Raw genomic sequence first — 57,671 nt, 5'->3', positions numbered from 1 at the left:
GGTGCCGCTTTCCCCTGCAGCGGCACAACTCAGCGCCGCTCTCCAAGCCCGCGCAGAACGAGTCACGGTCAGCCGGGCCACCGTCATGGAGGCATTCCGCGAAGCACTGCCGGGCGCCGCCAGCGGCGACAACGCGCGCTGCACCCTCGCCACGCTGCTGTACGAAATCGCCGAACACAGCATCATCGGCCTACCCACCTCCCGCATCAAATGGGACGTCGGCCACCCAGCCCTTCCGGAACAGGTCCGGGTCCCCACCGCGCCGCCGGCGAAACACGCCACCCCACGCCCACATGTGTCGTGGCGGCCCGAGCTCAACTGGGCCTACGACGCCCGGCTGACCGCGTCCCAGACCGAAGATCTCCTCGCCTGTAACCGCTGGTTCCGCGACACCCACAACCAGCCCGCCCGGCGGGTCGCCGTACCCCTGCGCGAACGCTCGTACGAGATCTTCCGCCACGAAAAGCGCCTCGACACACTGATCACCGGAGCCCTCTTCGCCCCGGGCAGGCTGACCCTCGAACAGCTCGCCACCTTCCGCGAGCCACCCCCGCTGGCCCACCACAGGCTCGGCGACGGCGACACCCTGCTCGTTGTGGAAAACAGCGACACCTACGCCACCCTGCGCTACCTGCTTCAGCCCGCCCCCGGCCGCGTCGGATACATCGCCTTCGGCTCCGGAAGAGCCTTCGAAGCATCCGTAGAAAACGTCACCGAATTACCTGGCATCAGCCGCATCGTCTACTACGGCGACTTGGATGCCGAAGGTATCGCCATCCCGGCCAGAGCCTCCATCAACGGCGCACAGCACAGACTGCCGCCCGTCGAACCGGCGGCTGGCCTGTATCACCTGTTGCTCGCGCACGAGCCCACCGTCGGCGACATCATCGACAGCGAGAAGGCGCACAGCCTGACGGCCTGGCTCCCCGAGGGGCTCCAGCAGACAGCTCACACCGTGCTGACCAACGGGCAACGCCACGCCCAGGAGGCAACCAACCGTAGGGACCTCAGCGCCGAACCAGCTTGGAGATGGTGAGCCACCACGGAAGTCGCACCAGCGATCCCGGGCGCAGCCCTATGGGGCGTGCACGGCAGCTTCGCCATCGCTCTGCCCAGGCAGAAGTTCAGAAATGGACCATGAAAGCTCAGTGAGGGCAGCGACGGACCGGGGCTGCCGCGGACCGCGGTTCAGCTGACGCATCTTGTGCATCAGGGCGAAGCCGTCCTCCGCGGCGACGAATCCCGCTTTGACGGCCAACTTCATCATGTCGAGCGTTTCCGCTGTCATGATGCCCTGTGCGATCGCGTACTCGAGCGCTGATTTGTCGTCGGAGATCCACCAAGCACCGGAGAACTGTGGCCAGTGCTGAATGATGTGACAGGTCTCGGCCTCTCCGAGGTGCTTCGTCAGCTGGTTGGCTGGGCCGCCAAACACGTCCATGCGGAGGTGTTCGATGTTCGCACGGTCGCCTGGGGCCCTTACCTGAATTGCTTCTCCGAGCCAGCCTTGCTGTCTCAAATCGTGGAGGGCAGGTAGGTGTCTGGCCGATTGTTGGGCCTCCCGTGCCACCACAGCGGTCCACCTGCCGCGATTGTCCAGAACTGCGCGGAGCAGGTCGAGGCGTTCAACGGCGGCGAAGTTACACAGGACGGTGTTGTCCGGAAACAGGAATTCGCTCATGCTGCACCGCCGTTGCCCTGTTCGGACGCGAGCTGGTCTCTGAGCTCGTCGACATCCGCGCCGAGTAGCGATGCCAACGGACGCAATGTCGCCCTGCCAGCCTCATAGGCCGCACGTGTGTCGCGTACCAGGAGTCCAGGGAGCTTCGTCTCCTCCGAGCCCACGACTCGCCGGTCGAGTTGTTCCTCGCGGCCGGCGACGCCCGCGGCCTCGCGGGCGGTCATCCGCTTGTAGCGGTCGCACCCGCCCGCGTCGATCACACGCAGTTTGAGCAGTCTGTAAGCAAGCGTCTCGGGGCTGACCAGGAAGTCGCAGCACAGTGTGGCAAAGCTCTTTCGCGTGAGTCCCACCGCATGTAGAGCTTCGCGCAGGGGTTGCTCGGGCAAGAGGAAGGCGGAGGCGAAGGCGTTGGCGCGCTGCTCGCTTGGATCCTGTTTCTGGGCTCGGTCGAAAATATCGCGATCGAGGTGGACGTCCTGATCATCGTCGGCGAGGAGGTGTCCGAGCTCGTGAGCGAGCGTGAAGCGCTGACGTGCCGGGTTCGAGGCCGTACTGAGGAGGATGAGCTTGGCACCTCGGCCCGCGGCGGCGAGGCCGTCAAAACCCTCACCCAGCGGCTCGATGGCCACGTCCGCGCCGAAGACCGCCTCGATCAGTCCTGGTAGATCGTCCTCGGTCACCAACCGCCCCTGGCGCTCCACCGCCCGCTGGGCTGATTTCGCCAGCGCCTCGCCCTGAACGGCGTACCCATTACCTGAAGGAGCCGCTGGCGAGACAGGCCGCCAAGGCTGGGGATACCCAAGCTTGTCCAGGCCGACGCGCCGGGCAACGAGGTCCCGGGCGACGGCCAACGCTTCAGCCGCCTTCCCGGTGGTTGTTCTCGCTGCCACGGCCAGCGCAGGCTCGGCCCCAGTAAGGAGCCAGTCCATGGAGACATGAAATTCATCGGCAATGACTGCGAGCTCAAGAGTCGAGAAGGAGCTCGTGCCGCCGATACACTGACTGAGCAGCTCGGCGTCGAGGAAGGTCTTGTCGGCGAAGTCGTGAAGGCTCAAGCCCGATTTGTCGATCAGGCGTCTCACGCGATCAGAGATGCTGGACACCCGTGGACAGTAGTCCGCCCTCAGCAGAGTTCACAAGGCGAACCGTGGGTGATCACCCCAGGCTAGAGGGGGCGTTGGCGACAGCCCGCTGTCGCCCCAACCAAGCAAGGTCCGCATGGACGCCACAAGACGGGGCAGCGAGTCCTGCCTACTTGCGGCGGTCCCTGCCCTAGCTCGGAGATACTGGGGTTTCGTGATCCTCTTTGCCGCAGTTCCGACGCGCAGCGTTGTGGGCGTCACGGGACGGCAATGACAGCAATGGACTAAGGAGTCGGGCCCAGGTGGCGACCGCTACGGAGAATCCGCAGGGCGCAGCGAGCAGTGCCTCAAGTCCAGTGGCCCTACCGCCAGTCCCAGAACCGGGGCAGGTCGTCAAAGTCCGGGGTTCGACGTGGGCGGTCTCCGATGTCCAGCGGCAGGGCCTGCCTCGGAGCCCTGCCGACGAGGGCGTTGCCGGGCTCTCCCATGTGGTCAGTCTGCAGTCGCTGGACGAGGACCGGCTCGGGCAGGAACTGACGGTGGTCTGGGAGCTGGAGGTCGGGCACACTGTCGCGCCGAACCAGGGCCTTCCCGAGACTGTGCGCGCGGAGGGGTTCGACGACCCGAACACGCTCGCCGCGTTCGTGGACGCGGTCCGCTGGGGCGCGGTCACCTCGGCTGACGCGGACTCCTACCAGGCGCCCTTCCGCAGTGGCGCGAATGTCGAGGCGTACCAGCTGGAGCCGCTGCGCCGGGCCCTGCAATCCTCGCGAACGAACCTGCTGCTCGCGGACGATGTCGGCCTGGGCAAGACCATCGAAGCCGGCCTCGTCGTACAGGAGCTGCTGCTGCGGCACCGTGCGCGATCCGTAGTCATCGTGTGCCCGCCGAGCCTCTCGCTGAAGTGGCAGGACGAGATGCGGGAGAAGTTCGGCCTCGACTTCGTCATCGTCAACAGCGAGTTGATGGCGAAGGTACGACGAAGCCATGGGCTGAACGCCAACCCCTTCCGGCTCTTCCCCCGCGTGATCGTGAGCATGGCGTGGCTGCCGTCGCTCAGAGCGCAGCGCCTGCTGCGCGACGTGCTGGCCGATGTGCGCAGCTCCAGGACGGCCAGACGCTACGCGTTCGACGCACTGGTGGTCGACGAGGCTCACCATGTGGCGCCAGCCAGCCCGACGACAGCGCCGGGGCAGCGCGGCTACGCGGTGGACAGCAAGCGGACGACCGCGACGAAGAAGCTCGCGGAGGCATGCGAGCACCGACTGTTCTTGAGCGCTACACCGCACAACGGCTACTCGGAGTCCTTCACCGCCCTCCTGGAGATGATCGACGGCCGCCGGTTCACCCGCGGCGCGAGCATCGATGAGAAGGCCCTGAAGGAGGTGATGGTGCGGTGGCTGAAGACCGACCTTCCCGACAAGGGATTCAAGGCACGGCAACTGGGGACCCTCCCGTTCACGCCTTCCGAGGAGGAACAGCGGCAGTTCGAGCGGCTGGAGCGGCTTCTGACGGACAGCGCCCGCGCGAACGGCAAGGGATCGGGCGGCGACATCGTCGCGATGCTGCTGAAAAAGCGATTCCTGTCCAGCCCATGGTCATTCGCCCGCACCCTTGAGCTGTACGAGGAGGCCGGCGACGGTGACCGGCAGCTGCGAGTAGACGACGAGTACGCGTACTTCACGGAGGTCCTGGGCAGCGCCCAGTCCGACGAGGAGGAAGGCGCAGCCGAGCACCCTGAGTTCACCGCACTGCGCCACTCGAAAGGCTCGGACCCCCTGGTCGCGGCCACCAGCAGCGAGATCGCCTCGCTCGTCGAGTGGGGGCGCGGCTATGAGCACAAGCCGGACACCCGGCTGGAGGAACTGCTGTCCTTCCTGAGTGCCGTCTGCCGCCCCGACGGCCGCCACTGGACCAACGAACGGGTCGTGGTGTTCACCGAGTACGCGGCCACCCTCGACTGGATCGCCGGCATCCTGCGCCAGCGCGGCTACAAGGACGTGCTCGAGGTCATCCAGGGCTCGACTCCCACCGAGGAGCGGGAGAAGATCCGCGCCCGATTCACCGAGAGCCCCGACAAACACCCGGTCCGTGTCCTGCTCGCCACCGACTCCGCGGGCGAGGGCATCGACCTGCAGACCCACTGCCACCGCCTGGTGAACTTCGACATCCCCTTCAACCCGTCCCGCCTGGAACAGCGCATCGGCCGGATCGACCGGTACGGGCAGACCAAGAACCCGGAGATCTTCCACTTCGTCCCCGTCTCCAGCTCCACGACGTACGACGCGGACATGAAGTTCATGGGAATCATCGCGACGAAGGTCGGACAGGCCACCGAGGACCTCGGCAAGGTCAACCAGGTCATCGACGCGGAGGTGCAGGAGCACTTCGCCCCCACGTCTACGACGCGCAAGGCCCGGCTCACCGCGCCGGACGACGCCAACGAGGTGATCAACCGGGTACTGGCCGGCGGTATCGACCTGAACCGCAAGCTGACCCAGCTGTCGGACACCTACAGCGAGTCCAAGGCCGCCATGCACCTCACGCCCGCCAACGCGCGCCGGGTCGTGGACACCGCGCTCACTCTGACCGCCCAGCCCCCGCTCGTCGAGATCGGCGACGACCGCACCGAGGCGCAGGTCTTCGAGATCCCGAACCTAGGCCGCACCTGGCAGCCGGCGCTGCGCGGCCTGGACACCCGCCTTGAACCGGGGGTGCTGCGCCCCATCACCTTCGACGACCAGGCCGCCCAGCAGCGCACCGACCTCGTCCACATCCACCTCGGACACGCCCTCATGCAGCGGGCCACCCGCACCCTGCGCTCCGCGCTGTTCAGCACGGACTCCCCGGTCCACCGAGTCGCCGCCGTCATCGCCCCCGAGCTTCCCCAATCCTGTGTCGCCGCCGTCTCCCGGCTCGTCCTGGTCGGCCGCGGCGGGCTACGCCTCCACGAGGAGGTCTTCCTCACCGGTGTCCGCCTGCGCGGCCAGGCACTCGCGGAGTCCAAGGTCGAACAGGTCCTCGACGAAACGCTCGACTCCGAGAAGCTGCTCCTCGCAGACGAGAACGTACGGGCCCACCTCGCCGAGCAGTGGAACGACGACGGCGCACGGTTGCGCAGCCGCCTGCTGACTGCGATGGAACGCAAGAGCGCCAGCCGCCAGGAGAAGGTCACCGAAGCTCTCACACAGCGCCGGGACTCCGACATCGCGCGCGCCCACGAGATCTTCGGCGCGTTCCGGATCAACCTGCGCGAGTCCCGTGACCGTCTGGAGCAGGCCATCCGCGCCGAGGAGGAGCTGCTGTTCACCGACGACCAGCAAAAGCAGCGCCGCCGCGACCTGCACCACATGAACGAACGCCTGGAGAGCCTGGGCGACGAGGAAGAGCGCGAGATCGCGTCGATCCGCGAGCGCTACAGCGACATCAGGCCCTACGTGTCGGCCGCCGCGGTCGTGTTCGCTCTCACCCCCGAAGACGCGAAGAACGGAATGGTTAAGGCATGAGCCGCAAGTACGCCCCGACCGCCGCCGACCTGCATCGTGCCTGGCTCGAACTCGTCGACAGCGATGGTCCGTTCCTCGCCGTCCCCGCCCTGGAACGCCTCTGGCCCCAGGGCATTCCCCAGCCCGATGCCCGAGCACTCGACGCCATCAAGGACGCCAAGCCCGCCTTCGAGAAGGCGTGGGAGAACTGGGACGAGTACCCCGACGACGAGGCCGCCCTCGATCTTTACCGCGAGGCCCGCGATACCTGGGTCGAACTCGTCCTGCGCCGGGGCTTGCGCTGGGGTGCCTCCTATACCGTGCCGGCCCCGGCCGCCGCCGAGATTCACTCGCCCGACTACACCGTCTCCGTAGGCGCCACTGGCGCTCTCATCCACGGCGATACCACCGGCGCGCTCGTCCTCATCACCGACCCCGCGGAGTCCCTTCGCGATCCGCTCACCGACGGCTGGTCGGCCAGTCCCATCGACCGTATGGAAGAGCTGCTGCGCGCCTCCGGCGTGCCCATCGGCGTCGTCACTGACGGCCGGTGGTGGGTCCTCGTCAGTGCCCGCCCGCAGACCATGGTCGCCTCGGGCATCGTCGACGCCCAGACTTGGATCGAAGAGCCCCAGACCCGCAACGCCTTCATCGAACTCCTCCAGCGACGCCGCCTGATCGGTGGCAAGCCACAGGACCGGCTCACCGAACTGTTCGGCGAGTCTGTGACCGCTGCCGAGAAGATCACCGAAGCACTCGGCACCCAGGTCCGCCGCGCCGTCGAACTCATCGTCCAGGCCCTGTCCGAAGGTGCCTTGGAGTCGCGGCGACGCGGCGAGGCCGACCCGCTGCCCGCGCGGCGCAGCGAGGTCTACGAGGCCGCCGTAACCGTCATGATGCGCGTCGTCTTTCTCCTCTTCGCCGAAGAGCGCGGGCTGCTGCCCCAGAGCCGGCTCTTCGCGATGGGCTACGGCATCAGTGACGAACTCGACCTCCTTGACTCGCGGGAGAAGGAGGAAGGCGAACAAGCCCTCGACGCCACCTTCCTGACATGGCACCGGCTCCTTGCCACCTCCCAGGCCCTGTACCGGGGCGCGTCCTTCGAAGACCTCCGCCTGCCCGAGTACGGCGGCTCACTCTTCGACCCCGCCCGCTTCGGCTTCCTCACCGCCTGCGACTCCCAGGACACTCTGGCCATCACGGTCAGCGACCGCGTCATGCTCGAAGTCCTCCGCGCTGTCCAGATCGCCCAACTGCCCGGCGGGGGCCGCCGGATCTCCTTCCGGGACATCGACGTCGAGCAGATCGGCTACATCTACGAGGGTCTCCTCGGCTACTCCTGCGAGCCCGCCGAAGAGATCGTTGTCGGCCTGACCGGTAGCGCGGGCTCCGAACCAGAGGTCCCCCTCGCCACGCTCGAAGAAATCAGCCAGGCCAAGCACACCGAAGCCGCGCTGACCGATGCGATCCTCGCCTGGATCAAGGTGAACCAGCCGGCGGCCAAGCCGTCCAGCAAGGCCGGCCTTACCAAGGCACTGAAGGCGGGCGAGACCCTGGACGACATCGAGATCGCCCTGCGCGACGTCACCGATGACCCCGAACTGCGCGAGCGGCTAAGACCGTTCATCGGCATCATCCGCCGCGACCTGCGAGGCCGTCCCCTCGTCGTCGAGCCCGGCGGTGTCCTGTTGGTGGAGACCCCCTCGCGGGCCTCGGCGGGCGCGCACTACACGCCGCGCTCGCTGGCCGAGGAAGTCGTCCGGTACGCGCTCGAGCCTCTCGTCTACGCACCCGGTCCGCACCAGACCGCCAACCAGGACACATGGCGGCCACTCGACTCCGACCAGATCCTCGAACTGCGCATCGCCGACATCGCCTGCGGCTCGGGCGCCTTCCTCGTGGCCGCAGCCCGCTACCTAGCGGATCGCCTCGTCGAGGCATGGCAGCGCGAGGGGGTGGCGTACGGACGGACACCGCACGATCTTCTCGTTCACGCCATAAGGTCCGTCGTCGCGACCTGCTTGTACGGCGCGGACATCAACGCCATGGCCGTGGAGATGTGCAAGCTGTCACTGTGGCTGGTGTCGTTGGACCCGAAGCTCCCGTTCTCCTTCGTCGATGACAAAGTTCTGCACGGCAACGCACTCCTCGGTCTGACCGACGCCGACCAGCTACGCCGCCTCCACATCGACCCCGCCGCGGCCGGCAACCAGCTCAGCGTCTTCGCCCTCGACGTCGACGACATCCTCAACCAAGCCACTCGCCTGCGCCGCCAGCTCGCCACCGAGGTCGACGACAGCGACCCACAGCGCTCGGCCGCCACCAAGCGTCGGCAGTGGCGCAGGTACCAGGAACTAACCGCGCAGCTCGCTGATGTCGCGGACGGGGTGATCGCGGCCGGGCTGCAGTGGGGCGCGAAGCCCGGGAAGCAGTTGAAGGCGGCGTACGAGAATCTGCGCATCGCGGTGGAGAACGCGTACCCCGCCGGGGGGGGACGAGGCGGACCGGGATCGGACCATGCTCCACGGCATCCAGGAGGTCGGACTTACTCCGACGGTGACGACGGACTACGCACAGTGGAAGCCGCTGCACTGGATTCTGGCCGTGCCGGATGTAATGGAGCGGGGTGGATTCGACGCAGTGATCGGGAACCCGCCGTTCCTGGGCGGGCAGAAGCTCACCGGCTCGATGGGGACCAACGTCCGCGACTGGTTCGTCAACACACTCGCGGGCGGAAAGAAGGGAAGCGCGGACCTGGTGGCGTACTTCTTTCTGCGCGCGTACGGACTGCTCTCGCGGCGGGGCGGGTTCGGGCTGATCGCGACGAACACCGTCGCTCAGGGAGATACCCGGCAGGTCGGCCTCGACCAGTTGGTCGCGAAGGGCTGCACGATCACCCGCGCGATCCAGAGCCGGTCGTGGCCTGCGGCCAGCGCCAACCTAGAGTACGCGGCGGTGTGGGGCAGCCGGGCTGACATCAACTCATCGGTGCCCCGCATCGTCGCCGAGACCGACGAGGACATCGAGGTTGAACGGATCTCCGCCCTGCTGGAGCCGGGTGGACGGGTCGATGGCAATCCGAAGCGACTGGCGGAGAACCTGGGGCTCGCCTTCATGGGTTGCATCGTTCTAGGCATGGGATTTGTACTAGAGCCCGATGAGGCCGCAGCCTGGATCGAGAGCGATCCTAAATACAAAGATGTCCTCTTCCCGTACCTCAATGGCGAAGACCTAAATTCACGGCCGGACGGATCAGCCTCACGGTGGGTCATCGACTTCTATAATTGGCCAGAGCGACAAGCGGAAACGTACGAGTTGCCGTATCTGCGCGCATTGGAACGAGTGAAACCTGAGCGATCAAAGAACAAACGCAAACCACGACGGGAGCGATGGTGGCAGTTCGCGGAACTCGCACACGCAATGCGAGAAGCAACTTCCGATCTGGACGAGGTGCTCGCGATTGCGCTTGTGAGCAAATCGCTCATGCCGCTCCGTATCCCAGCTCGACAAGTCTTCAGTAACACGCTTGGGATTTTCGCCGCAAATTCTTACGCGGATCAAGCGGTTCTATCCTCTTCCTTGCATCAAATGTGGGCAATTAAGTACGGATCAGGCTTGCGAAACGATCCCCGGTATACGCCAGGTGATGTATTTGAAAGCTTTCCCCGCCCGAGTCGCGCGGATGAACTTGAAATTATCTGCCGAGTCCTCGATTCCGAACGTCGGGAGCTTATGCTCCGACGTAGCTTGGGGCTGACTAAGCTTTACAATCTCGTCAACGACCCCGGCATCACCGACTCCGCCGACGGCGACGTGGCCCGCATCCGCGAAATCCACGTTCAGCTCGACCGAGCCGTCATGGCAGCCTACGGCTGGGACGACGTCGCACTGGACCACGGCTTCCACACATACCGACAGATGGAGCGCTGGACGGTGAGCCCCACCGCCCGGGTGGAGATCCTCGACCGCCTCCTTGAAGAGAACCACCGCCGGGCTGCCTCACAAGGCGTTGTCAGTCCCTCCGACAACAATGAAGCCACCGAGGAAGAGGAGGGCGACGAGTGACCACCCCCCGCAACAACGCTCAACCCGCCACCGGCGCCCCCCAGGCCCCGCCCTATCGTCTCGCCCTTAGCCCCGACGACCGTTCCTGGACGGCCCGCGAGAACCTGGTCGACATCTTGGAGCGTGAGCTCCTCGGGCCGGCCAACGGCCCAGAAGAGCTCCTCGAAGGCGTCCCAGACTCCGCGTACCTGATCGGTCGGATCGCGCCCGTGCGGCTCACTGCCGGCCGCGCTGACCCTGGCGAGGCGGGCTCCGACGAGGCCGCGAGCGACGTAGGCGATGCTGTGGACGCCGCCGAGAGCCGGGGGGTGCCGCTGACCGCGGTCGATGACAGCAGTGCCAGTTCGGATGAGGACGAGGTCGAGGACCAGCCGCAGAAGCGCGGCTTGATGATCCCGGCGTCGATGGGGCTTCGGTGCCAGATCCCCGATGACCTGGACGAGTTCACGGTCACCGCCTCATGGGGCACGTACGAGCCGGTGAAGGAGAAGCGTGGTGAAGGCGTAGACGCCAGCGAGGGCGAGGCGCCCGCTCCTGCCTTCCGGCGTTTCCAGCGCACCCCCCACGCCATCGCCAAGACGATCAGGGTCGCTGACCTGGGGCCGTCCCGAACAACGGAGATCACACTCAAGGACAAGATCGTGCTCCGGGTGGATCGCTACGACGACACCGAGCGTGGCTGCCGGTTGATAGAGGTGGCGCTCTGCAACGACCGGGAGACCCCGCGCAAGATCCCGGTTGAAGCATGGCTGTACCAGACGAAGCTGTCGGTGTCGGCAGGCGGGGCAGAGGTGTTCCTGCCGGTCAACGACGTACTTCTCGATACGCGTGAGGAGCAGGACGACGAGCTGCGTCGGCTGCGGCTGCAGTACCGCAATCGTCTGGAGTTCGCTCACGGTCGAACCTGCTCGGTGGATTGGAAGACCGTCGAGGGGGCACGCAGGGCGAGCGAGGTCTGGACGACGTGGCTGCCGGTGAGCGAGACGCCGCAGACGGCCGCAGAGGAGATCAGCGCGGCCCTATTGGACATGCGCAAGCTCCAGGGAGCATCAACCGGCGAGCTACGCACAGGACTTGAACCGATCGTCGCGGGTTACACGGCCTGGTTGGACAACGAGCAGCAGAGGGCCGAGGCTCTTCCGGATCATTTGCGGTCCGAGGGACTGGAAGCGGTTGGGGACGCACGCCGAGTACAGCGCCAGCTCGCCGACGGACTGGAGTTTCTTCTCGGGGACGAGGAAGCGTTGCGCTGCTTCCGGTTCATGAACCGGGTGATGGCCGATCAGCGTGTGCAGTCGCAAGTCGCGGAGCGGCGAGCGAGCGCACCCGAGGAGGGCATTGACGAGGCCCGCGAAGCGATCCTTGCCGACAATAAGGAACGGGCGCATTCGTGGCGTACCTTCCAGCTGGCCTTCGTGCTAATGCAGTTGCCGATGCTGTCCGATCCGGCGGCGGAGAAACGGTCGGGAGAGCTGGCCAAGGCGCAGCTGCTGTTCTTCCCGACTGGTGGTGGCAAGACGGAGGCGTATCTCGGTCTTGCCGCGTACACCTTCGCGATCAGGCGCCGTCAGGGCGTCGTCGATGCCTTTGACGGCCCCCTGGACGGACGCTCCGGGGTGGCCGTGCTCATGCGGTACACGCTGCGCCTGCTCACTGCTCAGCAGTTCCAGCGTGCCACCACGCTGGTGTGCGCGGCCGAGCTGGCGCGGCGCGATGACGTGGCGACGTGGGGGGACGAGCCGTTCCGTATCGGGCTGTGGGTGGGGACGGATGTGAGTCCGAAGCGGTACGACGAGGCTGCCGATCAGCTGCAGAAGGCCCATGGGGGCCGTGGCTACCGGCTGACGGTGCTGCAGATCCAGCGCTGCCCGTGGTGCGGGACCCGGGTCGAGGCGCGGGATGTACGCACGGAGCCCGCGCTGCGCAGGGTGTATGTGTACTGCGGTGACGAGCTGGCCGAGTGCCCGTTCGCCGACGGCGGTGAGGTCCCCGACGGGCTGCCGGTGCTCACGGTGGACGAGGAGATTTACCGGCTCGCGCCGGCGTTCGTCATCGCTACGGTGGACAAGTTCGCCCGCCTGGCCCGGGAGGGCGAGGCCGCCTCGCTCTTCGGACACGTTTCGCGGCGTTGCGAGCGGCACGGCTTCGTCCACCCCGACTATCAGCAGTGCGCCATCAAGGACGGCAGCAAACACCCCAAGAAGGACGGCCACCCGGCCGCCCCCGTACATCCGGCTGCGCGGCTGCGGCCCCCGGATCTCGTCATCCAGGACGAACTCCACCTGATTACGGGAGCCCTCGGCACCACGGTCGGTCTGTTCGAGGTGGCCATCGACGTGATGACCGACTGGCGGACGAAGGACGGGCGCCCGGTGCGCCCGCTCCTTGTCGCTTCCACCGCCACCGCTCGCAACGCGTCCGACCAGGTGCGTGCCCTGTATGGGCGGGACGTCACCATCTTCCCGCCGCAGGTCCTGGACGCCGGGAACACGTTCTTCTCCAAGGAGATCCCGGTCTCCGAGAAGAATCCCGGGCGCCGGTACGTCGGGGTCAGCACGACAGGTGTGCGTTTGACCACGGCGGAGATCCGGGTTGCCGAGGTCCTCATGGCCGGCGGGCAACTGCTGATTGACCGCTCGGGCAGCGTGGCAGATCCGTATATGAGCCTGGTCGGCTATTTCAGCGCCACCCGTGAACTGGCGGGCATGGCGCGCTATATGAGTGACGATATCCAGACTGCGCTCGCCAAGGGGCGCCCCTGGTCGAAGCTGCCTCGCCGCACCGGCACCGACTTCGGTTCGCTGCACGTTGCCGAGCTGACGTCACGGGTGGCCAGCGCCGACATCACCGCGACGCTTGACCAGATGGCTATGTCGTTTGATCCCGGCTTCGATTCCACGGCGGGCAAGCGCAACCGGCGCGCCTTGCGGGAGGCGAAGAAGCCGGATCTCACACGCGAGGTGAACCCGTACGACGTAGTGCTGGCCACCTCCATGCTGCAGGTGGGCGTCGACGTGACCCGGCTCGGTCTGATGCTCGTGGTCGGCCAGCCGAAGAACACCGCCGAGTACATCCAGGCGTCTTCCCGCGTCGGCCGGGACGGCGACCGGCCAGGGCTGATTCTCGCACTGGGGAACTGGGCTCGGCCCAGGGACCTCGCCCATTTCGAGCAGTTCCGTCACTATCACGAGACGTTCTATGCTCAGGTCGAGGCGCTGTCGGTTACCCCGTTCTCGGTGACCTCCTTGGAACGCGGCCTGGACGGTGTCTTGGTCAGCGCGGCCAGGGTCCTGCAGGCTGCCAGGGCTGGCCACGGTCAGGGGCTGTCCCCAGAGGACGGCGCGGCGCGTATCGAGGCCGAGCAGCACTTCGCTGGTGAGCTCATCGAAGCCCTCGTGCGTCGGATCGCAAGGGCGGGCGATGAGGACGCGGCCGACCGCGCCCGCCTACGCCTGGAGAACCGGCTCGACCAGTGGGGCAAGCGGCGCAAACACCTCATTGAGCTGCGTAAGTCCCTGGTCTACGAAAAGGTTCTGGACGACAGTCGGCACGACGCGCTGATGATGAGCGCGGAGAACGCCAAGGCTGGCATCGATACCCGGGACGCGCCTCCGTTCATCGTGGCGAACTCAATGCGTGAGGTTCAGCCGGAGATCAACTTGCTGGTGAGCCCGATCAAGGAACGTCTGGTGTACCGGGCGCCTGACTATGCCCCTAAGTGGCAGATGCCGGAGGAAAACTCGTGAGTGACGAGACGCGATTCCTCCACGAGGTCGCTCACGCCGTCGACCCGCTGGGCGACCTGGAGCAGGAGGCGGAGAAGGCCACCAAGCACAACCGCGCCAAAGTCGGTTCGGCCCGCCCCTCCTCCCTGCTCTACACCTACGGTCCCGGCGCGATCATGGACCTGCCGCAGTTCACGATCATGCCCACCGGGCTGGACGAGTGGGACCGCATCTGGCAGCGGCGCGACTCCGCGCCTCCGCAGATCCACGCGCCGCGCCTGCGTGACGTGGTCCGGATGATGCTGCGCTCCCCCGACGTGCAGCTGCGGCCCTATCCCTGGCAGCCGAAGAAGTACAGCCGGTCCGCCGAGGGCAACGACCTCGGCGTCCCCTCGCGGGTCTTCCCGCAGTGGCTGCGGTGCACGGGCTGCGACATGCTCGGGCTTCTCGCGCAGTTCGACTACCGCAATACGCATCCCTTCCGCACGGACCTGGCCGTCTTCGAACACGCCAAGTGCACCGGACGCGCGGGAGCCGGCCCACGCAAACCGATGCGGCGCACCGCCATCCCAGCCCGCTACCTGCTGGCCTGTGTGGACGGGCACCTGGATGAGTTCCCGTACGACCTGTGGGTGCACCGCGGACAGCCGTGTAGCAAGGCGGAACTGCCCGCAATGAAGATGGTCGACCGGACCGCCGGCAAGGGCGCCTCGGCTGTCATCCACTGCGCATCCTGCGGTTTGCGGCGCCCGATGAACGAGGCTCAGGGAGAGGCCGGCAAGGCGAAGCTTCCGCAGTGCCGCGGACGCCACCCCCACCTGGATGCCTTCGAGCCCAAGGGCTGCCGCAACGAATCCCGCCTCATGCTCGTCGGCGCATCCAACCTGTGGTTCCCGGCCACCCAGTCGATCGTCGTCATGCCGGAGTCCCAGGAGGAGAAGGCCAGCGACCTGGCCGACCGAGTCCGCACCGCGCTCGGCGACAAACTCGCCAAGTACCGCGTCAGCCTCGACCTGATCAGGGACCTGCTCGGCATGGACGGCGGCGTCGACGTCACCGGGCTGTCCGACCACGAGCTGGAACAAGTCCTGCAGGCTGCTTCCGCGCCCACAGACACTCCAGAGGAGCAGGAGGAGAAGCTCCGCGACTGGGACCCGGTCGACCTCCTCGTCCCCGAATGGCGCTACCTGTTGCGCGACATCGTCGGCACCCGTGTCGAGGACCCCAAGAGCGGACTTACCCTCGCCAACCGCGAGCGAGGCGGCACTCTGCAGCCAGAAATCACCCGCGTCCTCGCGGTCGAGCGCCTCCGTAAGGTGAACGCCCTGGTCGGCTTCACCCGCATCGACGACATGGACCGAGTCGGCGACCTCCCGCGCCGGCTGGCCCCGCTGACCCGCACGTCGCGACCGGCCTGGACCGTAGCGACCGAGGACCGGGGTGAGGGGATCTTCATCCAGCTCGATGAGAACGCGGTCGCTACCTGGGAGAAGCGCGTCCTGGACACCGGCGTGTGGACGTCCCATCGCGACGCGCACCGCAGGAACTTCGAGCGTCGCTTCTCCGACACCGCAGGCAAGGTCGACCCCGACACCCGCCTGAAGCCCCCGCGCTACTGGCTCGTTCATACCTTCGCCCACATCCTGATCCGCGAACTCGCCCTCACCTGTGGATACTCGGCCGCCAGCCTCAGCGAACGCCTCTACGCCTGGCCCGCCGCAGACGGCCGCGACCCATCAGCTGGCCTTCTCATCTGCACCACCGCCTCCGACAGCGACGGCACCCTCGGTGGCCTCGTGCAGCTCAGCGAGCCCTCGCGCCTCCAGCGGGTCGTCGACAGCGCGCTGCGCAAAGCCGCGCGCTGCTCCTCCGATCCCATTTGCTCCAAGCGCACTCCGCAGGACCCCGAGGACTTCCTCCACGGTGCCGCCTGTCATTGCTGTGTAATGGCATCAGAGACCTCCTGCGAGCGCGCCAACCGTTTCCTCGATCGCCGCTTCCTCCTCGACCTGCCCGGCAGTGACCTCGGGTTCTTCCGAGTCCATGAGTGAGGCAGACGCGCCACGACGACTCGGCCAGCTCCTCTCCGGGACCGAGGCCAAAGGCATCGCGGACCGTCTGGCCGACGGAGACACACTCAGTACCGCACTCAAAGTCGTGGCGGCCAGCCAGCGGGCAGAAGTCCGGCGTCTGCTACAGGCCGTAGCTGGCAACGACGAGGCATCGCACCAACAGGTCCAAGTCCTACGTGCGATCGAGGGAGCCCGGGCGCTGCCGACCACACTGTCGCCGCTGTGGACCATGCCCGGGCACCTCGCCCAGAGCGGACCGCTCACCACCTCGGTGAGCCGCCTTGTCGACAGCGCGCGCCACGCCATCACATGCTCGACGTTCAACTTCCAGCGGAGCTCCATGCTTTGGAAGTCACTTCGGGAAGCTACACAGCGCGACGACGTCGCCGTCCGCGTCTACATGGATACCCGGGCCGCCGACGACAGCGGACAACATTGGTCTCCGACGACCGCAGAAGTCGCCGCGCACCTGGCGCCAGCCGAGGTCTGGCGAACCAAGAAATTCGACGGCATACACGTCCGCAACCACGCCAAGTTCCTTGCCATCGATCACCACCTTCTCCTAGTGACTAGCGCGAACTTCTCCTGGAGCGCGGAGAACAACAACGTAGAGTTCGGCGTCCTCATCGACAACCCAAACCTCACCGAAGCCGTCGAACGCGAACTGAGAGAGGCGGAGAACTCTCTGTATGAGCAGCTGTGACCTGGCACACCGTGGAGAGCCTGCTCGATCTCGTGCAGCACCGTGTCGCTCACCGGCTCCCCGGCCCCCCGGGCCAGTCCGGCCGCCGTGCGGGCAAGAGCGCTGACGAGCCGGTGCTGCTCACTCGCCGCACGCAGCTGCTCGGCATCGAGCGTCCGGTGGGCCTCGCGCAGCGTCTCCCCCAACACCAAAAACTGCTCCGCCTCCTGCCGCCGCTCACGGACCAGAAGATTCGCAGCCCACGCAGCGAGCCAGGAGCACCACGCCAGCCTCCACATCGCCGGGTTCTACCCCTCCCTCCACCTCAACCTGGCCGAGAACTACGGGACTGCTGCATGGATAGGTGACACCTGACCTGGCTTGCTGAGAGGCGGCCTGGACGAGGTGGCAGAGGCGATCTCCCAGCGGAACACCGCCAAGCGGCCCTCCGCGCCCGGTCCCACTACGTGACGCACCGGAACGCACCCCTCGCCGTCGAGGGACGCCACTGAGTGGTCGAGCGTTGCCGGACGAGGCCGATTGCGCACGTCGCGGCTGAGATGGGAATCTCCCGCGCGTGCGCGTCGAAGTGGGTCAATCGGTATCGGCGCCACGGCGAACTCGGGCTGGTGGACCGCTCCTCTGTGCCGCATCACCAGCCGACCGCGACGCCGTCCGAGGTCCTCGTACTCATCGAACAGCTGCGCCGGACCCACAAGTGGTCCGCGTCCCGGATCGCCTTCGAACTGGCCCAGGCCGGGACGGCAATCACCCGAAGGACCGTGAGCAGGCACTTGGCTGAGCTCGAACGCGCCCTCGCCTGGATCGTCCACCGAGGCAACCGCAGACTCCGATACATCGGCACCATCAAGAACGACGCCTGGCTCCACACCCGAGCAGCCGCCCTCAACCTCCGCCGGCTAATCAACCTCGGGCTCACCCACACGAACGGCACCTGGCATCTCGCCCCAGCCGGCACATGACCACGAGGGGCTCCCCAGCCTCCGGCCGGACAGCCCCTTCTAGGCCAGTGTCAGGTCGTTCAATGCGCCTTGAAGGGCCGCCCCGGTCACTGGTGCCGCCTCAGCGACCTTCCGGAGGTCTTCACCGGTCAAGTACCGGTAGCTCTGGGGTGGATGGAACGATCCCGAGGCTCGCAGCGCGGCCAGCGGTACCGGGGCCTCGAAGGTGATCGGTTCTTCGAGTGACAGACCGCTGGCCTGGGTCGCTCCACTCATGTACTCGTCGTACTCACGCCGACTGATCCCAGCGCTCGCGCGGTTGGCCGACCAGACTTCCCGCGGCGAGGCCACCTGCACGGAAGAGATCCGTGCCATGCCCACAATGGCCATCGTGGGCGCGGTCGCGTACAGGAGCACAGGAGTTCCCGGTGATGCGGCGACGCGCTGCCGGCGAACCTCGACCGTCTTGGTCCCAGCCAGAATCGCTGTGGCAAACCGAGGGTGGACGGACAGCAGCATCGCGCGCTCCGGATCACTCACGTCTTTCGGTGCCCCTCTTCATACATGGCCTGGAACAGCGTGTTGCTGATCTTCGACAGCTGCATCGGCGGTACCCACCGTAGTCCCAGCCCCTTGGCCAACGCGGTCATTCGTGCATGCGTCACTTGTACGGGAAAGATCTCCGTGTCCGAAAATCTCAACGCCATGGCCTTCCCCGACCCGTCGGCTGCGTCACGCACTTCGGCATGACCATATACGCCCAGGTGTTCGAATCGCGAGAAGAGGGTGTCGGGGTCGTCGATGACCACCTCGTCGAGGCGCGAGCAGCCGATGACCATCTTGCCCTGCTGCCCGGAAGCCCCCTCACTGACGTACCACAGGATTCTGGCGGGAACGCTCTCTCCCCGGCGACCGGACGAACGGTAGTAGACGTGCTCGCGACTGATGCCCAGGACGTCGTCCCGGGGAACGAGCATGGCCGGAACGTCGAAGAGCTCCGTAGACCATCGCGGCTTGATGGGCGCGATGAAGGAGAGCAGGGCCGTGTCGATCAGTTTGGCCGGCCACCACACCCGCTCGGCCATGCTCGCGACCTCCGGCGACACGCGCTCATCCAGCCGAGGCGCCGACCGTCTCATGCGTCCTGCGATCTCCGCAACCTTCCGCGAGACGGCCTCGGCAGGTCCGCAGACGTCGACCAGCAGTACGGTGAAGCCGCTCTCGTCCTCGGTGAAGCCGTCGGCACCGGCCGCCGACATCGCTGCCGGCGACAGAAACGGATCGGTGATGCGGATCGCCTGCGCCCCTCGCTCTCGGCCGAGCCGCTTGAGCATGAACAGCAGTTGCCGTGCAAGAGTCTCCTCCAGCCGGTGCGATGCCGTGCGGAGGAACGCGACGTTTAGCGTGCGGCCGTCCAGGGCCCAGACGTAGAGGGCTACCGGATGCCCCTCTCCGTCCCGGAGCAGCTCTCTGCGCCACACCACCCCGTCATCGGCGAGACTCTTCAGCCGTTCCGCGAAGGCCGTTCCACGGTCGCCTTCGGCCTGCTCGAAGAAGGCGACCAACTCTCTTTCACCGCCCGGCGCAATCTCCTCGGCGGAGAAGGTAGTGCCCATGAGATCAGCTGGACGGTACACCTGGGCCTGGCGCAGTTCGTCCACATGCAGCGTGACCACCGCCGGGGAGACGACCTTGACCCCTGCGATGTCCAAGGCGATATCTGCCAGAGCCGCCAGTGCAGAATCACGCGTCACCAGTACCTGGAGCCCGGCACACGACGTCTCGGCCACGTAGCGCAAGCGGGCACGTTGCCGGCCATCGAGAGGAACACCAGGCATCTCCTTCCCCGTTGCCGCGACCAGCTCCTCCAAGCGGACGGCAACGGCAGCACTGTCGGGAGACAGGGACCGCAGCTCGGCAAGGCCCGCCCGCTGATGGGTGCGCGCCTCACGTTCCTCTACTTCACGCACGTCGTGCAGAAGCTGCGGAGTGAAGGCAAGCTCGATCAGGTCGGCGAGCCATCCCGCTTCGAGAGCACGCGACTCCTCAACAGCGCGTTCCGTCCCCGTACCGCGCAGCCCGGCGAACACACCGTGGTCCACGGTCACCACCAGCAGCGCATCGCTCTGGGCCTCGGTGAACAGGTCCTCGTGCCCCAGATCGAGCCACCAGGTGTCCAGCGTTTCCTTGTCTTTGCCCCGCCCCAGGCTCTCTCCCCTGGGGACAAAGCCCAGCGCCGTCCACATGCTGCTGAGCCCGTAGTCGCGCCGGCACTTCGCACGGATACCGAGCCTATGAGCGTGCCGCGCGCGGATCGCCTCGATCAGCTCACGAGCGACACCCTTGCCTCGGTGTTCCTCTGCCACGCACAAGTGAGCCAGCCTCACATGCAGACTCCGCTTGGGCAGCCCGAAGAGCGCGTAACCGACCACCTCCTCGCCATCCAGGGCCACCAGCAGGCCGTCGTCCTCGGCGTGCTTACGGTAGGCAGGCGGCGTCAGCAGCCCCAGGTACTTCGTGTACCGGTCGCCCAAAGCGATGATCGCGTCCAGCAGCTCCGACTGCTCCGCAGACACCGGCAACACTCTGATCGCCATGTTCCCCCTCCGGTCCTTCAACCGACAATGCCCCAGGACGGCATACTGCCCAACAGCGTTGGTGGCGAGCCACTGATTGATCAAAACTGGCTGACTGGCGGGAATCTGTCTGCTCTTGTTTCGTTCGAGTGGATGGGCGGCAGTGTTGGGGGTGTGCCTGGCGGCGGCTTGACCGGGACCGTCGGTTGCTCGTCGGTGGTATCCCATGGCTTGCCTCAGAGCGGCCATCGCCGCCGCACCACGCGAGCTCACGCGGCTGGCCTCGGAGCGTGCGCGACACGCACCCCGTCGGTCTCTCATGGGCGGAATCCGCAAGCTGGTTGACCAAGACCGTTCTTCCCCACGGCCGCGTAGGCGCTGCTTCTACGCTGACCGTCATGTGCGAAGTCGAATACCGGAGCAGTGGGGTTCCGTTGGAGGAGTACGAACTCACCCGTAGGGACCACCGCCGTCAGAAGCAGAGCGAGGAGAGCAGCGTATCGATTCGACGACAGGTCGAAGAGGACAATGCCAGATGCCGGGCGGACCCGGCGATGGCAGAGCGCCGCCGCCAGGCGTTCGAGAACGTCGCGAAGCTGATGCAGTCCTTCAAGAAGGCCGACCACGAGATCATGCGGTGGCGTGTCCGGCTGTACTGCGGCCACATCATCGAGACGGAGGCGCATTACACGTACACCGACCCCATCGATGCTGGAGGGTCCAGCAAGCAATGCCCTGAGTGCGGAGGTGCCTGGCAAACGATCGTGGCTTTCGAACCCATCGGACTGCGCGGCGAGCCACCGGAACCCACGGTCCCCACACCTCCGCCGCCCCCGAAGAAGCCGACACGAGCCGAACTCGAACGACGCGTTAAGACGCTGGAGAAGGAGAACGAACGCTTGCGCGCGAAGTTCAGTGGCTGAAGATCCCGACCGAAGCCATTGGACTGACTCGCCAGCAGGTCGCGAAGGCCGAGTTGACGTTGACGACAACGGTGAAGACGCCGCCCGCGCGGACATAGAAATGGTCCACATCACCCCCCTCGTTCGAGCAAGTTTTTTCGAACCACCCATCGCTGACGAACGGAACTGACAACATGCCGCCGTCGTACGTCAACCTTGAGTCGAAGGCGGACCATTGGAACGGCAGGTCAATGAGCGGCAACTCTCGGTGCTGCAATGGGTGCAAGACGGGTGCCCTGCCGGCGTTTGGGAGACCAACTCCTACAAGAGCACCTGTCAGGCACTGCAGAACCGGGGCTTGGTCACGGTTTCCCGGAAGGCCGGGCAGTGGAGCGTCACCCTGACGAGTGCTGGCCAGCACTACCTGGCGCACGGCACGTACCCTCCCCGCGGGTCACGCCCGCCGAAGACCCAGGCCGCCGCTCCACGACCCCAGTCCACCCAAGCGCAGGAAACTCCGGCCGCCGGGCGGAGGCCAAGCACTCCATCACAGCCTCGAATGACGTTCACGGAGCAGCTGCTGCAAGAGCTCGCGGAGGCCGGCGGCAGAATCGTCAAGAGCGGCAGCGGTCCGGACTTGGAAAAGTGGCCATCCCGCATCGCCGCGGCACGCAGGTCCGGAAAGGTCCCGGAGACGAAGGAGTTGTACGGGGGCTGGTGCCAGGGCGGGTACGAGATCAAGCTCGTCGACATCCCCGCCTGGCGCCTCGCCGTCCTCGAACCCGTCCCCATTCCCTCCCGGCTCACGCGGCCGCACACCGTGGTCCGGGCCATGCAGAACGAACAACAGCCACTGGGCCTCACGAAGCCCGTCCAAGGACGTGCCCTCCGGCTAGTCCAGGCGCTGATCACCGCTGCCGAGGCCGAAGGGCATTCCAGCTCGGCAGGACAGACCGGCTTCGCGCCCCCGTCTCATCGCCGTCGTAGGGCATCTCCCCACTTCACCATCACCGCGCAGGGCCAGACTGTGGGGTTCCTTGTCCTCCAGGAGCAAGACCGGACCGAGCACGTCGCCACCGAGAAGGAACTCACCGCGGCCAAGAAGGACTCCTGGGTCAGGATCCCCCGCTTCGACTACGCCCCGTCCGAGCGTCTCCGCTTCGTCCTCAGCGGCGGCCAACCGCATCGGGCCAGCGAATGGTCCGATACCCCCGACCATCCCCTGGAAGACCAGCTCGCCGAAATCGCCCAGGAGTTCACCCTCCGCGGCGAAGCCGCCGAACGCAGACGCCTGGACGAGATAGAAGTGGCAGGCCAGAAGCGCATCCGCTGGGAAGCCGCCATGGAAGAAGCCCGAATCCGGTACGCCGAGGCGTACCGCGTCAGGCACTTCGAGGCGCAGGAAGTGACATGGCGCCACGCCGCCCGACTGACGGAGTATGTGAACGCCGTACGCACCCGAGTCGAGGCCATGCCCCCAGGCCAGACCCGGACCGAAGCAGAAGCCTGGATCAACTGGGCAGCAGCCCGCGTGGAGCGCCTCGACCCACTGAACACACCGCCCCGGCTGCCCGACATTCCCGAGCCACGCCCCGACGACCTGAAGCCCTTCCTCGGGCGCTGGAGCCCCTTCGGCCCCACCTACTGACGCCCGCTCCGCCACACGTCCGGCCCGCCGAAGTACGGCAGCAGCGCGCCTGCCACCGCAACCAGCGGCGGGCGCCGTAACCCGGCGGAATCTTCTTCAAGTCCCGCAAAACCAGCCCACGGCAGCACGCCTCCCAGCCAACGTGACCTGCACGATCAGTCAGGTGACGCCCCATCAGAACGAGCGTCAAATGAGCGTCACGAGCGTCATTTCAGCGTCAAGATATCGCCCGTAACGCCCACACCGCACATAATGCGCACACAAGAAACAGCAGGTCAGGCGCCCTTCCCGACCGGCTCAAGGATCGCCACGCACTCCACGTGGTGCAGGAAGGGAAACAGGTCGGACGACCAATACGCGCCACAAAACCGCAGGTCAGGCGCCCTTCTCAGCAGGCTCAAGGATCGCGACACACTCAACGTGGTGGGTCGTGCAAGCAGTGTTCTCGCAGCGGAACCGCCGTATGCGTAACTCGATCACCACGCCGAGCCCGCCCACGGCGACGTCACGCAGCTTGCGTACGTACCGGCCGTGCACCCGAGCGGAGCTCTGACCGCACCGACAGGACCCGCTCGCCGCCCGCACCCGCGTCCTCAACACCACCTTGTCCGGCCGTCGCTCGACCTCCTCGATGAGCAACGCGGACAGGTAAGGAAACAGCTCCAAAAGCACATCACGAGAGCACGCGATGCATGATTGCGAACGGTCGGCACGAACCGCTCAACCGTCCGGATCACAAGATCGTCGACAGAACCAAGATCCGTGACGGCAAGGTGGCGAACCGGCCGATCTACGTCGTCATGGCCGTGACCGTCGAGGGCACCCGCGACATCCTCGGAATCCGGGCCGGCGACGGCGGCGAGGGCGCCAAGTTCTGGCTGCAGATTTTCACCGAACTGAAGAACCGCGGCCTGGACGACTGCCTGATGCTGGTCTGCGACGGGCTCAAGGGCTTGCCCGACGCGGTGGAAACCGTCTGGCCTCGCACCATTGTGCAGACCTGCGTGATCCACTTGCTGCGCAACAGCTTCCGCTATGCCGCCCGGCAGGACTGGGACAAGATGGCCAAGGCCCTCAAGCCCGTCTACACCGCGCCCAGCGAGGCCGCCGCCACCGAGCGGTTCCTGGAGTTCTCCGAAACCTGGGGCACCAAATACCCAGCCGTGATCAAGCTGTGGTCCGACGCCTGGGCCGAATTCGTCCCCTTCTTGTCCTTCGACGTCGAGATCCGCAAGGTGATCTGCTCCACGAACGCGATCGAGAGCGTCAACGCCCGCATACGCAAGGCCGTCCGGGCCCGCGGGCACTTCCCGAACGAGCCCGCCGCTCTCAAGTGCGTGTATATGGCGCTGATGAGCCTGGACCCCACTGGCCAGGGGCGACGACGCTGGACCATGCGCTGGAAGGCACCACTGAACGCCTTCCAAATCGCCTTCGAGGGCCGCCTCACCCCCACCAACCACTGACACCTCAACAACCAAGATCAGCCGTTAACTTTACAGACCCATCTCACCGATCACTGATCCTCAAGATCTCCGGCTGTAGTACTTGCTTGCGGGGCGAAGGGCCCTGCCGTCGGGCGGGTTCTAGCGATCCCCGCAACACCCTGGTCTTCAGGGAGTTGCGGGGATCGTGGATTTTGAGGGCTTGAAGGTGAGGTTCTTCGAGGCGCTGGACCGGGAGAACGGCAGTGTCGCGGGGGCTGCTCGGGTGGTCGGGGTGAGCCGTCACACGGCGGCCGGGTGGGCGCGGAAAGCCGGCGTGCGTGGGCGTGGGAAGCCGGGCGCGGCCGGGCATCCGGGGCGAGTGGAGTACGACAGGCTTCGCGCGTCCGGGGTCCGGCAGCGGGAGGCCGCGGCACTGGTCGGGGTCCATGAACGCACTGCGCGGGACTGGGACCGTGGTATCAGGAAGAGCAACGGCGCGCGCCTGCACCCGGACGGGCGCCGGTTCGATTACAAGACCGGTGTGACAACCACCAGTGCCGCATCGCGGGAGCCGTCCGTTGCGGCGGTCGAGGCCGAGCTGCACCACCGGTTCCTGACGGTGGCGGAGCGGGAGTTGATCGCTGACTTGCGTCGTGAGGGTCAATCGCTGCGGGCGATCGGGCGAGCGCTGAGCCGACCGGCCTCCACGGTCAAGCGGGAGATCGACGCCCATTCGGTCGAGGGCGTCTATCAGCCGCACCGGGCACAGCGGGCGTGGGCGAAGAGCCGTCCGAGGCCCAAGGCGTCCAAGCTCGCTACGGACGGTCCGCTGCGTGATTACGTCGCCCACAAGCTGCAGCAGCAGTGGTCACCTGAGCAGATCTGTCACGCTCTGGTCACCGAGTTCCCCGACGACGAGAGCATGCGCGTGAGTCCGGAGACGATCTACCAGGCGATCTACGTGCAGGCCCGTGGCGGACTGCGCCGTGAAGTCGCGGCAGCGCTGCGCACCGGGCGCACCCGCCGCAAGCCGCACCGCAGCCCGGACCAGCGAACGCGCCGGTTCGTCGACGAGATGGTGATGATCTCCGAGCGGCCGCCCGAGGTCGCAGACCGGGCGGTTCCCGGCCACTGGGAAGGCGACCTGATCGTCGGCACCCGCAACGAGAGCGCGATCGTCACCCTGGTCGAGCGCTCCACCCGCTATGTCATGCTCGGCCACCTGCCCGGCGGGCACACCGCCGAGGAAGTCCGTGACGTGCTGGTGCCCCTGATCCAGACCCTTCCCGAGCACCTGCGCGGCTCGCTGACCTGGGACCAGGGCTGCGAGATGGCCGCGCACAAGCAGTTCACCGTGTCCACCGGTGTTCCGGTCTACTTCTGCGACCCGCACTCACCCTGGCAGCGCGGATCGAACGAGAACACCAACGGCCTGCTACGGCAGTACTTCCCCAAGGGCACCGACCTGTCCGTGCACAGCCCCGAAGACCTCGAACACGTCGCTCAGCAACTCAACGGCCGCCCACGCAAAACGCTCGGCTGGAAAACTCCAGCCGAGCGTCTGCGTGATCTACTGACGACCACGTAAGCCATCAGGTGTTGCGAGGACCCCGAGAATCTGCCTCGTCGGCAAGGCCCTTCGCGTCCGATCGTTCGCTTGCTATGCCGCCGCGACTCCGAGGATTCGCAGCGAGTACCTTTCGTATGTCCGGTGCAGAACCATCAACACGGGCCCCGAGGTGAATACTCCGCTGACGACGTACTCCTTCTTGTTCTTGGTCTCGGCAACCTTCTTCTTATACAAGGAGTCGGTTTCCTTCTTGGCCTGTTCGAGCCATGAAGACGCCTTGCCGTGGTCGATTCCCGCCACGTCCAGCTTGGTGCAGGCCGCGAGGAGGCCAAGGTCGTCGGACTGATTCGGGCTGGTCCTGCACAAAAGAGACGACATGTTTTCGTGGTCGGCGAATCCGGCCGAAACCGTCATTCCGCTTCCGCCGCGCCCGTGGATGTACGTTCTCTTCTTCCCGTCGGGCATTTCCTGATCGACGGGCTTGTCCAGCTTCAGCTTCCAGTCCTTCGCGAGCCGGGCGAGAAAGTCCTTCCCGGTGTATCCGGCGGCCATCGTGCTCCCCGCGGCGAGGCTGGGCCGCTCGTCGCCTGCTACCGCGTGCTTCGGCAGCTCGGTGGCAGGCGGCGCAGTCGGCGTTCCGGACGGCTCGGACTCAGCCTTGGGCGCTGCGGCCTTCGGATGCTCGGACGCCGTCGTTTCGGGGGTGCTCCGGCTACAGGAGGCGGCTCCCGCCGCGCCGATGACGACAGCCATCAGCACGACGGGAACGCGGAGGGCGGTGCGCATCACAGGCCACCGTCGTTGAGACTGCACACGCCGGGGTCGGCGTAGAGGGCCGGAGCGAAGGCGACCGCGTCGAACACCACGTTGTCGTCTCCGGTTGCGCCCTTCTGGATGTTGTCCAGCTCGATCCGGCCACCCTTCCAGAAGGTGAAGGTGCCCATCTCGAACCAGGTTTCCTGGCCCGCACTGCGTGTTCCCTGGTTGATGCTGCAGTGGTCGGGCTTGGCGCCGGCCGAGTTCTCGCCCGGGATGAAGTCGTACCCGATGGCCGCTTCGGCGCCATGGCTGGGCAGGTGGACATAGACCTTGTAGCGATTGCCGGGCTGGTCTCCGGAAGGAAGCAGCTTCGGGTTGATCTGCCACCGGCCGGTGACCTTGTGGAAGATCTCCCCGTAGTCGTAGCTGTGCGTGAAGTACACGTGGTGGTCGTACCCGGCGCCGAGCTGGTGCAGGTCGATGTTGGCGATGTAGGGGGTTGCGCGGTAGGAGCTGTCATCCCTTTGCATGGTGAAGTTGTCACCGACCTGGAGGGTGAACTTGCCGTCCCAGGCCCCCTCGAAGTCGCCGCAACCGTAGGTGTCCTCGTGCTCTCCGAGATCATCGATGATGATGGCATCGGTATAGACGCTCGGATGGTCGATGCACGGCCCGTGGTCGTACTTGCTCTGGAGCTCGGGTTCCGACGAGCCGAGCGAGTAGCGGAGATTCTCGGTGCTGGAGTTGCTGGTGCTCTGCGAGCCTATCCATTCCACGCTCTTGCCCCAGTAGCACAGATTGTTCCAGCTCGGGCACGGGTCCGCCGCGGCCGGGTCGCACGCATTGGACGCGTCGCAGAACAGGCCGTACGGGGGAGTCGTGAGGTCGCTCAACGGCATGTCGGGTCTGACGTAGGACTCTTCGCTGTTCCAGGTCAGCTGCGGGACTTCCGCCCAGCCGAGGATCTTCTCCGGGTAGTTCCACTCGCCGGGGCGGGAGGCGTCGTTATAGTCGTAACGCAGGAACGCCTCCCGGTCCGCCGGGTAGCTCGGGTTGATCGGGTTGTTGAAGAAACCCAGGCCGGCGTTGGTACCGACGGTGTATACGCCGGAGTTGTAGCCCCACAGCGCCATGTACCAGTTCTCGATGTAGGCCGGGCTGCCACTGTTGGCATTCATGCCCAGGTCCTTGAGCTGGTTCCACTTCTCGCCCAGGATGCGCAGACCCGCTGCGATGTTCGCCGCGTAGTCCGTGGTGACGGCGCCCGCGTGCAGGGTGTCCAGCGGATCGGGGTACGCCGCGTCCATTCCGGTTGTGACCTGGGCGATGCCGTAGCCGCAGTCGGACGCGGTCGCGTCGGGATAGCCGTGGATGCCGTTCCCGTTCCCGAGCCAGTCGGACCTGGTGACGTTGCCCGAGTCACCGTTCATGGAGTGCCAGGACGCCTGCTTGAAGTTGGACTCCTGGGCGAGGATGCCCAGCATGACCTGCGCGGGAATCTCGCCTCCGCCGGTCAGCTCCGGCTTGGGGAACAGACCCTGCGGGGTGTAGGCGCCAAGGCCGGTGTCGTGCCAGTCCGCCGGACGCGAGATCGTCAGCTTGCCGTGAACAGCCTGATCGACAGCCCACTCGACCTGGTTGGCGCTGGCCTGGAGAGCCTGACGCTTGGGGTCGTTGCGCTTGACGATGCAGGGGGTCTCCATCCTCTCGATCTTGCCGTGGACGGCCGCACCTGCCCCGGACAGGCACTGGGTTTCCGGCCCGCCCTCACCGCAGTTGGGAGGATCGTCGTCATCGGACATGGCGAACGCGGTCGGGCCCATCGGCAGCGACGCGTCCGACTTCGGCCGCTTGCGGTCGGCGTCCACGAGCTTGGTGGCCTTCGCACCCGTCTTCAGAGCGGTCGCCTTGACGGTCAGCGTTCCGGCGCCCTTGGCCTGGGACGAGCCGACGCCCTCGGCTATGCCCTTCATCTGCTCGGAGAACACCGAGTGGGTCACCAGGTGACCGAGACGCGAGATCCCGGCCACACGGCCGTCCACCGCGTGCTTGGCGAGTCCCGGGGCCTTGCCGGTGTCGATTCCCTTCACGTCACCGACGACCACGTCGCCATTGGCCACGGGGAGGAGCTTCACCTTGCCCTTCGGAGCCCGGCCCAGCTCGGTGAAGGCCTTGCCGTCGAAGCGGGAGATGACGCTGCTCCCGCCCTCGACCGTGCCGACGTCCACGGCGCCGTTCTTCGAGGCGGCCAGCGCGAACATCGGGCCGGGTACCTTGGAGAGCTTGCGGGCGGACAGCTTCGTCTTCCCGTTGTCCTTCAAGTCGACGAGGTTGCCGGCGAGGACGCCGACGGTGCCCTTCTGCGTGGGCGTGACGTGCGTCAGGTAGCCGTCGACGGTGCGGCGGGAGGACACCGATCCGGTGGCCGCGTCGACCGAGATCACCGTTGTCGAGCCGACCGACGCGTCCGTGGCCGAACTGGAGGTGAACGCCACCTCGTCGCCCGCGCCACAGCCCGGCGTGAAGTAGGCCAACTGCACCCGGTCGGGAACCTCGGTGACCTTGCCGTCGGAAAGACGGATCACCGCGGCGAAAGCGCCGCTCGCGTAGGCACCGGCCTTGTTGGACCAGACCGACGGTGCGTAGACCGCCGCCGCGTAGTTCCCTGAACCCGTGGTGCAGACGTAGCCCGTCCACGGGCCGACGTCGGACAGTTCCTTACGCTTGAGACGGGCGATCTCGTAGAAGGAGAACCCGTCGCTCTCCCGCGCCGCGAGGATGTGCAGACCCTCGGCGTCGCCGGTGGCCCGCACGATCTCGTCCGCCGAAGAGGTGTAGTCCGCCCCCAGGTCCTTGCTGGGCGCGGAGAACAGGCGGGATGTGCTCTCCGTAGCGGCAGGGGCCGGTGTGGTATCTGCGGAAGCCATCGGAACCAGCGCGGCGGATGCCGCCACCACGCTCATGATGACCAGCGGGTTCATGGACAAATAGCGTATGAGACGTCTTTTTCGCATGATGCTCCTTACATCCAGTCCGTGCATCTGCCGTGCATGACCGTGAGGCTCGCATCGACCGGCCAGTCATTGGATTTGTTGGGGTCCTGGATGACGTACCTCGTCGGTTCGGGGTCGAACGTGGCATTGACGTCGTTCCAGCACGCCTTCGCCGTCGTCTTCTTCCAGTTCTGCATCTTGGTGTAGGCGCCTGCCACACCGTCGCCGAGACGGCCCGCAGTGTCGCCGGCCTGGACGCCGCCGTCGGGATCGCGTGTCGTCCACAGTGTCAGGTACACATTGTCGGGCGATGCGTCGAGATCGCGTGAGACTTTTGCCCATACTCCCTGACACATCGGCGACCATAGAAGCCGCACCGAGACCGACTCGTCCGCCGTGGTCACCTGCTGAAGAATCTCGGCGTCCTCGTCACACCCCATCTCGATGGGGTCTTTTCCCGAACATGTGGCTCGAAAGCAGTCGAATTCTGCTGCCGCCGGGGACGCTTGGATTCCCTGAAAGACCCCCGCCAGCAGCGCCAGTGCTGCCGTCGTCGGCCCCCATCTACGTATGCCATGCACACACATCACCCCAGACGTTCTCTTCTTCGTGCCGAACGATCGCGGCCCGGATGGCCGTGTTCGTTCTTTTGCATCTGTGCCGCTCCGGGCGTCGGAGAGGCAGGCGCAGCCTATGTGAACGTGCTTGGGGTATGTGGAGTTATTGCGCCCCCCACCTGTGCGGATGTCGAAGTTGGACATGTCGCCGCAGTGCACGTCAAAGGTGGTGTGCGGCCATAAGAGGATGTGCGTCAGAGGGTGTTTACACGGCGAAACGCGGGGGTAATCGCTGCCCCTCGGAGCGGCGATTGAGGTGCAGACGTACCACTTGTCAGTTGTGCGTTTGTGGCGCCACGGGGGTGCGGAACCCCGGGAAGTCGGACCTCTGGCTCAGAGCTTGTTACGAGATTTGGCCGAAAGATACGGCGCGCCGGCGCAGGGCCTCGGCGTGAAGACACCTTGATCGGGTTCGTCCGAAGTGGCCGTTCTGGTGGGGTGGGTGACGACATACGGCAGGCACGGTCACCAGCGATCATGTGAGTGTCTACGTCCCATGATCTTGCTGGAAGACCGTGCCTGCCGCTGCTGAATCATCCCCCACGCCCGCCGCACGTGACCAGCTCACCCCGGTCTCGCCTCTGCTGCTCCAGGAGTGTCCCGGCCTGCTGGCCTGCCTCGCGACGGTGCCCGATCCTCGTGATCCACGGGGCCGGCTGCATCCGCTGGTCGGAGTGCTCGCCCTCTGCGCCGCCGCTGTGCTGACCGGTGCGACCTCGCTGCTGGCGATCAGCGAGTGAGCCGCCGACGCCCCTCAGCCGGTGCTCGCCCGGCTCGGTGCCCGCCGTGATCCGTTCACAGGCCGTCACCAGGCGCCATGCGAGACCACGATCCGCCGAGTGCTGACCCTGATCGACGGCGATGTATTGGACCATGCCGTCGGCTGCTGGCTGGCCGCGCGGCGTCCGCAGGCCGGCGGGACGATGCTGCGAGCGATCGCGGTAGACGGCAAGTCCCTTCGCGGTGCCGCCCGCGCGCACGGCCGGAAGATCCACCTGTTGGCGGCCGTCGACCACACGACCGCTGTCGTCCTGGGGCAGGTCGACGTCGAGACCAAGACGAACGAGATCACCTGCTTCCAGCCCCTGCTCGACGGCATCGAGCTGGTTGGAGCGGTCGTGACCAGCGACGCAATGCACACTCAGCGCGAACACGCCGAGTACCTGATCAGCCGGGAAGCCCACTACATCGTGATCGTCAAGGGCAACCAGAAGAAGCTCCGCAAGCAGATGAAGTCCCTTCCCTGGAAGCAGATTCCGCTGCAGAACCGCACCACCGAGAAGGGGCACGGCCGAGGCGAGATCCGGCGGCTCAAGGTCTGCACCGTCGCCGGACTGCTCTTTCCCGGGGCTGCCCAGGCCATCGAGCTCAAGCGCCGCCGGGTGAACCGCAAGACCGGGAAGATCAGCATCAAGACGGTGCACGCGGTCACCAGCCTGACTGCCGAACAGGCCACCCCCGCCCAGCTCGCCTCCTTGATCCGTGGGCACTGGTCGGTCGAAGTGCGCCATGAGGCGCTTTGTTTCCGGACGGGGGTGAGAGACCCCCGGCGCCTGGCTGTCGCAGCAGCCGGGTGAAGCAGAGGGCAGCCGTCATGCCGTAGGAAGCGTGGGTGTGGCGGTGGCAAGCGGCCCTGACACCGTCGGGTCGTGCGGGTACTACCAGACCGTGCGGGCCCGGCCAGCGACTCACGAAGGGATACGAGAGGAACCGGTGCTTGACGCCTCGTTAGCCAGAACCGCTCTCAAACCTGGTGGATATGGGGCGGGAGTGCGGTGCGAGCCGGGCTGTTTCGACAAGCAGGCTTCCGTCCTTCGCGGCAACCGGCTGCGGTGGACAGGTCGTCACGTGTGTCTGCGGGCGTGACGAAGACCGCCGGGGTATAGCCGGGTCCCTCCCGTGAGAACCGGGACAAAGTGAACATGGGAACCATGCAGGGTCTGCCCTCCCCGCTCCCCAGCCGGGGGATGGGTGGCAGGCGCGCTGTCCGCTGTCGGGCCCTGTGTGGGGCGGAGCGGTCGTAGTACTCCGAGGACGGTAACGCCGTCCGCATGGGGAAGGACCGCAGCGAGTCACGTAGATGAGGAGAGGAAATGGCGGGAGATACGCCGGGGAACCCCGGCGTTCCCGAGGCCGCCGCGTATGCGGTGGCCTCGCGGGTACTGCGGATTCAGTCCAAGCTGCACGATCGGGCGGTGGCCGACCCTGGCCGCGTGTTCGACGATCTGTTCAACCTTGTGGCAGACCCGGCGTTCCTGCTCGAAGCATGGCGCCGGGCCAGGACGAACAAAGGAGCGCGGACAGCCGGGATCGACGGCTGGACCGCTCCCGGGATCGAGGCGTCCGAGCACGGTGTGCTCGGGTTCCTCGACCAGATCCGCGCGGACCTGAAGGCGCGGACGTTCGTCCCCCTGCCCGTGGCCGAACGCATGATCCCGAAATCCAACGGGAAGATGCGCCGTCTGGGCATCCCGACCGCGCGAGACCGCGTGGTGCAGGCCAGCCTGAAACTGGTGCTCGAACCGATCTTCGAGCCCGGATTCAGCTCGTCCAGTTACGGGTTCAGGCCCGGCAGGCGAGCACAGGACGCGATCGAGGACATCATCCACCACGCCCGCTCGGGCTATGTGTGGGTGTTCGAGACCGACATCGCCGCCTGCTTCGACGAGATCGACCACACGGCCCTCATGGACCGGGTGCGTCAGCGTATCGGCGACAGGCGAGTCCTACGGCTGGTCAAGTCCTTCCTGCACGCAGGGATCCTGACCGGGGAGGACACCCTGCGGGAGACCGTGTCGGGGACGCCGCAAGGCGGGATCCTGTCCCCGTTGCTCGCGAACATCGCCCTGGGCGTGATCGACGAGCACTTCGACGCGAAGCGACGAAGCCTTTCCAAGGAATGGCACCGGCGCCGCCACCGCCGCGAAGGGGGAGCGACTTACCGGCTGGTCCGGTACGCCGACGACCTCGCCGTTATGGTGTTCGGCACCCGGGAGCACGCTGAAGCACTCCGCGACGAAGTCACAGGCGTTGCCGCCACCATCGGGCTGCGTCTGGCCGAGGACAAGACCCGAACCGTCCATATCGACGAGGGTTTCGACTTCCTGGGCTGGCACATCCAGCGCCACACCCAGCGGGGCTCGAACCGTCGCATGGTCTACACCTATCCCAGCGACAAGGCCGTCACGTCGGTCAGGTCCCGGGTCAAGGAACTGACCGGACGGCAGACAATGAACATGGACCCCGGCACAGTCTTCACCCTCCTGGGGCAGAGACTCCGGGGCTGGACCACCTACTTCCGCCACGGCGCATCCAAGATCACTTTCAGTGAGCTGGAACACTACCTGTGGCACCGTGTGTGGAAGTGGCTCCGCCGACGCCACCGGCGCCGGCACTGGAGATGGGTCACCCGCACCTACGGCAGCCCCCACAACCGGTGGGGCTTCACCGCCGACGGCGTGGAACTGTTCAACCCCGCGAAGGTACCCATCCGGCGATACCGCTACCGGGGCAACACCATCCCCACCCCGTGGTCCGCACGACCAGCCCACACCACCACCTGAGGGACTCGTGGAGAGCCCGGTGCCGGGTAACTGGCACGCCGGGTTCGGACGAGCGGCCAGGGGAAACGCCCGCCAGAAACGACGGAAACGCGCCCCTGGCCGACTCGTACAACCTCCTGCACCACGTCAGAGACACCACCTTCGCCGAGGACGCCTCACAGCTTCGGACGGGCAACGCGCCCCGCGCCATGGCCACCTGGCGCAACCTCGCCATCGGAGCCCTCCGCCTCGCCGGCCGCCACGGCATCGCCGCCGCCCTCAGGCAAAACGCCCGCGACGCCACCCGGCCACTGCGAATCCTGGACATTCCATGATCAGAAAACGGTCATACCCGCTTCGCGCCGAGGCCCTGCGCGCCGGCGCTGGTCCGTCGCCGGTCAATCGGCGGAGAGTGGCAGGCAGGGCGACTCTGCTGCTCAATTCCCTGCGCGGGTGACTGCTGGTCGGTAATGATCTCTTGTGCGGCCTTCTCTCTGTCTCCAGGTCGCGGGGGGTGGTGCGGGTGTCGATGCGGCCGGTGGGTCTCCCGGAGATCCCGGAGCTGACGGCGGTGGTGGCCCGGGCGGCGTTCCCGAAGGGCAGTCTGGCGATACGGGTGCGGGACCGTCTGGCGGAGGTCTTCGCGGACGGGCCGTTCACGGGCGCGTTCGGAGTGCGTGGTGCCCCGGGTCTGTCGCCGGGGCTGTTGTCGCTGGTCACGGTGTTGCAGTTCGCGGAGAACCTGACCGACCGGCAGGCCGCGGCGATGGCGGTCCGCGCGATCGACTGGAAGTACGCACTGGGGGCCGAGCTCACCGACACCGGCTTCGACGCCAGTGTGCTGGCCAAGTTCCGCTCCCGGCTGGTCGAGCACGGCATGGAACGGGTCGTGTTCGACCGGCTTGTCGAGCACTGCCGCGAGATGGGGCTGGTCAGGTCCGGCGGCAAGCAGCGCACCGATTCCACCCACGTGATCAGCGCGGTCCGTGACCTGAACCGCACCGAACTGGCCGGGGAGAGTGTGCGGGCCGCGCTGGAAGCCCTCGCGGTGGCCGCACCGTCCTGGCTGGCCTCGGTGATGGACGTCGTCGAGGCGGCCGAACGCTACGGGCCGCGCGTGGACGGCTGGACCATGCCGTCGTCGAAGACCAGGCGGGACCGACTGGCGGAGGTCTTCGGGCAGGACGCGCTGGTCTTATGCCGGGCGGCCTGGTCCGACGACGCGCCCGTGTGGATCCGTGAGATCGAGGCCGTCGCCCTGCTCCGACAGGTCCTGGTGCAGACCTACACCGTCCGCACCGACGCCCGGGGACGGGAGGTGGTCAAGAAGCGGGACGCCGACGACGAGGGCGTCCCGCCCGGCCATCTCCGCCTGGCATCCCCCTACGATTCCGACGCCCGCTGGTCAGCCAAGGGCGACGATGTCTTCTGGTGCGGCTACAAGGTCCACCTCACCGAGAGCTGCGACACCCTCCCCGAAGCCGAAGCCGGTGTGCTGCGGCTGGTCACCGACGTGCACACCACCGTGTCCACCGTCCCCGACGTCATGGCCACCGAGCCGATCCAGCAGAACGTGGCCGCCCGACAGTTGGCCCCGGCCGAGCACTACCTCGACTCCGGCTACCCCTCGGCCGACCTCGTCACCGAAGCCGCCGGCCGGGGCATCACCATGATCACCCCGCTCCTGGCCGACCACTCACCCCAGGCCAAGGCCGCCGAAGGATTCGACAAGATCGCCTTCACCATCGACTGGAGGAGCCGCCAGGTCCGCTGCCCCGAAGGCGCCACCAGCGCGGGCTGGTATCCGGTCACCCAGCACGGCAAGGACGCCATCGTCGTCGACTTCGCCCGCGCCGACTGCCGCCCCTGCCCCTCCCGCACCCAGTGCACAGCTTCGGCCCGCGGCACCCGCATGCTCACCCTCCGCCCCCGTGAACTGCACGAACGCACTGTCGCGGCCCGCGCAGAGCAGAAGACCAAGTCCTGGAAAGCCAAGTACGCCCTCCGTTCCGGTATCGAGGGCACCATCAACCAGGCCCTCGACATCACCGGCATCCGCCGGGCCCGCTACCGCGGCCTGCCGAAGACCACCCTCCAACACGCCTTCTCCGCCACCGCGATCAACATCATCCGCCTCGACACCTGGTGGACCACCGACCCCCTCCGCAAGCCCCGCACCAGCAGACTCCAACACCTCAGCTACCGACTCATCGCCTGACGGAATTGAGCAGCAGAGTCCAGGGCGATTGCAAAGTCCTTTGATCGCGCGTCGGCGCAGGTCAGTTGAGGCGGAGGAGGGCCAGTGGCCGCTCGTAGGGGCGGAGGGCTGTGGTGCGGAGTCCGGCGGCGATGTTGGTGCGGCCGGCGTCGCGGAGTTGGTTGATGGCGAAGCTGCGGAGGGTGGCCATGTTCTCTGGGCCGTGGCCGGTGCGGATCTTGGAGGCGCCCTCGCGGAAGGCGGTGTCGCGGACGAAGTGGAGCCTGTTGTACGAGTCGGCCAGGGCAAACGCCCGCCGGAAACGGCGGAACCGCGCCCCTGGCCAACTCGTACAACAAGATCCACTACGTGCGGGATGTGACCTTCCGCGAGGACGCGTCACGGATCCGGACCGGCCACGGACCGCAGAACGCCTCGACGTTGAGATCCGTGGCCATGAACTACCTCCGTACCACGGACAGTTCCATAGCGGACGCGCAGCGGACGCGCTGACCCCCCACACCGCACCTCTCGACCTCTTCGGCATACCCATTGACCTGCAAGTTCTCTAGGAAATTCGACTTTGCGTTAGCCCTGGACTCTGCTGCGCAATTCCCTGCGGGGGTGGTGGCGGGCGCGGGGTGATCGTTCGTGCGGTCGTTGTCCTGTCGTGCGGCCGTGGGGGTGGTGTGGATGTCGATGCGGCCGAAAGGGCTGCCGGAGATCCCAGAGCAGACCGTGATGGTGGCCCGGTCGGCGTTCCCGAAGGGGAGTCTGGCGATGCGGGTGCGGGACCGGCTCGCGGAGGTCTTCGCGGACGAGCCGTTCGCCGAGGCGTTCGGTGTGAGGGGTGCTCCGGGGCTGTCGCCGGGGGTGTTGGGCCTGGTCACGGTGCTGCAGTTCGCCGAGAATCTGACTGACCGGCAGGCCGCGGTGATGGCGGTGCGGGCCATCGACTGGAAGTACGCGCTGGGCATGGAGTTGGCGGACACCGGGTTCGACGCCAGCGTACTGAGCCGGTTCAGGGCCCGGCTGGCCGAGCACGGCATGGACCGCGTGCTCTTCGACCGGCTCCTGGAACACAGCAAGGCTGAGGGGCTGGTCGCGGCCGGCGGCAGGCAGCGCACGGACTCCACCCATGTGATCAGCGCGGTGCGGGACTTGAACCGTCTGGAGCTGGCCGGGGAGAGCGTGCGGGCCGCGCGGGAGGCGCTCGCGGTCGCGGCGCCGTCCTGGCTGGCCGGGGCCGTGGGCGTCGAGGAGTTCGCCCACCGGTACGGGCCCAGGGTGGACGGCTGGCGCATGCCGTCCTCGCAGGCCAGGCGTGACCGGCTCGCGCAGGTCTTCGGCCAGGACGCGCTGGCGTTGTGCCGGGCGGCATGGGCGCCCGGGGCCCCGGGGTGGATCCGCGAGATCGAGGCCGTGCAGGTGCTGCGGCAGGTCCTCGTGCAGACCTACTGCCTCCGCACCGACGCCAAGGGGCGGGAGGTGATCGTGAAGCAGGCCGCCGACGACGAGGGCGTCCCGCCCGGCCAACTCCGCCTCGCCTCGCCCTATGATCTCGACGCACGCTGGGCGGCCAAGGGCGAGGACCTGTTCTGGATGGGCTACAAGGTCCATCTCACAGAGAGCTGCGACACTCCCTCCGAAGCCGAAGCCGGTGTCCGGAGGAGGCCGAACCTGATCACGGACGTGTTCACCACCGATGCCACCGTGCCCGATGTGAAGGCAACCGCTCCCGTTCAGCGACGTCTTGCCGAGCGCGGGCTGAAACCCGCCGAGCACTACCTCGACTCCGGCTATCCCTCGGCCGCCCTCATCACCACCGCCGCCGGCCAGGGCATCCACATGGTCACCCCCGTCCTGCTGAACCGCTCCGCCCAGGCCAAGGACGCCGCCGGTTTCGACAAGAGCGCCTTCGCCATCGACTGGAGGGCCCGCCAGGTCCGCTACCCCGCCGGGAAGACCAGTGCCCACTGGAACCCGGTCAAGCAGCACGGCACGGACGCGATCGTCATCACCTTCAGCGTCCTGACCTGCCGCCCCTGCCCCTTCCGCGAGCAGTGCACCAGCTCAGCCCTGGGCCGCCGCATGCTCACCCTGCGGCCCAGAGAACCCGAAGAAGCCCACGCCAGGGCCCGGCCGAGCAGAAGACAGAGACCTGGAAGACGAAGTACGCCCTGCGCGCGGGAGTCGAGGGCACCATCAACCAGGCCCTGGACATCACCGGCATCCGCCGGGCCCGCTACCGCGGGCTCCCGAGAGTCCGTCTCCAGCATGCCTTCTCCGCCACCGCGCTCAACATCGTCAGACTCGACGCCTACTGGACCGGCCACGACCAGCACCACACCCGCTCAAGCCGCCTCGAACGCCTCGCCTACCGACTCACGGCCTGACCCGCGAATTACGCAGCAGAGTCGCCCTGGTCCGGCACCAGCCTGCGTGGGACTCCGCCGAAGTATCGGAAAGCTGCGACATGCGCTTCGGTCCAGGCGTGCTGGTGCAGGTGGGGCACGGGACGGACGAACATGTGCCGTGAGCAGGGCAGGACCATCACGAACGCCCAGATCCGGTGACGTTTTCCCGTCCGCGGATTGGTCCACTGCCCCAGGTGTCCGTAGTCGATCTGAGCCTCCGAGTCCGGCTCAACATCGTCACGCAGGACCGTGACCTGGGACCTTGTCGTCTGATCGGGCAGCGTGGCGTGCACCCAGCGGCGGAGCGAGGAGATGGACACGTCCAGCTTGTGTTCGTCCCGCAGCCGCTGGTGGATCGTGGAAACAGTGACTGTTCCGAGCAGGCTTTCGATGTAGTCGCGGTGTTGGTCGATGTCCGGCCACGTGATCTGCCGCAAGCAGGAGTTGTTGACCTCGGGGAACCAGCCCTTGATCAGCCCCGCCCAGTCGGCCTCGCTCATCGGCGGGCCTCCGGGAGTGATCCCGGATGCTTCCGCCGGCGTCAGGTACTTCCTGATCGTCTTGCGGTCCACGCCCAGTGACGCGGCCAGTTCGCTCTTCGAGCGGCCCGCGTACCAGTGGACGTAGATCTCGGTGACGTCGACCACGACGAACGTTCTCCTTCGGTGGTGACCCAGGGGCCGGCGCCCGTATAGGCGCGGTCGGCCAGGACGGGGACGCCCTGGCGTTCACAGATCCGGATGATCCGGTGGGTGCGGGCGGCGGTCAGGTCGTGACACCGGCCGGGCTGGGCAGGAGAGATCCACAGGACCTGGCCGGCGGGATCGGTCACGACCTGCACGTTCACGCCGTGGCGACGGTGCTTGTGCGAGTAGTCGGCCCGGCCATCGCCCACTCGGTCGCACTCTGCGAGCGTCCCGTCGAGCAGAACGTACTCCGGGTCGGTCTCGCGGAGGACCTTCAGCAGGCCCGGCGCCCGGGCGGCCAGGAGGTCGATGACCGCGGTGGTGTAGCCATGGGCGGTGCCGACCGATATACCGAAGCCGGCAGAGATCTGGGATAGGGTGTCGTGCTTGCGCAGGTACACCAGAGCGACGAGCGCGCGTTGGTGCGGCGGAAGTTTGCAGCGGCGGTCAGCCTCGCGGGTGACGATGAGCATGGTGACCCACTCGACCAGCGCATGAGGAAGGTCGAGTGCGGCAGGATAGGGAACCAACGAGGCACCTGCGCTGATGAGTTGAGACTTCGAACATCTCCCTCAACGGCACAGGTGCCTCGTGCGTTGCGGCCTCGCTACCGTCACCCCCATCGGCGGCCACTCTGAAAACGCTCAATTACTCCCAGGTGCAGGCTTCGTTGCCCTCCTCAACCCACGGCAGGTCGGTCGTTACCAACGTCATCAACTCCATGGCCGGATAGTAACCATGAAGATCAAAACACCTGCCCGCATGCGCGTTCGATGCGATACTCTCTGCGCGCCGAGACTACCTAACTGTCACTTCAAGGGGATGCTGTGAAGATTCTTGTGCGTTTCGTGGGTATATGTGCCGTCCTGCTCGCTGCGTCGATGCCTGCATCCGCTGCGTCGGCGGCCGACCTGACCGAGGCGAAGGGCAACACGCCGATCGCGACCATGGACGTTGAGGGCGTTCAGGTCGACAAGCAGGCAACAGACGAAACCAAGCAGATCATCGCGGCCAGCCCGGAGGTTGCTGCGGCTGCTGCCAACGCATGCGGATCTGGCTACACCATCTCTGTCAGTGCCGCCCGCTACGGCACCTACGCCACCGCCTACACCTGGACCAACGGCAAGACGACAGGTGACAGTTACAACGACAAGCCGATCTGCGCTCTGCTCTTTAACGACACCGGTGTCGCGCATTACATGGGTATCCGTCTGAAGGACAACTACACCTCCACCCCTGACGTCGAGGACTTCGGCACATACAGCTCCTACGCCGGGCCCGTCTACCAGAACAAGGGCTACTGCGGCCAGGCATACTCCTACATGAAGGTCGGCAGCACGGTGGTAGTCGACAACTACCTCACCGTAGGTGCCTGCAACTAATGACTGCCTCCACCCCGCTGCGGCCCGCGTTCTGGGGCGCAGCCCTGCTCGCTACCACACTGATCACCGGCTGCTCGAACAGCGAAGGCTCCCTTCCTGATTCCTCGTTCACTGCTCCTGCCACGCCGAGCCGTGTCCCGAGCACTCGGACAACGCCTGACGCCAAGCCTGAACCGTCTCCGGTCATCAGTTACTTGGGGAAGACGAAGGTCGTCACACTCGGCGACACGGAGATACGGGCCACTCGCAACGCGCTCGGCATCAATGTCGCCTGCAACTCCACCAACACCACTGACTCGAATCGCAACATCAGAGTCACAGTGAGCATCGGCAACGGAACGGACTGGGTGCAAGCCAACAACTTTGAATTCCAAAAAGTAGCGCCAGGTCAGACGGGCAGAGAATCCGTGCTCATGGGCGATTCCTACGAAGGCGACTTGCCAGACGACCCGAAAATCTACATCGATTCAGTCATGTACTACTGATCGATCTTGCCGATCGGAACCGTAGCGGCGACAGCTGTCCCGGTCCGGCCCGGTCGAGATCGAACACCGGGAGGCCGCTGCCGCGAACCTTTTCGGCGACCTGCGAAGTATGGGCCTGGATATCGATCGAGTCCGTCCCATCAACTGCTCTTCCGGATCTTGGAGAACCCTTGAGACGAAGAAGCCGATACAGACGAGGATGGGCCGCCGCGGCGGCGTGTGCCGCGCTCACCGGCGGCCTCCTGCAAGCCGCCGGCCCCGCGACCGCGGCACCCGAGCCCGGCCGCGCCGACGAACAGGCCATGCCGACGCCTTCGGGCCAGGTCGAGGATCCGGGCAAGAAGCTCGGCAAGGGCTGGAAGGCCTCGCCGGACCGGGCCGTCACCTCCGCGGCCGACACCGACGGCCTGCACATCCTCACCGCGGACAGCCCCGACGCGTACACGTGGAAGACCGCCGCCGTCCTCGCCGAACCGGGCATGCCAGCGGACACATGGATCGGCAACACGTGCGCGATGGACCGCTCGCACGTCGCGGTCGCCTACGCCCCGCGCACCTTCACCAACCATCAGGACCTGGTGCTGGGCGGCGCGTTCACTGCCGTCGTCGACCTGAAGACGGGGCAGGTGACGAAGCTGCCGTTCACGGCTTCCCTGGCCTACTTCGCCCCGTCCTGCAACCCGGACACGCACACGGCCGCCTTCACCTCCTTCCGGGACGACAAGAGCCGTATCGTCACCGTCAACACCTCCGGTGACACCGTGGCCGACACGGTCGCCGACGGACAGGTCACCTCAGCCGTCCCGGTCACAGACGGCACGGTGGCCGCGCGCGGCAGCCACCTGGTGCACATCGGCCGGTCGGGGAAGGTCAAGAACCTGGCCGACACGGAGAACGTGCCGTTCGACATCCGGGTGGCGGACAAGGACCAGGTCGCCTTCCTCGACCGCGAGAACGACGACACGGCACACGCCAAGCTGTGGCGAGGACAGGGCCGTCCGTCAACCTTCGCCTCGGGCAAGCTCGACGACCTCGCCCTCAAGCAGGGCGGCACCGGACGGGTGTTCCTCACCGGTAACCCCACCGGCACGCCGGACACCGGGGGAACCGGCGTGACGCGCCTGGACGCGCCGGCCGACGCCGATGTCTCCAGCCACGGCCGATTGGCCGTCGACCCCGTCATCTCGCCCGGAGTCCGCGCCGGTCTGGAGCGGATCAAGGGCGGCGGGAAGGGCTTCACGACGTCGGAGCCGGCGCCGCAGGACGGCAGTGCGCAGCCGCCCCAGACGGGTGACGAGGAGCCGCTGACGCTGACGGCCACGGCGACCACGACCGGGGAGACGATCACGCAGTCCGTGCCGGGGCAGGACAGCGGATCCGGCAGCGACACTCTCTCGCCCGCCCTCACCGGTGCCGACAGCGACGGCGGGACGCATACCCAGCTGACGCGCACCGCGGTGGCCGCCAGTGTGTCCACCAACCCGGTCGACACCGACCGCTGGTGTTCCGTACCCCGCAACGACGTGGACAGCATGGCGCTCCAGCCGACGCCGAACCAGGTCGAGTGGGCCGTGGACATGGCCGTCCGCGGTGAGCTGAAGTCCGGCTACATTTCGCAGGGTGGCTGGCGCGCTCAGGCCGGTCTCGGCACGATCGACCCGCAGGGGTTGTTCCCGATGCCTGAGCTCGAGGGATACGGACGCATCCCGGCCCAGGTCATGCTGGGTGTGCTCGCCCAGGAGTCGAACCTGTGGCAGGCGGAGTCGGGCGCGGTACCGGGCCAGATGGGCAACCCGCTCGCGGCCGTGGCCGGTTTCTACGGCCACACGGGCGACACCTCTGACGAGTACTGGAAGATCAACTGGGACGAATCCGACTGCGGCTACGGGGTCGGCCAGGTCACCGACGGCATGCGCATGGCCGGACACGAGAAGGACGGCGAAACCGCTCTGGACCCGAACGTGCAGCGGGCCGTCGCCCTCGACTACACGGTCAACATCGCCGCTTCCATGTACATCCTCGCGGACAAGTGGAACGAGATCCATTCTCCGGGCCAGACCATCACCGTCAACGACGACGACGTGTCCAAGCCGGAGAACTGGTTCGCCGCGCTGTGGAACTACAACCTGGGCTTCAACCCGAACAATGGTGACGGCAAGCCGTGGGGCCTGGGCTGGTACAACAACCCGGCCAACCCCCTCTACCCGCCCTCCCGGCTGGCTTTCCTGGACACCTCGCTCGACCCGGACGCCAACCGTGACGCGGCGCATCCGCAGGACTGGCCGTACGAGGAGAAGGTGATGGGCTGGGCCGCCTGGTCCATCGACGCTGGCTACTCCTACGCCACCTCCGGACGCCAGGACTGGCCGGGCGAGAGCGGCTTCTCCTCGGCCGGCTTCCGCCCGGCCTGGTGGGTCACCGAGGGCCAGCGCAGCCTCGTCAAGCCGCCGCTGGACGCGTTCTGTAACTCCACCAACGGATGCGACGCCGACAACCCGCCGGACTGCCCCGACGAGGACTGCTACAAGCAGTACTGGTACCGCGGGTCGAACGTGACCTGGAAATCCAACTGCCCCAACGACTGCGGCAACGAGAACATCAAGTACCAGACCCTGATCGCTGAACCAGGCCGCGGCTACCGCCTCCAGTACGGCGACCCCGAGTGCTCCACCACCGGGCTGCCGTCCGGCGCGCTGGTCGTCGAGGCGATCGCGGCCGGAGAGGCCACCTGGAGCGACTGCGGCGCGGTCGTCTCGGACGGCAGCTTCCAGTTCTCCTTCTACTCCGACGCCGACAACGAGTACGAGGCCAAGGGCGATCTGCATCAGATCGGCGGCGGCTACGGCGGCCACTTCTGGTACACCCACACCCGCGACTCCTCTCACCTCGGCGGCACCGGCGGCCGAATGACCATCGACGGCACCTGGACCCTCGGTCAGAGCCTGAACCAATGGACCCGTGTCTTCGCGCACATGCCGGACACCGGAGCCCACACCCAGCAGGCCCACTACATAATCAAGGGGGTCGCGGGCGGCGACCGCGACCGCTACATCAACACCCACTACAGCGAAAACACCTGGGTGGACCTCGGCGTCTACCACTTCACCGGAACCCCCAGCGTGGAACTGTCGAACACCACCGCTGACGGCACCGCCGACGAGGACATCGCCTGGGACGCCGTCGCCTTCCAGCCGCTGTCCGCCAAGCCCCAGCACATCGTCGCGGCGCTCGGCGACTCGTACTCCTCGGGTGAGGGCACCGACAACTACTCTCCTGAGTCCGACACCTCCCATGGCACGGCCCGCTGGAACGCCTGTCGGCGGAGCCTCACCGAGTCCTGGCCGCGCAAGCTCGTCCTGCCCGGCACCAGCACGCCGCTCGGCGATCTCTCCGACAGCTGGTCCAGCACCGCGGAACTTGGCTTCGTGGCCTGCTCCGGCGCGAAGACGTGGAACGTGATCGGAGACGGGGTGCCCTTTTCCTGGGGCGACAGGAACAACTACGCCAGTGGTGAGGGGCAGTTCCACGAGATGTCGCAGGTCGAGTCGGGCGTCCTGACACCGGACACAACACTGGTGACTCTGACCATCGGCGGCAACGACGGCAACGCCTTCCAGGACGCGGTCTTGGCCTGCTACGTCATCGGCATCTGCGAGACAAGCGACTACACGGCCCGGATCGACACAGCGGTTGACAAGACCAGGGCGATCATCAACAAGATCGACGATCCTGGTTACGCCGAGAATGCGCAGATCGTCCTCATGGGTTACCCAAGCATCGTCGCGGACGAGAGCTGCAACGGCGCCGTGGTCTCCGTACTGAACGAGCTTGCCGACTACCTCCGTGACAAACAGGCAGCCATGGTCGCAGACCTCAAGAAGGCAGGCGTCAAGGTGGCGTATGCCGACCCTATCGCGAAGTTCGAGGGGCATGGTCTCTGCGACAGCGATGAGTGGATCAACGGCATCGTGGCGGGCCCCGAAGGCGAGGGAGACTTCCACTCGGGCGACGACGTGAGCACGATCTGCTGGTGGGTAAACACCTGCCTGAGCCGTGAGTCCTTCCACCCGAAGCCGTCGGGTACGACCGGGTACGCCGCGGTCATGCGTGACACACTCGACTCCGTCGGTTACAAGGGGAGTTAGCGAGCTACCGGTGAGTCACCAGTGAGTTACGGACGTGATGCCCTCGAGGGCAGAAGGCGGCAACCCCGTCTCCTGTCCTCGGGGTGCCTTGCCGTATTGGTCGCCGCGCTTTGCTTGCTCGGCGTGTTCGTCGGCACCATCGCCTTCCAGCGGGCGAGGGCCGACCGACAAGCCCTCGACCAGCTCCATGCCTCCGTCGCTCACGCGCGCGACCGGCTGCGCTCGGCGGCGGCAGACGGAACCCTGACGGACGAGGAGATCCAGGAGGCGCTACGACTGTCCCAGGCATCCGTGCGGGACACGGTCCGCACTGCGGACACGGTGACGGTCAAGGCCTTGATACGCGGGACGCATGCGTCCGCCGTCGGAGGCGGGGAAGTGACACGCTGCCATCAGTTCCGGGTCGCGTTCTCCGCAAAGGGGGCGGCGGTGAGCGATGAGACGGCGGAGGAATGCGGGGAGTGAATGGGAGACACCTGCCTCAGCCGTGAGCGCTACCACGCCGGCGCCTACTGGTCCGCCGACCTCAACTCCGACCAACAGGTGCACTCCGCACCCGTGGGCGGAACCCGCGGCGGCAGCCAGGCGCAAGTCGTGGCCGCCGACTCAGGCGTGCTGCGGGCCGCGCAACCCACACTCGCCCAGGGACGCATCTACGACGCCTGGCACGACCGCACCAAACAGCGGGTCGCTGTCATCGGTGCCGGCATCGCCACCCGTCTCGGTATCACCACCCTGGAGACCCAGCCCGCCGTCTTCATCGGCAACGAGGCGTTCACCGTCGTCGGCATCGTCGACGACGTCGAGCGCCGCGCCGACCTGCTGCTGTCCGTCGTCGTCCCCCGCTCCACCGCGCAGCAGGTCTGGGGCGCCCCCAGGAGCTCGGCGAAGATGCTCATCGTCACCGAACTGGGCGCGGCGAAACAGGTCGCCACCGAAGCCCCTCTCGCCCTGGACCCTGCCCACCCCGAGTACTTCAAAGCCGTCCCCCCGCCCGACCCCAGGGCGCTGCGTACCGAGGTCGGCGGCGACCTGGACCAGCTGTTCCTCCTGCTGGCCGCGATCTGCTTGTTCATCGGCACCGTCGGCATCGCCAACACCACGCTCGTCGCCGTTCTGGAACGCACCGGCGAAATCGGCCTCCGCCGTGCCCTGGGCGCACGCGGACGGCACATCACCGCCCAGTTCCTCACCGAATCCGGGGCACTCGGCGCGCTCGGAGGTCTCGTGGGCACCTCCCTGGGAATCCTCACCGTCGTCGGCGTGGCCCTGGCTCGTGACTGGACTCCCGTCATCCACCCCGAAGTCGCCCCCACCGCCCCCGGCATCGGCCTGGCCACCGGACTGATCGCCGGCCTCTACCCCGCCTGGCGCGCCAGCCGAATCCAACCCGTCGAGGCCCTGCGCCGATGACACCCCCCACTCCCGAGCTCAGCTTCGGACATCACCTCAGGAGCACACATGCGCCTTAGTGCCCGGATCGCCGCATTCAGCCTCACAGTTACCGCGCTCATCGGCGCCAGCGGCTACGGCATGGCTTTGCTCATCGCCGACGAGGACGTGCCCGAGGCGGCCGAGGAGTTCTTCGCTGCCTGGGCAGACGGTGATCTGGACAAGGCGTCACGTCTCACCACGGATCCACAGTCCGCGCTGATAGCCCTGAAGGCGTACAAGAACCGCACACACGTCACGTCTGTGGACTTCACCCCCGAAAAAGTCGACGGCAGCCACGTTCCCTTCGTGGTGAAGGCACGCATCAGCAACGAGTCCACCACGGCCACCTGGTCCTACCGCTCAGAGCTCGACGTCAGCAGCGACGAAGGCAACGGCGAACGCATAGTGTGGGATCCGGCCATCGTGCACCCAAAGCTGTCCGGCCGTGACAGCCAGACGCTGGAGACAGTCGTCGCCGCTCCCGCCACCCCTGTCGTCGGCCGGGACGGCACAGCACTCGATACACAGGACGAGTCCCTGCTCTCCGGGGTCATCCGCCAGCTCAGCGAGCGATACGCCTTGAAAGCGGGAACGGCGTCCCTTCAGGTCAGACTCGCCCCCCTGTTTGGTAAAGGCGGCAGAGACAGCGAGACCGTAGCGCACTTGGTCACAGGCAAACCCGCCACCATCCGCACAACGATCGACCCTGCTCTCCAGCGCGCTGCCGAGGCCGCGGTCGCGGGTGACACCCGCGCATCCGCCATCGCCATCCGGCCCAGCACGGGAGAGGTACTGGCGGTCGCCAGTCCCATCACGTCAGACATGAACCCCGCGCTCGAAGGCGTCGAAGCACCAGGTTCCGTGTTCGAGATCGTTACGGCAGCGGCCCTGCTGGAACAGGGTGCAGTGACACCAACCACGCGCGTCGACTGCCCTGGCCAGACATCCGTATCCGGAACGACATTCACCAACCCTAAGCCGGCGGCAGCAGCGGGCGGAGGGACCTTCGCTGACGTCTTCGCGACCTCCTGCGACACCGGCTTCGTGGACCTGGCCGACAAGCTCTCCCCCGCAGCACTGGCCGACGAAGCCAAGGACGTCTTTGGCCTGGGACTCAACTGGCAGACGGGGGTCACAACAGCCGACGGAGCCGTGCCCGAACTCACGGGGGTAGACAAGGCCGCCGCCGCCATCGGCCGCGGCGAGGTCCGACTCAACGTCCTCAATCTCGCATCAGTCACCGCGACGGTGAAGAACGGAACATTCAAACAGCCCCAGTTCGTGGATGCGAGCATGATCGGAACAGACCGGGCACAGACGGAACGCTCCCTGTCCGGCCCGATCGCCCAACAACTGCGCGACATGATGCGCCGCAACGCATCCCACGGCACTGGTGCTCAAACCATGACCGGCATCAGCAGAACATTCAGCTCCATGGCCGGCATCGCGGAGCAGGGCACGGGGCGGGCAGCGCACGCATGGTTCACCGCATTCAGCGGTGACCTCGCCGTCGCCGCCGTGGCAACAGACAACGGCCGTGGTGTTGCGAGCGCCGGTGACATCACCCGGGCCATCCTCGACGCCCGCTGACCGGCTAAACAACGACAACATTCTCCCCCAGCACTTTATGTAGACAAGGAAAACCCGTGCACGTCCTCAAGCGAACGACCACCGCCGCAGCTGTCATGCTCGCGGCAATATCTCTCGGTGCATGCTCGTCGTCCGGATCGGCCTCCGGCTCGGCGAAGGACCACACCCCGGTCGACCGGAGCAACTGGCCCGCGGAGATCCCTGCTTCCGGACTGGTCAAGGGCTTGGAGCTGCCGCTTGAGGCATATATGTCCTCGTACGCGGATCAGGTCACCGTCGATACCGCGCTGCGCACCCTCCAGGCGCGGTGCATGGCGGAGTACGGGCTCACCGTCGACCTGCCGCGCCCCGGTGCGAACCCGCCGCCTCACAGCAACGCCATCTCGATCGAGCGCCGTTACGGCATCACCGACCGCACTCAGGCGCAGAAGTACGGCTACGGGCTGCCGAAGGAGCTGACCCGGAGCCTCGAACCTGTCGAAGAGGGGCTTTCGGGCATCGAGGTGGAGGTGCTGACCGGGCACACGAAGCCCGACCTGAGCGCACCCGAGGGCGCCGAAGGCGACGGCCCGTACTTCACCAGTGCGGACGCCAAGCCCGCCCGCGCCGAGTACCAGGGCAAGAAGCTGCACAAGGGCGGCTGCGCCGGCTGGTCGAAGCAGCAGCTCAAGCTGAACGAGCTGGATGCGGGCTTTGTCGCGCAGCTCGCCTCGACAAGCCTCTCCGAGTCCCGGCCGCGCAAGCCGGTCGAGAAGGCCATCAAGGACTGGTCGGCCTGCATGAAGAAGCGGGGCCGGTCCGCCGTCGACCCGTATCGGGCCATGGAGCAGGGCTACGCCAACGGCGACGGCACCACCAAAGACGCGATCGAGCTCGCGCTGGACGACATCGACTGCAAGGACCGGACCCGTCTGATCGAGGTCTGGTCCAAGGAGGAGTCGGCGGTCCAGAAGCGGCTGATCGAGGAGAACAAGGACCAGCTCGCCGCCGTCAAGAAGCGTATGGGCGAGGTCCTTGCGGCCGCCAAAGCTGTCAAGTAACCAGAGAAGGAACCAAGTTGAGAAAAAGACGTATCCGCCTGCGCGTGCCGGTGACCCTCGCGGTGACCACCGCGCTGGCGATACCGCTGAGCCTGCCCGCGCAGGCCGAGGAACCACAGCCGCCCAAGGGCGCGGCGCAGGGGTGGAACGATGCCGCTCAGAAGCAGCAGAAGCTCTCCCTGAAGCCTTCCGCGATCCCCGCGAAGGACCGCGCCGGCCTGCTCGGCGAGGACTACAAGGAGTCCGCCGACACCGCTGTCACCGCGACCGGTGACGGCACCGGCTTCCACCTCCTTGCGGGCAAGGAGAAGGACGGCTATCAACTGCGCACAATAGCCAGCCTGTTCGAGGACGGTTTCGCCTCGGACACCTGGATCGGCAACCACTGCGTCACCGAGTCCGGCAAGTACGCTGCCGTCGCGTACGCGCCGCGTATGTTCACCAACAAGCCCGAGCTGATGGTGCGCGGCGCCTTCACCGCGGTGGTAGATCTTCAGTCGGGCAAGGTCACCAAGCTGCCGTTCCAGTCGTCGCTCGCCTACTTCTCGCCGGGCTGCGGCCAGGGCGATCAGGCGGTGTTCACCCAACTCACGCATGACGGGGACGAGAAGCAGCAGACCCACCTGATCACCGTCGACGCGGCCACCGGCAAGGAATCCAATCCGGTCACTCTCGCCGGCCAGGTCACCTCGGCCATCCCCACGGCCGACGGCATCGTCGCCGCGCACGGCAACAAGCTTGTACGGATCAACGGCACGGTCGAGAAGACCCTGGCGTCCACGACGACGGTGCCGTTCGAGATCACCGCCGATGCCGACGGCGGCATCACCTTCATCGACCGTGAGCTGGACAAGAAGGCGTCCAAGAAGCCGGTCAGCTGGGCCAAGCACCTCGACCGTGCCAAGGTCGAGAAGGGCAAGGAGTCCGAGCCCGTCACGGTCGCCGCCGGCAAGCTCGAAGCCTGGGACCTGGCTCGCTCGGCGCGCGGCGAGGTGTTCGTCACCGGTGACGCCGCCTCCAAGACACTGCCCAAGCACGTGCACAACCCGGGCAAGCTCCCCAAGGGTGCAGCGATCTCCAGCCACGCCCGGGCAACCCTGACCACCACGTGGTCGGACGGGAAGACCACTCTGGTCAACCCGGAGGACGCCGCCAAGCCCCGCCCCGCGCGCACCTCCTTGCGCATGCTGGATTCGGGCAAGTCCGTGACCCTCGACCTGCGGCCCGGCGCCAACCGCGTCGGCGACGAGACACAGGGACGCGCCTTGTCCCCCGCGCTACCCAAGGGCGGCCCGGTCGAATCTGGCCCCAACAAGACGAGCAAGGGCGATACGGCGGATGACGGCCTGTCCACGCAGACCGTCAGCACCCAGGCCCTCACCGCACAGGCCGACAACCCCAGCGAAGGCAGCGGGGAACGCTACTGCGCGGTGGCCCGTAACGATGTGCAGAAGCAGGCGTTCCAGCCCACCCCGCGCCAGGTCGAGTGGGCCGTGGACCAGGCCGTCGTAGGCGAGCTGAACTTCTACCGCGAGCCGAACTGGAAGAATACCGGGACCGGTGGCTACCAGCCCCAGGGCCTCTTTCCGCCGACCGTGCTCGCCGGTGACCCCAACGGCACCCTCGACAACGAGGACCCCGATGTCACCGACAAGTGGCACATTCCCGCGCAGGTGATGCTCGGCATCACCGCGCAGGAATCCAACATGTGGCAGGCCACCCGCTTCGCAGTGCCCGGTGTCACCGCCAACTCGCTGATCGGCAACTACTACGGCGTCGACTACGCCGCCGACGGCGAGCAGCTCGACCCCTGGCGGATCAACTGGGCGGACGCCGACTGCGGTTACGGCATCACCCAGGCCACCGACGGTATGCGCCTGGCAGGCAAGACCAAGCCGGGCGAGACCGCGCTGTCCACCCTCGCGCAGGAGGCCGTCGCGCTGGACTACACGGCGAACATCGCCGCCGGTGTGCGGATCCTGTCGGAGAAGTGGAACCAGACCTACAACGCCGGAATGAAGATCAACGGCGGCCACCCCAAGTGGATCGAGAACTGGTTCTTCGCCCTGTGGGCGTACAACTCCGGCTTCTACGACACCGCTGACTCGCAGGGCCACTGGGGCGTCGGCTGGACCAACAACCCGGCCAACCCGCTGTGGAAGGCCAACCGGGTCCCGTTCCTGCAGAACGCGACCAACCCGGCAGGTGACGACTACAGCCACGCCGCGCACCCGCAGGACTGGCCGTACGAGGAGAAGGTGATCGGCTGGGCGGCCCGTCCGATCTCGGCGATGTTCGCGCCCGGTGACTTCCAGGCCGGTTACCGCGCCGCGTGGTGGACCACCAATGAGGACCGCTCCAACGCCAAGCCGCCGGTGGACCTGTTCTGCAACGCGTCGAACTACTGCGACCCGTCCAAGATCGGCGACAACGACTCCAACGACCCGGGCATGGGCGCCTGCACCGCGGACTCGGGTGACAGCGACACCAACCCGCACTGGCTGCACTGCTGGTGGCACGAGGAGGTCACCAAGGACCAGTGGAAGGACTGTGAGCGGCTCGCCGAGTGCGGCAACGGCGTGCACCGCTTCACCACGTCCTACGGCGAGCAGCCGGATGCCGCCTCGTATCCGCCGAACTGCTCCATCGGAACCCTTCCTGCCAACGCGCTGGTGGTCGACGATCTGCCGGACGGCACCACACCGGCGGGAGTCAGCGCCGGCCGGGGCTGCGGGGCGGTGAAGTCGAGCGGCACGTTCAACTTCACGTATGTCCCGTGGGACACCCAGATGGATCTCACCAACGACGGAACGGACAACCCGACCACCGTCACGACGTATCCGGGGAAGATCGACACGCACCAGATCGGCGCGGGCTACGGCAACCACTTCTGGTTCACGCACACCCGCTCGCCGGAGTCCTATCCGGCCAACGCCGAGCGTCTGAAGGTCACGGGCACGTGGAAGCTGAACGCTCCGCTGACCAACACCACCCGCCAGGCGAAGATCTTCGCGCACATCCCCGACCACGGTGCGCAGACCTCCAACGCCGTCTACCGGATCCAGACCCCGGAGGGGGAGGAGGAAGCGGCCATCTCGCAGACGGCGAACGAGTCCAACAAGTGGGTGGACCTGGGGGCGTACGAGTTCGGTGACCAGATCCCCGAGGTGCGGCTCGACAACTTCAACGGCGGCTCCGGAGACGCGGACATCGCCTTCGACGCGGTGGCGTTCGTGCCCGGCACGTACCAGGGTCTGAAGCTGACCGGCAATATGACGGCCAACCCGACCGCTCCGGATCCGGCGCCGGTCGAGCCGGACGAGGACATCACCGACGGCCTCTTCTCCGCGGCCGGCGGATCCTCGGCGGACACCGCCGCGGCGGCGCCGATGGCGATGGCCGCCACGAGCACCGCGTCATGCTCGATGGTCGTCCACTCCCTCAGCCGCAAGCGCACCACCGCCTGTATCCACAGCGACTACGCGATGACGGAGTACACGAACACCGTCCCGACCGGAAGCGCGGCTTTCGACGTCTACGCCACCTACTATCTCGACCCCAAGAGTGACGAGTTCTCGCAGGTCACCACGATCCGGCTGAAGTCGATGGACGGTACGGTGAACAGCGCCACCTTCGACTACGAGGCCAAGTGCCGCGGCTACTGCGACATCACCAGCGTCGACTGGAGCGGGTCGAAGACCTTCGCCAAGGGCGACACGCTCCTGCGGACCGTCACCACGCGGTTCAAGTGGGCGCCCAGCGGCACCACCAAGAACACGATCACCCCGTACCTGTCCCTCGGCGGCAAGGTCAACGGCACCAAGGTCGTGAATCCGTCCGAATTCGAGAGTGCCAAGCTGGACATCCGCTGCGACTCCGAGGTCTCCGGCGCGGGTAGCGGCTGTGTGTTCGCCGGCTATAAGCCGACGTATGTCATGAACTCGCAGAAGTTCCCCGGGGCCGCGGCACACATCGACATGATGTGGCGCAAGACCAACATCAAGTGGGGTCAGCGCAGCAGCGGCAAGCCGCTGACCTACCTGGGCAACAAGATGTCCGTCGACGGCTCCGGAAAGATCCAGTCGGACCGCAACCGTCAGCTCATCTGCGGCAGGCAGTGGAAGGCATACAGCGGCACGGGTGACTTCAGCGACATGTGGACACTGGAGGCGGGCGAGGCGCGGACGGACTCGAAGAGCTGTGACGAGTTCGCCTTCGCCAATGCCGCCCAGAGCGCCGGAAACTCCGCGGGCCCCAATCCCGTCGCGTACAGCGGCAAGGAGTGTGTGCAGACCTATCTGCGGCGCAACGCCGACGGCACCATGACGCTCCATCTGCGGCCGGATGCCCCGGCGCCGACGTGGAAGGAGCCGTGTGGCCGGTCCTCGATGTCGAACTGGCAGAACACCCAGTCGATGCGGCCGTTCGGCGACTTCATCAAGGAACAGCGGCTGATGGAGGACGACGACTACTGGGTCGACCTGGCCGGGTTCACGGCGCCCACGCCGTAACCACGCCATGACCACCGCATGAGAAGGGCCCCCGGACACTCCCGGGGGCCCTTTTCGCACGACCGTCTCAGCTCCACTCGAGGCGTCCGTCGACGACCGAGCAGACCGGGTGGCTGCCGTCGCCGACCCGCGTCAGCATCTGCGCAACGGAGTCGAAGTAGTCGGCCAGCGACGCATACTCGCCCGTGACCGGGATCTCCCCCACGAACCATCTGCCGATACGGCCGTCGCGCACGTCGATGAACTTGCCCGCCCAGCCGTCCTGATCCGACAGGAACGGGATCCACTCCCTGTGCCAGTCGCCCGATCCCGCCATGGGGTGGTTCGCGTAGAGCTTCTCCATCGCGCGGATGCCCAGAAAGAAGCTCCCCTCGTCCGGAAACCCCGCGAACCCGCAACATGCGACATCGTCGTCCACATCTTCCTCAGGAAGATCCAGATTGTTCAGAAGCAGCCACGCCCGCAGGTCCTGGGGAAAGGAGATCCCCATCCGCTCCTCGGCGGCCGCGAGCATCTGTTCCGTGGCTGGCCCGGGCAGATCCGCGTGATCGGCCGGGGCGTGCTCCCGAAGAAGACTCATCACGCGGGACCAGCTCTCCACCACACGCATTCTTCACTGCCCTCTCTGCACGGATGCCCTATACGACTGCGCCACTGCGGGGGTTACTGTTCGAAGCGTCGACGCCGGGCGCCGTAATCCCGAAGCGCGCGCAAGAAAGCTACCTTGTGGGGCGCCGACCGGAAAACCTCGCAGAAATGGTACTCCGAGTGGCGCGACTGCCACGTGTTGGGGTGGCCGCCGGGGCTGTCACGCCACCTGTTTATGATCAGCGACCTGCCGGACTTGTCTCCGCGGACGCGGGTGGACAGGTGCACTTCCCGCCGATCGCCAACGGCCTCGACTACCTGCTGAGCGCCACCGAACATCTCTCACCCGACCCGGTCTCGGAGCGGGCGCTGAAGTACGCCATCCTGCACCTCGCCGCCGGCGCCGAGGTCCTACTCAAGGCCCGACTCCAGCTGGAGCACTGGTCGTTGGTCTTCAAGGACCCGGGCCAGGCCACCCGCCAGGCCCTTGAAGGCGGCACGCTCACCAGCTGTACCCCCCAGGAGACGCTGCAGCGGCTGCGCGACATCGCCGGCGTGATCGTCGACGACAAGGACATACGGATCCTGACCCAGCTGGCGCAGCACCGCAACGCACTGCAGCACTACGGGCTGACCGGGCCCACGGCGACCGTGGGATCGGTGGAGGCGCGCAGCGCCGCGGTGCTCGACTTCCTTATCCGGTTCCTCGACGAGGAGCTGCTTCCGGCACTCACCCCGGACGAACTCGTCGCCGTACAGGGCGACATGACTACCATCCGCGGAAAGCTCGAATCGATTGAGAGTTTCGCGAGGAAGCGGTTGAAGCGTCTGCGCGCTGTGCTTGAGCCAGTGCGTGCGAACACCGTACGGTGCGGCGAGTGCTTCCAGTTCGCCCTCGTCATCGGCGGCCCCCGGCCGCGCTGTCACTTCTGCTGGAGCAACCCGCCCCTGGCCTACACGCTCGCCGTACACGCCTTGCTCGAGCTGGGACGGCGCGTGCCCAACGCGGCCTACGAGCAGGTGCTGACGGGGAGCGGGAGTTTGGGGGAACGCTGCGGCCGCTGTGGGGGCGACACGGTAATGCACGGGGTCATGACTGCGGCGTACGACGATGCGGGCGGCGGCCTAGTCGCTCTGTGCTTCTTCTGCGCCGAGGTCTCGCCCACCAAGCCGACGTGCCTGGTGTGCGGTGTGCGCTTCGAGCCGGTCCGCAGCGAACTCGGCTGCCCCTCCTGCATGCGAGAGGCGGAACAACAGTGAGCGCGCCGCAGCCGCACGACTACTTCGCCCTGCTGGACGCCGGCACCGACGACGCCGGACGCCTGTACGTGGCGGGCGACGGCATCACCGCGATGCTGCGCGGCATGGCCGAACAGTGACAGAAGGAGGCCCGCCAGCGCGGCGAGCTCGACGCGCGCACCCTGCTGGTGCTCTCCGACCGCCTGACCGAGCAGGCCGACCGGCTCGACGGACAGTTCAGGGACCACCCGGCGCGGAGCCGTACGTGAGCGCGGAGGGTACGCGCTTCGGCAGCGGTTGCCGGTGTGCCGCTGCTCCCGGAGTTCACTCCGCCCAACTGCGGTACGCCTCCGGTATGTGGCGTCATCACCCTGCTGGTACGGAGAGGACAGCGTGAACAACACCGACCTGGTCCCGACCGTCATCGATGCGGAACTCGTCGAGGAGCGGCCCGACCTCACGCCGGCGCTGCCGGACGCCGGGGCGCTCCCGGACGTGGCGGTGGACATCAACGAGGTGCTCACCGAGGAGGCCGAGGAGGACCTGGCCAACTCGGGGCGCCAAAACACCCGCACGACGTACGACAGCCGCTTCAAGGCGTTTGCGAGCTGGTGCATCGCCCGCGGCCGCAAACCGGGGCCGCGCACCACGGAGGTGAACCTCGTCTCGTACGTCTCCCACCTCCGCCGGGAGCAGATCGGGCACGTCACAATCCGGCTATCGATCGCGGCCATCGTCGACATGAACGCCCGGGCCGGGCACGAGAAGTGGCCGCCCACCGCGAAGGCCCTGAAGATCTACGCTGACGCCCGGCACGAGCAGGCGGAGAGCGGCCGAAACCCGCGGTCGGCTCCGCCTATCGACATGGAGCGCCTCATCCAGATGGTCGACGGGTGCCCAGACACTCTGGGCGGGCTGCGCGACGAGGTCATCTGCTACCTGGGCTACTACTGCCGCGGGCGCCGCTCGGAGCTGGCCAAGTTCCGCATCGCCAGCGTGGAGTTCGTCAGCGACGAACTGGCGGTCGTACGCAAGCAGACGTCGAAGAACGACAAGACCGACGCCGGCCGCGAGTACGAGATCGACGACCCGAAAGCGGTGTCCGCGCTGCAACGGTGGATCACCGCCCTGCAGGAGCACGGCCAGCGCGCGCCGCATCTGCCGCTGCTGCGTCGGGTGGACCAGTGGGGCACCATCGGGCCGGTGAGCAAAATGGGGTGGGGCATGACGCCGCACGCCGTCAATGAGGCGGTTAAGCGCCTGGCGCGGCTCGTTAAGCTGGACGTGGCCGGCGACGTGACGTCGCATGGGCTGCGCGCCGGCGTCCCCACCGACCTCGGCCGGCTCGGGTACTCGGCCGGGGAGATCAAAGAGATCACCAACGACTGGTCCTCCACCGAGCAGGTCGAGAAGTACCGGAAGATCGGTCGGCGACGCGCGGGCAAGAAGACGGACGACCGGCGATCCAAGGCCATCACGGAGCTGCAGCAGCTGCGGCCGAAGGCGGATCCGGCCGAGTAACCGGGGCTCGGCCTTCGTTTCGCAGACGCGGCGGCGGCCGCCCGGCAGGGTGCTCCCAGCACGCCAGCTACGGCCCGCCCCAGCGCAGGCCGCTGGGCAGCGGAAAGTTGGTTGGTCTCGGCCTCCGTCCCGTCCGCCAGGCCGACCGTGACGTGCGTGGTCCGGGCGCCCGGACCCGCCTAGCACTTCCAGTCGTTTCGCATTTCAGAAGCGGTGGACGCCGTCTACCACCAGCAGACGAAGAACCTGCTGGCACTCTGCGCAGGTGGCTGAGTGGGACCGCTCAGCACCACGAAATTCTCAGCACCTTGCCGCACCCGTACAGTCAGGAGGCCACCTGACCAGCGGTGCAATGCGCCTGATGGCCCATCAGAACGAGCGTCACATGAGCGTCAAGATGCCTCTGAGAGCGTCATTTCAGCGTCAAGATATCGCCCGTAACGCCCACAGTGCACATAACGCACACCACCCAAACCTGCAGGTCAGGCGGCCTTTGCGACCGGTTCGAGGATCGCGACGCATTCAACGTGGTGCGTCATCGGAAACAGATCGAACGCCCGCAGCGTCCGCACCCGGTAGCCGCCCTCGCGGAAGTACGCCAGGTCGCGGGCGAGGGCCGCCGGGTCGCAGGCCACATAGGCGATGCGG

38 protein-coding genes and 8 pseudogenes (1 of these 46 running past the window's edge) are annotated in these 57,671 nt (G+C 66.7%); 32 read left to right on the top strand and 14 right to left on the bottom strand.

From position 1 onward, the window contains the following. The first annotated feature begins 1 nt into the window (after position 1). Positions 2-1,036 carry a Wadjet anti-phage system protein JetD domain-containing protein gene (locus OG507_RS30665; RefSeq protein ID WP_327370353.1) on the top strand — a complete coding sequence of 345 codons (1,035 nt, stop codon included), beginning with the start codon at positions 2-4 and terminating at the stop codon, positions 1,034-1,036. 39 nt (positions 1,037-1,075) lie between these two features. Here the strand turns inward: OG507_RS30665 and OG507_RS30660 are convergent, their stop codons facing one another. Together OG507_RS30660 and OG507_RS30655 are read right to left on the bottom strand one after the other, a co-directional pair. Beyond that, entirely contained in the window at positions 1,076-1,681 is a 606-nt protein-coding gene (locus OG507_RS30660) for a hypothetical protein (RefSeq protein ID WP_327370352.1), read from the bottom strand. Further along, complete coding sequence (locus OG507_RS30655; RefSeq protein WP_327370351.1) at positions 1,678-2,784, bottom strand: helix-turn-helix domain-containing protein; 1,107 nt, start codon at positions 2,782-2,784, stop codon at positions 1,678-1,680. Before OG507_RS30655 ends, OG507_RS30660 begins: the two co-directional genes overlap by 4 nt. A 281-nt stretch (positions 2,785-3,065) precedes the next feature. Here OG507_RS30655 and drmD point away from each other — a divergent pair, with 281 nt between their 5' ends. From drmD to OG507_RS30615, 9 genes and pseudogenes are all read left to right on the top strand, one after another. Next, positions 3,066-6,269 carry a DISARM system SNF2-like helicase DrmD gene (gene drmD / locus OG507_RS30650; RefSeq protein WP_327370350.1) on the top strand — a complete coding sequence of 1,068 codons (3,204 nt, stop codon included), beginning with the start codon at positions 3,066-3,068 and terminating at the stop codon, positions 6,267-6,269. Next, positions 6,266-8,281 (top strand): annotated as a pseudogene (locus OG507_RS30645) (SAM-dependent DNA methyltransferase); the annotation flags it as partial. The gene drmD and the pseudogene OG507_RS30645, both read left to right, overlap by 4 nt. A 484-nt stretch (positions 8,282-8,765) precedes the next feature. After that, positions 8,766-9,125: pseudogene (locus tag OG507_RS30640) on the top strand (Eco57I restriction-modification methylase domain-containing protein); the annotation flags it as partial. A gap of 111 nt (positions 9,126-9,236) precedes the next feature. After that, complete coding sequence (locus OG507_RS30635; protein ID WP_327372161.1) at positions 9,237-10,313, top strand: type IIL restriction-modification enzyme MmeI; 1,077 nt, start codon at positions 9,237-9,239, stop codon at positions 10,311-10,313. Beyond that, positions 10,310-14,059: a DISARM system helicase DrmA gene (gene drmA, locus OG507_RS30630; protein ID WP_327370349.1), complete on the top strand. Its 3,750-nt coding sequence runs from the start codon at positions 10,310-10,312 to the stop codon at positions 14,057-14,059. The genes OG507_RS30635 and drmA overlap by 4 nt, the downstream gene beginning before the upstream one ends. Continuing rightward, the gene (locus OG507_RS30625; RefSeq protein WP_327370348.1) at positions 14,056-16,089 is read left to right on the top strand and encodes a DUF1998 domain-containing protein; all 2,034 of its coding nucleotides are present in this window, start codon (positions 14,056-14,058) and stop codon (positions 16,087-16,089) included. The genes drmA and OG507_RS30625 overlap by 4 nt, the downstream gene beginning before the upstream one ends. Beyond that, a complete protein-coding gene (gene drmC, locus OG507_RS30620; RefSeq protein ID WP_327370347.1) occupies positions 16,082-16,813 on the top strand; it encodes a DISARM system phospholipase D-like protein DrmC in 732 nt (243 codons plus the stop codon). The genes OG507_RS30625 and drmC overlap by 8 nt, the downstream gene beginning before the upstream one ends. A gap of 252 nt (positions 16,814-17,065) precedes the next feature. Next, a pseudogene (locus tag OG507_RS40520) lies at positions 17,066-17,263 on the top strand (hypothetical protein); the annotation flags it as partial. A 41-nt stretch (positions 17,264-17,304) separates the two neighbouring features. Beyond that, positions 17,305-17,775 (top strand): helix-turn-helix domain-containing protein, encoded by a 471-nt coding sequence (locus tag OG507_RS30615; RefSeq protein WP_327370346.1) that lies wholly within the window; start codon positions 17,305-17,307, stop codon positions 17,773-17,775. 39 nt (positions 17,776-17,814) lie between these two features. On the opposite strand, the gene OG507_RS30610 is transcribed toward OG507_RS30615, so the two are convergent. Both OG507_RS30610 and OG507_RS30605 read right to left on the bottom strand, forming a co-directional pair. Continuing rightward, positions 17,815-18,294 carry an ASCH domain-containing protein gene (locus tag OG507_RS30610; protein ID WP_327370345.1) on the bottom strand — a complete coding sequence of 160 codons (480 nt, stop codon included), beginning with the start codon at positions 18,292-18,294 and terminating at the stop codon, positions 17,815-17,817. Further along, the gene (locus tag OG507_RS30605) at positions 18,291-20,351 is read right to left on the bottom strand and encodes a GNAT family N-acetyltransferase (RefSeq protein WP_327370344.1); all 2,061 of its coding nucleotides are present in this window, start codon (positions 20,349-20,351) and stop codon (positions 18,291-18,293) included. Before OG507_RS30605 ends, OG507_RS30610 begins: the two co-directional genes overlap by 4 nt. A gap of 377 nt (positions 20,352-20,728) precedes the next feature. Between OG507_RS30605 and OG507_RS30600 the strand changes: the two genes are divergently transcribed. Continuing rightward, positions 20,729-21,253, top strand: coding sequence for a hypothetical protein (locus OG507_RS30600; protein WP_327370343.1), 525 nt, complete (start codon positions 20,729-20,731; stop codon positions 21,251-21,253). Positions 21,254-21,791: 538 nt separating this feature from the next. Then, positions 21,792-22,880 carry a hypothetical protein gene (locus tag OG507_RS30595; RefSeq protein ID WP_319739511.1) on the top strand — a complete coding sequence of 363 codons (1,089 nt, stop codon included), beginning with the start codon at positions 21,792-21,794 and terminating at the stop codon, positions 22,878-22,880. Positions 22,881-23,255: 375 nt separating this feature from the next. Here the strand turns inward: OG507_RS30595 and OG507_RS30590 are convergent, their stop codons facing one another. Beyond that, positions 23,256-23,465: a transposase family protein gene (locus tag OG507_RS30590; protein WP_327372160.1), complete on the bottom strand. Its 210-nt coding sequence runs from the start codon at positions 23,463-23,465 to the stop codon at positions 23,256-23,258. A 170-nt stretch (positions 23,466-23,635) separates the two neighbouring features. On the opposite strand from OG507_RS30590, the pseudogene OG507_RS30585 reads away from it, so the two are divergent. After that, a pseudogene (locus OG507_RS30585) lies at positions 23,636-24,346 on the top strand (IS256 family transposase); the annotation flags it as partial. Positions 24,347-24,686: 340 nt separating this feature from the next. Further along, entirely contained in the window at positions 24,687-25,895 is a 1,209-nt protein-coding gene (locus tag OG507_RS30580; RefSeq protein WP_442811119.1) for an IS30 family transposase, read from the top strand. Between the two features lie 72 nt (positions 25,896-25,967). Here the strand turns inward: OG507_RS30580 and OG507_RS30575 are convergent, their stop codons facing one another. From OG507_RS30575 to OG507_RS30565, 3 genes are read right to left on the bottom strand one after another with little or no spacing between them, the layout of a single operon-like run. After that, a complete protein-coding gene (locus tag OG507_RS30575) occupies positions 25,968-26,630 on the bottom strand; it encodes a hypothetical protein (RefSeq protein WP_327370342.1) in 663 nt (220 codons plus the stop codon). Between the two features lie 32 nt (positions 26,631-26,662). Beyond that, complete coding sequence (locus OG507_RS30570; protein ID WP_327370341.1) at positions 26,663-29,617, bottom strand: hypothetical protein; 2,955 nt, start codon at positions 29,615-29,617, stop codon at positions 26,663-26,665. Positions 29,618-29,658: 41 nt separating this feature from the next. Continuing rightward, positions 29,659-30,210, bottom strand: coding sequence for a DUF2690 domain-containing protein (locus tag OG507_RS30565; RefSeq protein WP_327370340.1), 552 nt, complete (start codon positions 30,208-30,210; stop codon positions 29,659-29,661). Positions 30,211-30,761: 551 nt separating this feature from the next. Between OG507_RS30565 and OG507_RS30560 the strand changes: the two genes are divergently transcribed. The 5 genes from OG507_RS30560 to OG507_RS30540 all read left to right on the top strand — a co-directional run bounded on the left by OG507_RS30560 (position 30,762) and on the right by OG507_RS30540 (position 36,006). After that, positions 30,762-30,986 carry a transposase family protein gene (locus OG507_RS30560; protein ID WP_327370339.1) on the top strand — a complete coding sequence of 75 codons (225 nt, stop codon included), beginning with the start codon at positions 30,762-30,764 and terminating at the stop codon, positions 30,984-30,986. 21 nt (positions 30,987-31,007) lie between these two features. Beyond that, positions 31,008-31,823, top strand: coding sequence for an ISAs1 family transposase (locus OG507_RS30555; protein ID WP_327370338.1), 816 nt, complete (start codon positions 31,008-31,010; stop codon positions 31,821-31,823). Between the two features lie 516 nt (positions 31,824-32,339). After that, positions 32,340-33,809 (top strand): group II intron reverse transcriptase/maturase, encoded by a 1,470-nt coding sequence (gene ltrA / locus OG507_RS30550; RefSeq protein ID WP_327370337.1) that lies wholly within the window; start codon positions 32,340-32,342, stop codon positions 33,807-33,809. Beyond that, on the top strand, positions 33,776-34,123 hold the full coding sequence (locus OG507_RS40515) for a hypothetical protein (protein WP_442811135.1): 348 nt from the start codon (positions 33,776-33,778) through the stop codon (positions 34,121-34,123). The genes ltrA and OG507_RS40515 overlap by 34 nt, the downstream gene beginning before the upstream one ends. A gap of 194 nt (positions 34,124-34,317) precedes the next feature. Then, positions 34,318-36,006, top strand: coding sequence for an IS1182 family transposase (locus tag OG507_RS30540; RefSeq protein ID WP_327370336.1), 1,689 nt, complete (start codon positions 34,318-34,320; stop codon positions 36,004-36,006). A gap of 61 nt (positions 36,007-36,067) precedes the next feature. Here the strand turns inward: OG507_RS30540 and OG507_RS30535 are convergent, their stop codons facing one another. Next, complete coding sequence (locus OG507_RS30535; RefSeq protein WP_327370335.1) at positions 36,068-36,196, bottom strand: hypothetical protein; 129 nt, start codon at positions 36,194-36,196, stop codon at positions 36,068-36,070. A 158-nt stretch (positions 36,197-36,354) separates the two neighbouring features. On the opposite strand from OG507_RS30535, the gene OG507_RS30530 reads away from it, so the two are divergent. Next, positions 36,355-36,498: a hypothetical protein gene (locus OG507_RS30530; protein ID WP_327370334.1), complete on the top strand. Its 144-nt coding sequence runs from the start codon at positions 36,355-36,357 to the stop codon at positions 36,496-36,498. Positions 36,499-36,678: 180 nt separating this feature from the next. Continuing rightward, positions 36,679-38,381: pseudogene (locus OG507_RS30525) on the top strand (IS1182 family transposase). Positions 38,382-38,389: 8 nt separating this feature from the next. Here OG507_RS30525 and OG507_RS40510 read toward each other — a convergent pair. Further along, positions 38,390-39,049, bottom strand: coding sequence for a hypothetical protein (locus OG507_RS40510; protein WP_442811043.1), 660 nt, complete (start codon positions 39,047-39,049; stop codon positions 38,390-38,392). A 10-nt stretch (positions 39,050-39,059) separates the two neighbouring features. Then, positions 39,060-39,618 (bottom strand): annotated as a pseudogene (locus tag OG507_RS30515) (transposase family protein); the annotation flags it as partial. Between the two features lie 297 nt (positions 39,619-39,915). Here OG507_RS30515 and OG507_RS30510 point away from each other — a divergent pair. The 8 genes and pseudogenes from OG507_RS30510 (at position 39,916) to OG507_RS30475 (ending at position 53,675) form a co-directional block, all read left to right on the top strand. Continuing rightward, complete coding sequence (locus OG507_RS30510; RefSeq protein WP_327370333.1) at positions 39,916-40,470, top strand: hypothetical protein; 555 nt, start codon at positions 39,916-39,918, stop codon at positions 40,468-40,470. Beyond that, complete coding sequence (locus OG507_RS30505) at positions 40,470-40,955, top strand: hypothetical protein (RefSeq protein WP_327370332.1); 486 nt, start codon at positions 40,470-40,472, stop codon at positions 40,953-40,955. Before OG507_RS30510 ends, OG507_RS30505 begins: the two co-directional genes overlap by 1 nt. A 170-nt stretch (positions 40,956-41,125) precedes the next feature. After that, positions 41,126-45,100 carry an SGNH/GDSL hydrolase family protein gene (locus OG507_RS30500; RefSeq protein WP_327370331.1) on the top strand — a complete coding sequence of 1,325 codons (3,975 nt, stop codon included), beginning with the start codon at positions 41,126-41,128 and terminating at the stop codon, positions 45,098-45,100. A 123-nt stretch (positions 45,101-45,223) separates the two neighbouring features. Further along, a complete protein-coding gene (locus OG507_RS30495) occupies positions 45,224-45,565 on the top strand; it encodes a hypothetical protein (protein WP_327370330.1) in 342 nt (113 codons plus the stop codon). 33 nt (positions 45,566-45,598) lie between these two features. Then, a pseudogene (locus tag OG507_RS30490) lies at positions 45,599-46,513 on the top strand (ABC transporter permease); the annotation flags it as partial. 48 nt (positions 46,514-46,561) lie between these two features. Further along, positions 46,562-48,124, top strand: a complete 1,563-nt coding sequence (locus tag OG507_RS30485) for a penicillin-binding transpeptidase domain-containing protein (protein WP_327370329.1) — start codon at positions 46,562-46,564, stop codon at positions 48,122-48,124. Between the two features lie 56 nt (positions 48,125-48,180). Then, positions 48,181-49,164 carry a hypothetical protein gene (locus OG507_RS30480; protein WP_327370328.1) on the top strand — a complete coding sequence of 328 codons (984 nt, stop codon included), beginning with the start codon at positions 48,181-48,183 and terminating at the stop codon, positions 49,162-49,164. Between the two features lie 17 nt (positions 49,165-49,181). Then, positions 49,182-53,675: a hypothetical protein gene (locus tag OG507_RS30475; RefSeq protein WP_327370327.1), complete on the top strand. Its 4,494-nt coding sequence runs from the start codon at positions 49,182-49,184 to the stop codon at positions 53,673-53,675. Between the two features lie 67 nt (positions 53,676-53,742). Here the strand turns inward: OG507_RS30475 and OG507_RS30470 are convergent, their stop codons facing one another. Further along, the gene (locus tag OG507_RS30470; protein WP_327370326.1) at positions 53,743-54,285 is read right to left on the bottom strand and encodes an SMI1/KNR4 family protein; all 543 of its coding nucleotides are present in this window, start codon (positions 54,283-54,285) and stop codon (positions 53,743-53,745) included. A 53-nt stretch (positions 54,286-54,338) separates the two neighbouring features. Continuing rightward, positions 54,339-54,458: pseudogene (locus OG507_RS30465) on the bottom strand (isoprenyl transferase); the annotation flags it as partial. Between the two features lie 87 nt (positions 54,459-54,545). Here OG507_RS30465 and OG507_RS30460 point away from each other — a divergent pair. From OG507_RS30460 to OG507_RS30450, 3 genes are all read left to right on the top strand, one after another. After that, positions 54,546-55,523 (top strand): hypothetical protein, encoded by a 978-nt coding sequence (locus tag OG507_RS30460; protein WP_327370325.1) that lies wholly within the window; start codon positions 54,546-54,548, stop codon positions 55,521-55,523. Beyond that, positions 55,520-55,642, top strand: a complete 123-nt coding sequence (locus OG507_RS30455) for a hypothetical protein (protein WP_327370324.1) — start codon at positions 55,520-55,522, stop codon at positions 55,640-55,642. Before OG507_RS30460 ends, OG507_RS30455 begins: the two co-directional genes overlap by 4 nt. Before the next feature lie 253 nt (positions 55,643-55,895). Continuing rightward, positions 55,896-57,023 carry a tyrosine-type recombinase/integrase gene (locus tag OG507_RS30450; RefSeq protein WP_327370323.1) on the top strand — a complete coding sequence of 376 codons (1,128 nt, stop codon included), beginning with the start codon at positions 55,896-55,898 and terminating at the stop codon, positions 57,021-57,023. A 482-nt stretch (positions 57,024-57,505) separates the two neighbouring features. Here the strand turns inward: OG507_RS30450 and OG507_RS30445 are convergent, their stop codons facing one another. Next, positions 57,506-57,671: the end of a class I SAM-dependent RNA methyltransferase gene (locus OG507_RS30445; protein WP_327370322.1), read on the bottom strand. It continues 1,163 nt past the right edge of the window; 166 of the gene's 1,329 nt are visible here — the last part of the coding sequence; the start codon falls outside the window, past its right edge; the stop codon is at positions 57,506-57,508.

It is taken from the genome of Streptomyces sp. NBC_01217 (assembly GCF_035994185.1).
Classification (GTDB): Bacteria; Actinomycetota; Actinomycetes; order Streptomycetales; family Streptomycetaceae; genus Streptomyces.
Note: the sequence above shows the minus strand (reverse complement) of the source record. Positions and strands in the feature narration are given on the sequence as shown.

What these genes read in the sequence shown, in the direction of transcription:
- OG507_RS30660 (WP_327370352.1), bottom strand. Translation starts at nt 1,681, where the DNA reads ATGAGCGAATTCCTGTTTCCGGACAACACCGTCCTGTGTAACTTCGCC.
- drmC (WP_327370347.1), top strand. Translation starts at nt 16,082, where the DNA reads ATGAGTGAGGCAGACGCGCCACGACGACTCGGCCAGCTCCTCTCCGGG.
- OG507_RS30470 (WP_327370326.1), bottom strand. Translation starts at nt 54,285, where the DNA reads ATGCGTGTGGTGGAGAGCTGGTCCCGCGTGATGAGTCTTCTTCGGGAG.
- ltrA (WP_327370337.1), top strand. Translation starts at nt 32,340, where the DNA reads ATGGCGGGAGATACGCCGGGGAACCCCGGCGTTCCCGAGGCCGCCGCG.
- OG507_RS30535 (WP_327370335.1), bottom strand. Translation starts at nt 36,196, where the DNA reads ATGGCCACCCTCCGCAGCTTCGCCATCAACCAACTCCGCGACGCCGGC.
- OG507_RS30595 (WP_319739511.1), top strand. Translation starts at nt 21,792, where the DNA reads ATGACGTTCACGGAGCAGCTGCTGCAAGAGCTCGCGGAGGCCGGCGGC.
- OG507_RS30570 (WP_327370341.1), bottom strand. Translation starts at nt 29,617, where the DNA reads ATGAACCCGCTGGTCATCATGAGCGTGGTGGCGGCATCCGCCGCGCTG.
- OG507_RS30600 (WP_327370343.1), top strand. Translation starts at nt 20,729, where the DNA reads ATGTGCGAAGTCGAATACCGGAGCAGTGGGGTTCCGTTGGAGGAGTAC.
- OG507_RS30605 (WP_327370344.1), bottom strand. Translation starts at nt 20,351, where the DNA reads ATGGCGATCAGAGTGTTGCCGGTGTCTGCGGAGCAGTCGGAGCTGCTG.
- OG507_RS30485 (WP_327370329.1), top strand. Translation starts at nt 46,562, where the DNA reads ATGCGCCTTAGTGCCCGGATCGCCGCATTCAGCCTCACAGTTACCGCG.
- OG507_RS30575 (WP_327370342.1), bottom strand. Translation starts at nt 26,630, where the DNA reads ATGGCTGTCGTCATCGGCGCGGCGGGAGCCGCCTCCTGTAGCCGGAGC.
- OG507_RS30505 (WP_327370332.1), top strand. Translation starts at nt 40,470, where the DNA reads ATGACTGCCTCCACCCCGCTGCGGCCCGCGTTCTGGGGCGCAGCCCTG.
- OG507_RS30540 (WP_327370336.1), top strand. Translation starts at nt 34,318, where the DNA reads ATGCGGCCGGTGGGTCTCCCGGAGATCCCGGAGCTGACGGCGGTGGTG.